This is a genomic window from Ruegeria sp. CL7 (assembly GCF_056536445.1).
In genome coordinates this window covers 1-57,671 of record NZ_JBQFPQ010000011.1, presented here as the reverse complement: position 1 = coordinate 57,671, position 57,671 = coordinate 1, and the positions used below count along the sequence as shown (strand labels likewise).

The following is a 57,671-nucleotide window of genomic DNA, read 5'->3' as shown; positions in this document are numbered from 1 at the left end:
GCCGGGCCTTGCGGGGGCTTGGTCTGACCAGCCTGTCTTTTGCAGCGCGGTTCGGGGCACCGGGGGCCAGTTTTCATGTCGGAGGTGATCTGCCGATGTCGGATGACCCGGGCCCGGGTGAAAGCGATGTGCTGGGGCGCCCGCATGGCGCGACGCGCATTCACGTCGTTGATGCCTCTGTCCTGCCGACCATCCCCGCGACGACAATTACATTCAGTGTGATGGCGAATGCCCACCGGATCGGAACGCTTGCACCCGAAGCCTGACACTCAGTTGATGGGCAGCACCCTGCTCAGCCCGCTTCGCACGCCGCGCATCAGTTTGCGGGCCGCCAGATAGGCCCCGCCGCGCCCGGCAAGATGAGCCTGCCAGCGGGCGATGTCGGCGAAATAGAACATCTCGAGCCGCGGCAGGTCGTGGATGTCATCTTTCGGTCCGGCCACGCCCAGACGGGTGCCGACCGAGGTGTCGTAGTGCCGGGCAATCTGTGCGCGTACACTCGGGTTCGACGCGCCATAGGGCGGGGCGAAATGCCGGACGGGTTGACCAAGCCGGGCGGCAATATCCTGACCGGATCCGCTGACTTCATCCTCCAAGGTCTCTGCATCCAGCGTCGACAGATCGGGATGGCTGACACTATGCGCCCCGAAGCAAACCCCCTCACCGGCCAGTGTTTCGATCCGGTCCCAATCCATCAGCGGGCGGGGCGGGATGTTGCCCCCGGCCCAGCTGTCGGTGCCACCCATCAGGCCCGAGGGCAGATAGACGATCGGGCAGAAGCCAAGTTCGCGCAGGATCGGCCAGGCGGTATCGGCGAAATCCTGGAACCCGTCATCGAAGCTGATGATGACCACACGGGGGGCAGGCGGGTTGGCCAGCGCGTCCGGCGTCACCACCGGCAGGTCGGACGCCGCCAGCGCCCGCATCTGTGCCGCAAAGATGTCGGGTGCGATCGAGGTTGGCCCCGGCGCGTCCGAGATCGAATGATACATCAGGATATCGGCCTGCCAGGCGGGCATGGTCAGTCTTCCACCACATGGGTGGCAAAGACCTCACGATAGCTGTTCCATTTCGCGCGGTCGATATTGCCCTTGTCGTCGATGCAATCCGCCGCGCCATAGGCCATGGCAAATGCGTGGTGCGTATTATCATGGGCGAACAGGCCCTGCCGTCCAAATACGAGCAATCCGTCCAGATTTGAGAGCCACTGATCAACCGTATCGAACCGGTCTTCATAGCCCACATCGTAGACCGGATAGGCATGGCTCAGCCGCCGGGTTTCGCAGCGGCGCACCGGCACGGTGACGGGCAGGCCCAGTTGCCCCAGCCATTTGGTGAATTCTTGCCCCAACTCCTCGTTGGACATGGACCACCATTTTTCATCCGGGTCGCAGGGCAACTCGGCGCACAGAACGGTGATGCCCTTCGGCGCGCCACTGGCGTTATAGTTCTTGGGCTCGGACATGCGGCTGATCGGGATCGACAGTTCCGGGAAATAATGCGCATCGAACTCGGTGAACTGGTCTGTCTCCAGCACCAGATACAGCAGGATCATGCCGCGGAAGCGGATGGCGCGGGCGGCCTCGACCACCTCTGCCGGAGGGTCGCTGATCAGGCGCGTCAACCCGGTCAGCGGGATGGTCGACAGGATCAGATCGCCGGTCAGGTGCCGCTCGCCCTCTTCGTCGCGGATCGTCAACCCGGTGATGCGATTGCCGTCCCGTTCGATGGCGGTGATTTCGGTATTGAACAGGAAGGTGGCGCCATTGGCCTCGGCACTGTTGCGCATCGCGTCCGAGATTTGCCCGAACCCCTTGCGCGGATAAAAGAACCGCCCCGCCGTTTCACTGCGCAGCCCCGGCAACAGGCGCAGCATCTTCATCAGGATCTTGCCGACCGATCCGCTGCCCACCCGACGTTCGGCCAGTTTCACCGCCAGCTTGTCCGGATCCAGCCCCCAAAGCTTGCGCACGTATGGGAAATAGAAATTGTCCGAAATTGTCGGCCCCAGCCCGTCATACAGCACGGTCGAGAATGTCTCGGGGCCTTCGCTTTTCTTGCGGAAGGGTTTCAGCACCATGTCGCCGATCAGCGACGCGGCAAAGGGTTTGGGCAGGCGCATCAGCGCATCGGTCAGTTTCAGCGGAAAGTGAATCCATTTGCCGCCCAGCCGGATGCGCCCGTGGCGGGGGCGCAGCAGCAGATCGTCACCCAGCAGGGATTTCACATCGGCCAGAACCTCGGGCTCTGCCGCCGGATGAAACCTGTGCGAGCCGTAATCACAGATCACGCCCTCAATCGGGAATGAGGCCGAATTGCCCCCGGCACTGGGCGCGCGTTCGATCACGGTCACTTTCGCCTGCCCGGTCAGGGCATGGGCTGCGGCCAGACCGGCCGGCCCGGCGCCCAGAATGATGATATGGGGTCTTTCAGTGCTGCCATCTGAAGGGGAGACATCCGTCACGTGTGCATTCCTTTACTGCTTCAGAAAGTTTGTATCATGCCCAATCAGGGTCTGAGATGCAGCCGTGAGATCATGTCGGCGATCAATCCCAATGACCAGATCATGATCGCAGCAAGGAACGCGAACACCGTGGTTCCGCTGAGGTTCAGGTAGGTGAGGTCGATAATGAACTTCACAGTCCCCAGAGCAAAAAACACCAGCCCCATAGGGATGAAAACCCGCAGCGGATTGAACAATGTGCTGATCCGCAAGATCAGGATAATAAAATTGATGAAGTCGATCGGCCGGATTTTCGATTTGCCCACCCGCTTGCCGTATTCGATCGGCGTATAGATCATCCGCTTGCCGTTCGAGGTCATGCACAGCGTGATCGTGGTGGTGAAGGAAAAATTCTGCGGCAAGAGCGGCAGGAACGGGATCAGCTCGGATTTGCGAAACACCCGCAGGCCGGAATTCAGATCGTTGATCTTGCGCTCGGCCAGGAACGAGGCAAAGGCGAACAGGAATTTCTTGGCGGGCCGGCGCAGCAGCGGCACGTTCTTCATCGCCGCGCCCCGGTCGCCCACGACCATGTCCTGATCGCGGCACATGGCCAGCATTCCGGGCAGGTAGCGCGCGGGATAGGTGCTGTCGGCATCCAGAATGGCCACATATTCATGCTGCGCCATCCGCACCCCGCGCTTGAGGCTGGCGCCATAGCCGGAATTGACATCATTGAAGGTGACGGTGGCACCGCTGGCCTCGGCCTCGGCGCGGGTGTTGTCCTGGCTGGCATCGTCCACCACGATGATCTCGTAGGGAATGCCCAGCGGTTCGAGATGGGTGCGCACGTCCTCGACCGTGTGGCGGACGGCGTTTTCCTCGTTATAGGCGGGGATGACCACGCTCAGGCTCATGCCGGCGGTTTCCGATGCGATCAGCTCTTCGGGTGTGGTGCTGTTCGTCTCCATCGGCTCTGCGACTTTGTTCATGAAAATGAAAACCTTTTATTCACTCAATAATCCCTGCCCCAGCCCCCGCTGCAAGAATTGCGTGGCGCCTGGAACATGACGGGCATAATTCCCTGTATTGCGTATAGTATTCGAACACGTACAGACTGAACATAGACAATAAATTTGACCAAATTCGACCGTTAAGGCGTCAAGTTTGCAATTGCGCATACTGTGCGCAACAGGTGTGAGTGTTTGAGCCATGTGTCCATCGGCACTTGGCGGGGTTCGGGCAACAGGAAGGAAACGGGTGTCAGGGCGGCAGAGTTTCAGCAGCGGAGTTGCCTGGATGTCGGCCGGTATCTGGGTCGAGCAGGCGTTCAATTTCATCATTTTTGCCATTCTTGCCCGTATTTTAGGGGTCGAGGCCTTTGGTCTTCTGGCGATGGTTGCAGCCTTTGTGCTGTTTTCCGAATTCCTGGTCCGTGAAACGATTTCCGACATTCTGCTGACCCATGAGGCGCTGTCACCAGAGCGGTTGAACTCGGTTTTCTGGCTGTTGGCGCTGCTGGGGGGTGTGTTGACGGTTGCGCTGTATCTGGGGGCGGGGCCGGTCTCATATTTCTACAATGAGCCGGTTGCGCGCGAATTGTTGATCGGATTGTCCCCAACGGTGCTGATGATTTCACTGACGGCGGTGCCGGTTGCGATCCTGCGCCGGGAAATGCGGTTCCGTGTTCTGGCCATCCGTGCAGCGCTCGGCGCGGCGGTCGGAGGGGTCGTGGGCATTGGCATGGCGCTGTCCGGATACGGGGTCTGGAGCCTGGTCGGTCAGCGGCTGGCGATGACAGCCACCAATATCGTGATGGCCTGGGGGGCGGTCTCCTGGCGCCCGGCATTCCATGCGTCGCGGGATCACATGCGCAGGGTCTTGCATTTCAGTCATCGGATTCTGGGCCTTCGCGCGGCGGAACTGGCTGCGGTGCAATCGCCTGCGGTGATCATCGGCGCGATGCTGGGGCCGGTTCCGGCCGGGTATTACGCAATCGCCTGGCGCGTGATCGAGACCGCCTCGTTCCTGATTATCACACCGCTGCGCACCGTGGCGCAGCCTGCCTTTGGTGCGGCGGCGCGCGATGGTGGTCCGGCGACGGATTTGCTGATCGACGTCATGCGCCTGACCGGGTTTCTGGCCTTTCCGGCCTTTGCCGGGCTGGCGGTTCTGTCGGAACCGGCGCTGGTGCTGCTGTTCGGTCAGAAATGGGCTCCGGCGGCTCCGGTCCTGAGCCTGATGTCGGTGTTTGGCATGTATCTGTGCGCCGAAAAGGTGCAGCAGACCTTTTGTCTGGCGGCCGGTCAGCCCGGTCGTCTGGCGGTTCTGTCCTGGGTCGAGGTGGCGCTGGCGGCGGGGGTGATTGTGGTGCTGGCCCCGTATGGGTTGCCGGTCGTCACAGCCGGTTTTGTGGCTGTCTTTCTGCTGGTCTGGCCGCTCAAATTTGCCAATCTGGGGCATATTGCCGGGCTGTCCGGGCCGGCTTTGATGCGGCAGCATCTTGCGCCGCTTCTGCTGTCAGGGGGGATGGTGGCGGCCGTGCAGGGGGTCATGTGGCAACTGGACGGCCTGTCCCCGGCTTTGCTTTTACTTGCCGGTACGGTGACGGGTGTTCTGGCCTATGGTTTGCTGGCTTTTCTGTTCCAGCGGGACAGGCTGCGCCTGCTGGTTTCGATGCTTGGGCCGCAAGGCGGGCACCTGCCTGCGGCTGACACTCAAGGAATTGAGAGATAGATGAAATCGTTACGCATTTTGATGTTCACCACATTTTATCCCCCCTATTCCTTTGGCGGTGACGCCATCGGCATTCAGCGCATGGCGCGGGCGCTAGTGGCGCGCGGGCACGACGTGACGGTGGTGCATGACGAAGACAGCTATCTGATTCTGGGCGGCAAACCGCAGCCCGAAGGCACCCCTGACGGGGTGCGGCGGATCGGGCTGCGCAGCCGCAACGGCATGATGTCGAACCTGCTGACCCAGCAACTGGGCCGTCCGGTTGTCCATGCTGCCCGCATCCGCGAGTTACTGGCCGAGCGGAAGCCGGATATCATCTGGCACAACAACACATCCCTGATCGGCGGCCCCGGCCTGTTGCCGATGGGCGAGGGGTTGAAAATCTATGAAGCGCATGAACACTGGCTGGTCTGCCCCACCCATGTTCTGTGGCGGCATGGGCGCGAGCTGTGCGATGAGCGCCAGTGCCTGCGCTGCGTGTTGCAGCACAAACGTCCGCCGCAGCTCTGGCGGTATACCGGTGCGCTGGACCGGGCGCTGGATCACATGGATCTGATCATTGCCAAAAGCGAATTCAGCCGCGCCAAACATCGTGAATTCGGCCTGCGGCAGGACATGCAGGTGCTGCCCTATTTCCTGCCCGACCTGGATCAGAGCGTCTTGCCGGAACCGGCGGCGCAGGAACGCCCCTATTTCCTGTTTGTCGGGCGGTTGGAAAAGATCAAGGGGTTGCAGGATGTGTTCCCGGCCTTTGACCGCTATCCCGACGCGGATCTGCTGATCCTGGGTGATGGTGACTATGCGGATGAGTTGAAGGCACAGGCCGCAGGCAATGACCGGATCAAATTCCTGGGCCGCAAGACGCCGGACGAGTTGAACGCTTACTATCGTGGCGCACTGGGGCTGATCGTGCCCTCGGTCTGTTATGAAACCTTCGGCATCATCCTGATCGAAAGCTTCCGGCTGGGCACGCCGGTGATCGCCCGGCGGCTGGGTCCGTTCCCCGAGATCGTGGAGCGGGCAGGGGGCGGGGAACTGTTCGAAACCGAAGATGATCTGATTGCAGCCATGCGCCGTTTTCAGAACGGAGGTGCCGCGCGGGATCAGATGGCAGCAGCGGCGCGGCAGGGGTTTGAGACGCTCTGGCGTGAAGATCAGGTATTGGGCCGGTTCGGCGCGGCTTTCGCGCAGGCCGCGCATCGTGCAGGGCGGGCCAATCTGGCCCATGCCTTGGAAGCTGGTGCTTTCGAGAACGGCGCATCGGGCTGACCGGGGGTTATCCCCGCCCGGCCAGTTGCCGATACAGCTTTTCAAACCCGCTATGCACATGGGCTGGCGAGAACCTGTCTTCTGCACCGCGCGCCGTGGCATTGGCGCTTAGCCGGTCATATTCGGCGCGGTCGATGCAAAGATCGCGCAGCGCCTGAGACAGGGCATCAAGATCATCGACCGCACACAGGCGCCCGACATCGCCATCCACCAATTCACGCACACCGCCGCAATCGGTGGCGATCACCGGCAGCCCGGCGCGGAACGCCTCGACAATTGAAATCGGCAGGGCCTCCCACCGGGAGGTCAGCATATAAAGATCCGAGGCCGCGAGATAGGTGGCGACATCCGAGATCACCCCGGGGAAACGGATGATGTCGGAAACCCCGGCCTGTTCGGCCCAGGCTTCGACCTGGCCGCGCAGCACGCCTTCGCCCCCGACGACGATCCGCAGACCGGGCAGATCCTGCCGCACACGCCGGGCCACTTCGATCATCGCGTCGAGGCCCTTTTGGCGGTCCAGACGGGACAAGGATAGAACCAGATGTGTGCCATCTGCGCCCAACAGTTCGCGCCGCAGGGCATCCGCAGCTGCCGGATCGGCGGGCGGGTTGGGACGTACCCCCAAAAGCATCACCCGCGCCTTGTCGGGATCGACCTGGCGTTCCAGCAGGGATTGCATGACGGTTTCGCTGGGGCAGATCGCCAGATCGGCTTGCTGTCGGCAGGCGCGGGCCACCGCGTTGAGACGGTCGGGCGACGAGCCGTGATAGGTCATCACAATGGGAATTCCCATTCCCAGACTGGCCAGACGAGCCGTCAGAAGCGGGGCGGTTTCATGCGCATGGATGATATCGACCTTATGGTCCTTGAGCGCCCGGCGCAGGGTCAGGGCCGAACGTACCAGCCAGTACATTCTGAGGGCCGGGTTGAGTTTGCCATTCGCACTGTGGTCGCTGACCCGGTCAAGTTGCAAAGGTACAAAGACACTGCCATCCGCGGTCTCGCCAAGCTCGCCGGGGGCACCAGCCTTGATCACCTTGTGCCCATGCGCCATCAGGGACCCGCCCAGATCGGTAATGTGGCGCTGAATGCCGCCTCCGAATGTGAAAAACGAGCACATTTGCAGGATGCTGAGCCGTTCCTGAAAAGCCTTCTCATTCGTCAGAGGAAGTGTTGTTTCGTTTACCATATCGGTTGCCCCAGTCGGAACGTGACGGTTTTTTTAGTGCCATCGGGTTTTGTCAGGCGGGCTGTGATCCGGTTGGCCGTGTCATTGGGGGTGATGCGAAAAGATGCCTGCGCCTTTTCACCGTTCCGTACCAGTTCGACGGGCTGCTCTGCCCCCCCATCTGTTGCTATGGACGCCGCAGTGATGCCGGGTTCCCCAACCAGCATTTCGACATCAAGCGGGGTATCGCGGCGCACAGGTGCGGGCAGGATCAGATAGGCCACCGCAGCAGGTGCGTCGGTCGGGAAGACCCCAGCTCTCGGGTAGCTGCCCGGCCCAAAGCGCTGATACGCGGTCAGCAGGATACCCAGAACGATCAACAGATAGATCCAGCGGGACAGCCCCAATCCGCGCCAGATGCGCCGGATCGGGCCGTATTGTGCGGCCTCAGGAGCCAGCCGGGCCGCAAAGATCAAGGCGCCCGTCAGGGCAACGCCGGTGGCCACGAAGCCTGACAGAACCCAGAGACCCAATGAGAACGCACCACCCCAGGTGCCGAAATGCAATGTGTTCATCAATGCCTTCCAGCGTGCGAAGCCGCGGGTATCATCCGGGGTGAACGCGCCGAGCACCTCAAGGGTCACTGGATCAACCGATACGCTGCCCCATCCACTCGTCTTCGCAAAACCGACCACGGGGCCTTCAAAGGCAAAAGTGCCAGCCGGATCTCCCGGCAGCACCATGACAAGCGGCTCCAGGCCCGGCAAGGCGGCAACAGCGTTTGCCTCGGCCTGTTCAAGGGTGTCGGAACTGAAGCCGATAGGCAGGGCGGTGTCACGGGGGGAAGTGGGCTGAGGTTTTGGGGTTGTGCCTTCGATTCCCAGACCGCCGAGCATGAAATAAAAGCTGGTGATTGCAATCAGGATCAGAAGCGGCGCTGCCCAAAGGGCCGTTAGCCGGTGCGTGGCGCCGACCCAGGATCTGAACCCCCCGGAGCGTTTGGGCCAGCGGAAAAACCCTTTCCAGAAACGTCGGTAGGTAATCAGCCCGCTGACGATCTGATACAGCAGCAGAACGGATGTTGCCGAGATCAGGATGAAGATGGGGCGTTTGGTGGTCAGGAACGTATCATGCAGATCGCGCAGAATGTCGCGAAACCCGCCATCCCTCGTTTCGTAAACGACTGCTCCGGTCACCGGGTCAGTCCAGAAGCTGATGTTTTCGCCCCAGCCGGTTCGTCCGAAGGTTCGATCTGCGAACCACGGGGCGGGGTATTTTTCGATTACAAATACAGCGCTTTCGGGATGGGCGGTTTTAATGCCGTCATGGATTTCCGCAAAACTGGCCGTCCGGTCTTCTTTGGCAATGGTGGTCCAGATTTCCGGCCGGGCAATGGATTCAACCTCGATGCCGATGACAAGCACTGCCCCCGTCAGGAACATGAAGGTAAAGAAGATGGACAGGTGCAATCCCAGCCAGGTGTGCAGGGAAAATAGCCGGTTTCGAAAGGTTCGGTTCATCTGGAACGCTGACAACTGATAAATTTACCGGCACACTAAATGACACTGATGTTCAAGAAACAAGGGGTCGGAGAAAACTGACTGTTGTGAATGCGTGAAATCGGCAAAAGATGTGGCGGTGTGCGCACGTTATTGCAAAATATTCCTGTACTTTGGGCGATGTGCGAATCCGATACAGCACCGGGTGATACAATCGTTTCCAACTTGGAGGTTGGGTAATTGGTGTCTTCAGATTTAGAACAAAATCACAAAACAATTTCCATTGTTTCGCCTTGCTACAACGAAGAAGACAATGTGGCGAATTGCTATGAAACCGTAAAAGCGATTTTTGAGGAAAAGCTGCCAGGCTACAGGTGCGAGCATATCTTTGTCGACAATGCATCCTCCGACCGGACTGTCGAGATCCTGCGAGAGATCGCTGAAAAAGATCAGAATGTGAAAGTTGTCGTAAACGCCCGCAACTTTGGAGTGTTCCGATCCGCCTTCAACGGGTTGCGTTATGCCGAAGGGGATGCCGTGGTCGTCATCCTGCCGGTGGATCTTCAGGACCCGCCGGACATGATCCCGGAATTCGTGCAGTTATGGGAAAGCGGTTACGATGTGGTGGCCGGTGCCCGCACCACCCGCGAAGAGGAGATCGTGATGCGCGTGGCGCGCGGCATCTTTTATACGATCGTCAACCGGCTGTCCGATGTCTGGCTGGAGCCATCAGTGGGTGAGTTCCAGCTTATTGACCGCAAAGTGCTCAATGCGGTGCTGTCGCATAACGACCACTACCCCTATATCCGCGGCATCATCGCCAATTGCGGGTTTCGCCGCATCATCGTTCCGTATGTGTGGCGGGCCCGCAAAAGAGGTGTTTCCAAGCACAATCTGATGGCGCTGACCGATCAGGCGCTGAATGCGATCTTCTCTTTCACACGTGCCCCAATGCGGTTCTGTACGCTGAGTGGTCTGGTGATTGCCATCAGCTGTATTCTGTTTTCCCTCATTTCAGTGGTGTTCTATTTCTTCAATCCGGATTTGGCTCCACGGGGAACCACGACAATCATCGTCGCGCTGTTCTTCCTGTCAGGTATCCAGATGCTGTTTATCGGCATGTTGGGAGAATACATAACCTCGATCCACAATCAGGTGCGGGGCGGTCCGATCGTCACTGAACAGGAACGCATCAATATCGAAGGTCCTGCACGGGACCCGGCGATTGTCAAAGACGAGCATATGGCATGAATATGCGTTCAGGTCGGGTGATGTGGCTCTTTGCCGGGGCGATGGCCTTGTGCGGCAGCTCGGCCTGGGCTGCGGACCTGCCGGGCAGCAATGCCACATTGGCGGAACTGCGCCTTTGGTATGCGGCCGTGGTGATTGCTGCGTTGCTTGTGGGGGGTGTTTTCCGGCAGCGCGGCCAGTTTCTTTTTGGCTTGCTTGGCGCGGCGCTGCTTCTGGGCAGTGCGGCCCGGTTGTGGTTGACCCAACCCCTTTGGTTTCCACGGCTTGAGATTTCCGCGAACCCTCCTGAAAACCTGATCATGCTGGCGATACTGGCGGGGCAGACGGTGTTGACGGGCTTTGTGCTTGTGCGGCCGCAGGGAAGGGCGGCCATAACGGGCCTGATGGCAGAAGCAGGACGGTGGCGGCTGATCCTTTTGCTGGGGCTGGCTGCGGCCTTTTGCGTTTCTGCGACGCCGTACGTGGCTTACGGGTACTATCTGGCCTTCGGTTTGCAGATCGGGATCGGCGGTGCGCTGAACCTTGTGCAGATGGCGACGCTGGTCGCCGTTTTCACAGTTGCCGGGCCTGACCGGGCACCCCGCATTCCGGTGGCTGCCCTCGCGGTCTTTGCAATGCTGGCCAGCGCGGCTCTGGCCTGGGCGGCGTTCGACCGCGTGCCTCATGTCGAGGATGAGGTGGCGTATCTGTTTCAGGCGCGTACCTTTGCTGCGGGCGTCCTCGGAAGCCCGCCCCCCCCCGCAGCGGCGCAGCCCGCATTGGAATATTACCTGTTCGACATTCGCGGCGATCAGTGGATCGGCGTGCCGGCACAGGGTTGGGCCATCGTTCTGAGCCTGGGTGTGCTGGCCGGGGTGCCGTGGCTGGTCAACCCCGTGCTGACCGGGATCTCTGTCTGGCTGGCGCATGGCATCGTGTGCCGTGCCGTCAGTCGCGAACGGGCCGATCTGGTGGCGTTGCTGATGGCCACGTCGCCCTGGGTGCTCGCCGTCGGGGGCACGCTGATGGCACATTCCACGACATTGGTGATGGTGCTGCTGGGATGGTGGTGTCTGCTCAGGGCTGGGGAGGGGTCAACGCGCAGGGATGTCTTGCTTGCGCTTGTTGCGGGTCTGGCTTTGGGCTGGGCCTTTGTCACCCGACAGCTTGATGGGTTGATCATAAGCGTTTTGACCGGCCTGTGGTTGCTGCGGCGCCTGCCGGGGGGGATCGGACAGATGATCGCCTGCGCCTTGGGCGGTGTTCTGTCGGGTGGCGTCTTTTTGCTGCTCAACCTGATGATCACCGGAGACGCGCTGCTGACCCCGCAAGCGGATTACCTGAGCCGGTTATGGCCCGACACGCAGAATGCCTATGGGTTTGGTCCCAATGTAGGGTCACCGGCCGAGAGCTGGGGCGCGCTCGACATCTGGGTCGGGCATAGCCCGGCCGAGGGTCTGCTGAATCTGATCAATGGTTTTGCCGCGCTCAATTACGAACTTCTGGGCTGGACATTCGGGTCCCTGGTTCCGGTCTGGATTGCGTTCATATGGGGCAGAAAGCTGACCGGGTTCGATCGGGCCATGTTGGTGGTGTTCGCGATCCTTGTGGGGGCCCTGTTTTTTTACTGGTTTACGGGCACGTTCTATCTTGGGCCGCGCTACTGGCATACGGCTTTGTTGCCGGCGCTGGCTTTGGCGGCGGCTGGGATCGAGACCATCCGGGACCGGTTGCCCGAACGGCATCGTGGCCGCCTGCAATGCGTCATCCTGTTGCTGTGTGCGGTGTCTGTTGTCAGCTTCACCCCATGGCGGGGGGTGTCGAAATACAATGGGTATGGTGGCTATACCGGTGACATACGTCGGCAGGCTGCCGGGCTTGGAAACGCTCTGGTCTTTGTCTCGACACAGGGCGATATCGGGTCTGCGCTCTATCTCAACGATCCGTTCCTGCCCGAGGGCAAACCGATTTTCCTGCGCGATATGGGCCCCGAGCAGAACGCAGACATCATCGCGGCCTTCCCGGGCCGCGAAGTTGTCTATCTGGGGGATGGCGAATAGGCCCAGCCCAAAGCCAGACCTATTCGGCCGCGTGCTGATTTTCGCCTGACACGAAGTTGCGCCGGAAATCATTGGCGAACATCGTTCGGGTAAACCGGCCCAGCCCCGAGGCATGTTCGCCAAAGGTTTCGATCCGCGACAGCAAGGTGGTTTTCACCCTTTGATCGACCTGGGTCTGGAACTCGCGGGGGGCATCGAACTGGTAATCCTGCAGCACGCCCTGATATCCCGAATTCCTCCAGGCCTCGACATCGAAAGACGAGCTCCAGACGGGTTCGTGTTCCAGGGTTTCCGAGAAGGGCACATGCAGCATCACGGCGCTGTAGTAATTGATGATCGTGTCGAGCATCTCGTGCGCTTCGTGGTCGTCCTTGTCCAGAAGGTCGCTGATGGCCCGTTTCAGGAAATCAAGTGCTTCGTCCAGCACGATGAACCGGCCAATCATCGAATATTTGCTGAGCAGATTGCCCCCCAATTCGCTGCTAATCAGATCATCATAATTTTCCTGCGCCCAGGCGACACAATCGGCCCGGGTTTCAAACAGCTCCTGCTGGTTTTCCTCCAGATAACCGGCCACCGCATCCCGGAAGGGTTTGGGGGCCTGATCGAGAATGTCCTGCATATGCTTGACGATCAGGAAGGGCCGGATGCCACGGGACCGCGCCAGCCGGAAGGCTTCTTCGAAATTGTCTTCGTAATAGAAGATCGTCAGCAGCAGATGGAAAACACGGGTGTCCAGATAATCCTGGAACGAGAAATTCTCGGACTGGACCACCATTTCCTCGGTCTCGACCACGGTTGGGCCGGTATATTTGCCCAGGCATCGGGCAACCACGCGATGGAGGGTTTTGAAGCCGAATTTCTCGCGGCTGTCGGGGTTGGCCAGCGGTGCGCCGTGCAGCAGCATCAACTGGTGCGCCGCGACCCGGCTGACGCCGGTTTCGATCAGCTGATCGACGGCATCCATGAAGGATTCCCGGGTTTCACCGGGCATGCACAGGATCAGCTCGCCATAGGATTGCATGCCCTTTGAATGCAGCTCCTGCTGTACCTCGGCATAGGTGTCCAGGCTGATATTGTCGCGTTTGATGTTCTTCAGAACTTCCGGATTCAGAGACTGAACCGACGAGGTCATCGGCAACCGGCCCTTGGCCTTGCGCATCACCTTGATGATCCGGTCGCCGCGGTTCTTGCCCGTGGTTGTCCGGATGTATTTGGGCCAGTCGTACCGATCCATCAGATGGCCCAGGTAATCGGCCACCTCTTCGTCCTGCACATACATGCCGAAATTGTCATCCGCAAAGCACAGCGGGCTGGCATGGTTGATGCGGGCGACGACGTAATCCAGATCGGCCTTGGTGCGTTCAAACGAATGGCGGAACACCTTCGAGTTCGATTTGACCGCCGAATTGCAGAACGCGCAGGTGAACGGGCAGCCCCGTGCCAGTTGCATCAGTGCAAACAGGCCGGTGTCAAAGAACTTGTCCATCAACCCGGCCAGATAGGGCGAGGGGATTTCATCCAGATCGCGGATGCGGGGCGGCTCGGCCCCGCGCAGGATCTCTCCGGTTTTTGGGTGCACGTAAAGCGCGCCATCGACGGCCTCTTCCCACATGCCTTCGCGTCGGGCGCCGACATCGATGAAGCGTTGCAGCGTGCTGAGGAACGCGCGCTCGCCCTCATAGGTGGGGCCGCGCACATGCATGTCGATCTGCGGCATGGTCCGGATCCAGCTGTCCTGCTCTTCTTCGGTCAGCGGAAAGTTGGGACCACCCATCAGGGTCAGGCTGTTGGGATTGACCGCCTTGACGTAGTCGGCAAAGGACAGGGCCAGATGGTGGTTCCAGGAATAGCTGGAAAAGCCGACCACATCGGGCGGAGCTGTGTCGACGGCCGCTTTGAATTCCTGCGGATCACGAAAGATCGCGACCTCAATCGGTGTCGGGCTTTTTGCATGAGCTTGGGCATAGGTTGCAAGATTTCCAACACCCAACGGGTAGGTGTCCGACGTGGCAGTAACGAGGTTATGTCCAAGATCAGCAAGATAAAGACGCATTGACGATTATCCTTCCAGCACTGGTACCAAATACATTTAACAGTCCATATCCTACTATATATCAGATGGACCGGTTACGGATCGAAAGTGTTTATGTCTGTAGTTTTGAGGCATTATATCAGACCTCCTGCTGCCACGGGAAGCGATCGGTCAGCGCCCGGGAAACAAGGATGAATGCCAGAACGGCCGCGGGCAGAACCAGCAGGCCCTGTGCAAGGATCGGATGCAGTCCCGTGCTCAGAAGAGCTTCGAGCGAAAAGGCGTTGAAAACGTAAACCATGACATATGCCAGCAGGTAGAAGGGCAATTTCCTGAACCCTTTGGTGTCGAATACGATCCGGGCGTGGGTCATGAAATTCCACAACACGCCGATGACGAACGAGATCGCAAGAGCCGCCTGTGCGGGCAACCCCGACAGGCTCAGAACCGAGAAAACCGCATACCCGAAGGCCGTATTCACGATGCCGACCAGGGCAAAAAGCATGAAGGATTGCTTGCGTAGAAAGGATGAAGATTTCATACGGCCTCCTCCCTTGACCGAAGACACCGGGCGACTCCGGAAGCAATGTCATATTGTGGCATAAAACCGGTCTCGTCCCGCAACCGGGTCACGTCCGCCGTCAGCCGGGGCGGATCGTCCGCTGCGCGGGCGATGGTGCCCAAGCGGATCAGATCGGACCGGTGCATCTGGTTTGCCACCTCTGCAATCAGGTCTCGAACCGGGGTCGCCGTACCGCTGGCGACATTGACCGGGCCGGTCAGATCGCTTTCCAGCACGCGCAACAAGGCGCGGGCAAGATCATCGACATGCAGGAAATCCCGCTCCTGCCGCCCGTCGGTGCAATCAACCGGCCGTCCCGCCCCGAGGTTTGACATCAGATCGCCAAACAGTCGCCCCGGCGGTTCATCCGGCCCGTAGACAAAAAAGATGCGGGCCCATGCCAGGGACAGGCCAAGCGTCTGCTGGCCCGCGCACAGTGCCAGACCGGTTCCGGCCTTGGCCGCCCCATAAAGGGTGCGGGGGCGCAGGGGGCTGGTTTCGATCAGCTCCGGTACCGACCAGTCATATTCAGCACAGCTTCCGGCGCAGACGGCACGCTGGCCTCCTGTGCGTGCAAACTCCCGCACCAGATGCAGGGTGGCGGCCATCCAGTCCAGATTGGCCCCAGAAGTCCAGCGGTCGCGCGCGCCGTCATGCCAGGCCAGATGCACCAGATAGCTGGCGCGGGCTGTTTCAAGGGCTGTCGTGATGGCATCGGGGTCCAGCAGATCGCAGGTGATGTCGCTTGCCGGGTTGCGGCCCAGCGTCACCACCTCGTGGCCCGCCTCTGTCAGAGCCGTGGCTGTCGCGCGCCCGATCAATCCGGTTGCGCCCGTCAGCAGAACCCGTGCCATCAGCTGATCCTGATCTCTGGCACGGCCGTTACGAAGCGGGTGCCATGTGCCTTCAGGTCGGACAGTTGATCCGTGACTTCGTCCCGGATGTTCCAGGGCAGGATCAGCACGTAATCCGGCGGCGTCTCGCGCAGGGCTTCGACCCCATGCACGGGGATATGGCTGCCGGGCAGCAGCGTGTTCTGCTTGGCCGGGTTGCGATCAACGCAGTAAGAGATCAGGTCGGGGCCGATCCCGGCATAGTTCAGCAGCGTGTTGCCCTTGGCGGCGGCGCCATAGGCCGCAATGGTGTCACCCCTGGCATTTGCTTCGCGCAGGAAGCCAAGCAGCCCGTCGCGCAGCGCTTCGACCTGAATGGTGAAATTCATATAGCCCTCAGGTCGGTCGAACTGCGCCGCAGCCTCATCCGCGCGGACCTTGGCCAGACCGGGCCCTTCGGGATGGCTGGCACCCTCAAGGCAGGCGAACACCCGCAGCGAACCGCCATGGGTGGGCAGTTCCTCGACGTCGAAGACACGCAGGCCCGCCTTGGCAAAAATCTTTTCCACCGCCAGCAGCGACAGATAGGAGTAATGTTCGTGATAGATCGTGTCGAATTGCACTTCTCTGATCAGGTTCAGAAGATGCGGAAATTCGACCGTATAGACCGCATCGCCGGTCAGAAGCGTGGCGATCCCGGCGACAAAATCGTTGATGTCAGGCACATGCGCCAGCACATTGGCCGATGCGATCAGCGCCGGAGGTTTCTCGGTCGCGGCCACCTTGCGGGCCAGCGCCTCGCCGAAATAATCGATCAGCGTGCGCACACCCCTTTCCTGTGCCGCCGCTGCCACATTGCCTGATGGCTCGATCCCCAGAACCGGGATGCCTTTTTCAACGAAATACTGCAGCAGATACCCGTCATTCGAGGCGATCTCGATCACCAGATCGTCCGGCCCGAGATCGAACCGATTGACCATTTTTTCCACGTAATCCCGGCAATGGGCCAGCCAGCTGTCCGAGAAGCTGGAGAAATAGGCGTAATCGGTCGAAAAAATCTCTTCCGCCGGTACGACATCATCCACCTGAACCAACCAGCATTCGGTGCACACGCGGGCGTGCAACGGATAGACCGGGTCCGGTTTGTCCACTTTCGCGGGGTCGACATAGGAATTGGCCAGAGGGGACAGTCCGAGATCGACAAGCGTCATCTCAAGGTCCGCGCCGCAATGGCGGCAGGTGGGATGGGTCGTGCCGGTCATACCTGTCTCATACTCAGTGTTTCGAATTCGGCAATCTGGGCGTGGCACAGCTCGGTTACCGGGGTGCCACGGGCCCAGCCCGCATACCAGCCTGCCGTCAGCCTGACGGTATCGTCAAAGCTCAGGACCGGGCGCCAGCCAAGCTGTGCACGCGCCTGCGATACATCCAGCCGGAGCATTGTGGCCTCATGCGGGGTGTCTGCCGGGGTATCGATATCGATCCGGCCCTGTCCAAGCGCCTTGATGATCGCCTGGGCCACATCCAGAACCGGACGCTCATCGTCACGTTCGGGGCCAAAATTCCAGCCCGTCGCGAAGGCATCGCTTTGTTCGAGCTTCTGGGCCAGCACCATGTACCCCCTGAGAGGTTCCAGAACATGCTGCCAGGGGCGTATTGCGCCGGGGTGGCGCAATACGACACGCCCTTCATCGCTCAGACAGCCGCGGACGATATCGGGAACCAAACGGTCTTCGGCCCAGTCGCCGCCGCCAATGACGTTGCCTGCGCGTGCGCTGGCAACCCGGGCCGGGTGCGGATCGGCAGCACCCGGCGAATAATAGCTGCGCCGCATCGCGGCGGTCGCAATTTCGGTCGCCCCTTTTGATGCGGAATAGGGGTCGTGCCCACCCATCGGGTCGGTTTCGCGATAGCCCCAGACCTGTTCGACATTCTCATAGGCCTTGTCCGAGGTGGCGACCACCACCGCGCGCAGGTTGGGCGCGGTCCGCAATGCGTCCAAAAGCTGAACCGTGCCCATAACGTTGGTCGCAAAAGTCTCGACCGGCGTGCGATAGGATCGCCGCACCAGCGATTGCGCGGCTAGGTGAAAGACGAACTCAGGATCGGTTTCGGCGATGACCCGGTCCAGGGCAACGCGATCATTCAGGTCACAGATGACCGACCGTATTTTGCATTGATCCAGCAACGCCCAGAGATTGGGTTTCGTCTCGGGGGCGAGGGCATACCCGGTGACTTTCGCACCTGCCTGGGCCAGCCAAGCAGCCAGCCAGGCGCCTTTGAAGCCGGTATGCCCGGTAACAAGCACCCTGCGTCCAGAAAACGCGCTCGCACTCATTCCCAGATTTTCCACGGTGCGTTGCCTGTGGCCCAGTGCTCTTCCAGTTCCTGACGTTCGCGAATGGTGTCCATGGGCTGCCAGAAGCCTTTATGTTCAAAGGCCATCAGCTCGCCATCGCGAGTCAGATTTATTAGGGGGCTGCGTTCCCAAGCGGTATTGTCGCCGTCAATGTAATCGCCCACTTTCGGGGACAGCACGAAAAACCCGCCATTGATCAGCCCACCATCTCCGACGGGTTTCTCGGAGAAATTCAGAACTTGGTTGCTTTGGAGTTCGAGCTGGCCGAAGCGGCGGGGCGGAGGAACTGCCGTGACGGTTGCAAGCTTGCCATGCGCCCGATGAAAATCGATCCCGGCACGAATGTCGATATCACCAACACCGTCGCCATAGGTCAGGCAAAAGGCCTCTTCATCCTTGAGAAGATGCATGACACGGCGCAGCCGCCCCCCGGTCTGGCTGTCCTCTCCGGTATCGACCAGCGTCACGCGCCATGGTTCCGATTTACTGTTTGCAATCTCAAGCCCGCCATTGGCCAGATCGATCGTGACGTCTGAACTGTGCAGAAAGAAATTCGCGAAGTATTCCTTGATCACGTAACCCTTGTAGCCGAGGCAGACGATGAAATCCGTGATGCCGTGTGCCGCGTAGATTTTCATGATATGCCAGATGATCGGTTTGCCGCCGATCTCGACCATGGGTTTTGGAATCTTGACGGTTTCTTCGCTGAGCCGGGTTCCCAAGCCGCCGGCCAGAATAACACACTTCATAAAATTGCTCCCTCGTTAACAACGAGACTGGCTACCAATTCACTCATCGTCCCCCAGGTTTGAGACACCTGGGTTTTGCAAACATTCTCACGTATTAGGACGGCAGCGGTGCCACCCTGTCAAGATTCACCAAGCGACGAGTCGTGAGGTGCTGAATTTCCTGCTGCTCTGGCGCTCAACTATACACAATGCGAGAAAAGTCACAGCATTGTTGATGCGCCCTTTCGGTCCGTCGATACAGTGAAGGACATCACAGACGCAGCCTGAAAAAAACGGTCATGGTTCAGGTCAGGCGCCGTGCAAGAGGTGTATGGATCAAATCTATGTTTCGCTTCCGGGCGGGGAGTTTCGGCTGGCTGTGCAAGTCAGCAATCATCGTTATGTTTCAGGGCGTTGTGGAAAGCGCGTGCTGTTTCGGGCGGTGTGAAAGACCGTCGGTTTCGCAAAGCCCAAACTGGCTTTCGGCACAGGTGACCCGGGTTTGGCCTGTTATCGATTTGCACAGAAGGGCGAAAGTGCGGTTCGTCAAACGGAATGGTTGATTTTTCTGCGCGGAAGGGGTGGAGCTAAAGGCGCAGGAGCCCCGTTTCGGGAACTGACAGGATTTTGTTGTGAATCTCGGATAACCTCTTGTAGCTTTAGGTCAGTGTTTTGGTATGGGTGTTAGTCATTTGAAAAAAGATATTGTTCCCGTTGTCGTCATTGGTGGTGGTCCAGCAGGGCTGACAGCAGCCTATGAACTTCAGAAACTGAGCGACACACATGTTCCCCGGGTGTTCGAAGCCTCGGACATGGTTGGTGGCATCTCGCGAACCGAAACGCACAAAGGGTATCGCTTCGACATTGGCGGGCATCGGTTTTTCACCAAGGTGCGCGAAGTCGAGGATATGTGGCACGAGGTGATGGGGGATGATTTCATCACCGTGCAACGCCTGAGCCGCATCTTCTATCGCAACAAATTCTACGATTACCCGCTGCGTATCTTCAACGCCCTTGGCAATATCGGCCCCTACGAGACCTACAAGATCATCGGCAGCTTCATCAAATGGAAGCTGCGGCCGAAGCCGCAGGAAGACACGTTCGAAGAATGGGTAATCAACCGTTTTGGCGGACGGCTCTACATGCATTTCTTCCACAGCTACACCAAGAAGGTCTGGGGTATTCCACCGTCCGAAATCCGCGCCGACTGGGCCGCGCAGCGGATCAAGAACCTGTCCCTGCCCAAGGCGGTCTGGAATGCGATTTCGGGGGCCAATGACACCGCCAGCCTGATCGAGGAATTCCAGTATCCACGCCTGGGCCCCGGCATGATGTGGGAAAAGACCCGTGACCTGATCCGGGAAAAGGGGGGCTCGGTCGAAACCCATTCCGAAGTGATCCAGGTGAACCGTGATGGCAATCGCGTCACCTCGATCGATGTGCGCCACTGGACTGAAGATGGCGAAAAACACACCGAGCGGGTGGAGGGTGAAGAGTTCGTCAATTCGATGGCCGTTCGTGATCTGATCCATGCTTTTGATCCGCCGCCACCGCCCGAGGTCGTCGAGGCGGCAGACCGTCTGCGGTATCGTGATTTCCTGATCGTGACCCTGATCCTGGATCACGCGGATCCGTTCCCGGACAACTGGATCTACATCCACAGCCCGCAGGTGAAGGTGGGTCGCATCCAGAATTTCCGCGCCTGGTCCGCGGAAATGCTGCCCGATCAGAACACTGCCTCGATCGGGATGGAATATTTCTGTCAGAAGGGTGACGGGTTGTGGTCCTCAAGTGACGAGGATCTCAGGCATCTTGCCAGTGAAGAGCTTGAAAAGCTTGGTCTGGCCAAGGCCAGTGATGTCATCGATCACGCAGTTATCCGGCAGCCCAAGGCTTATCCGGTCTATGACAGCGAATACAAGGACGCCCTGGACACGGTCAGCGACTGGCTGAAGACGCTGGAAAACTTCCAGACCGTGGGTCGCAATGGATTGCACCGCTACAACAACCAGGATCATTCCATGCTGTCGGCGATGTACGCCGCGCGCAATATTCTGGGCGAGGATCATGACGTCTGGGATGTCAATGTTGAGCGGTCCTATCACGAAGAGTTTGAAGCCACACGTAATCAGAAGGTGTCACCGGGTAAGAGTCTTCGTAAAAGCACTGCGCTGTGAAGCTGTAGTTCCGGTCGTTTATCGTGTTGTACGGTCAGCTAAAGCACTCGACCTTTAACCTGAGGCATATCCGGCAGCCTTGAAGTAGTTCCAACACTCTTCGGGTGAGAAGAGGTCACAGATTTCCGTGAGAGCGTGGAACATGTCGGTGAATGTTCGCGCCCCGATCCTGCGCAGGTGCGCTTTGAGTTTCGAAAACGCCATCTCGATGGGGTTGAGATCGGGGCTGTAGGGCGGCAGGAACAGGAACCAGCATCCGGCGTTGCGCATGGCTTTGGCAGCGGCGGCATTCTTGTGCGTGGCAAGGTTGTCCAGAATGACAACGGTGCCTGGCTCCAGTTCCGGTACCAGCACCTGCTCGACGTAGGCCGCAAAAGCTTCGCCATCCATTGCGCCCTTGATGACCCAAGGTGCAATCAGCGCGTCGGCGCTGAGGCCTGCGATGAAGGTCTGTGTGCCCCATGACCCAAAGGGCGCATCCATGACCAGCCGCTCGCCTCTCTGAGACCAGCCACGCTGGCGGGTCAGATTGGTTTTGACAGAGGTCTCGTCAATAAAGACAACGTGATCCGGTCGGGCCGACACGGCTGGCAGGCGGTGTTTGAACCAATGGTCGCGCTGCTTTCTTACCCTTGCGCGGCGTCGCTCCGTCGCGACCAATGTCTTTTTTTGTACGTGAAGCCCAGCTTACGAAGGAACCGGCCAATTGCATCGGGGTGCGCCTGAACGCCAGTCGCATCCGCCAGCGCACCGGCCAGTTCGGGCATGGTCATATCGCCGTCCTGGTCAATCAGTTCGATCAGAAAGGTGCGATGCGGATCAAGCTTACCCTTGCCGCGCGGACGACCCTGAAGCGCAGCTCTGGCTTGTCCAGTTCGTCGGATCGCAAGACCCCAACGTGCCCCGGTGGCAGGCGAGAGCTTCAAGCGCAACGCCGCCGCGCGACCACTTAACCCTTCTTCAACCAACTTCTGAAACCGAGCCCGCAGCGCATTCGGTAAAGGTGCTGACATGATCCATCCTCCCAAAGAGGATGAACGTATGGCCCGCCCGGTCTGCAAGTTGTTTTTGGATCAAGCTCTGCGCAGTCTGCATCAACGTATCCGGTCTCAGGGTCTTGCCCTGGCCAAGATGGGGTTCGCGCGCCGGCATCCTCATAATCACAACGGTCTGTCACGACCATTCACTTTCTCCAGGTTTTGCCGCCGCCGCTCAACTGTCAGGCCATCTCCTCTCAACCACTCGCAGGCAGGGTCGCCGGCTTCGTTCGCCGGTTGCCCGTCTTGTCAGGCTGCCAACACGCGCTGGTAGCCTTGTTCCTTCCTGAGCAGAGCCCAGATCGTTCGCGCAAGCTTTGCTGCCAGTGCCACCACGACCACATTTTTATGGGCACGGGCCGATAGATCACGGAGCCAAGCCCCCAGTTGCGATGGTTCATGGACCAATCTGTGCAACACCGAACGCGCACCATGGATCAGTGTGCTACGCAAGTATCTGTTGCCGCGCTTTGAGATACCCAAGAGCTTCTGCCGACCGCCTGTCGAGGCCTGCCTTGGGGTGAGCCCAAGCCATGCCGCCAGATCGCGACCACGTCCAAAAGCTTCAGCATTGCCAACTGCTGCGACAAAGGCGGTCGCGTTGATGGCGCCAATGCCCGGTATGCTCATCAGGCGCTGCGCCGCAACGTCCTCTCGAGCCATTGTCGCGAACTCCTTGTCAAAGGCAGATATCTGCTCGTCCAGAGATCGCCATTGTGCGCGCATGTCTTCGATCAGCCTTCGAATACGAGGTGAAAGATCAGGGTGCTCTTCATCGGCAAAGACAGACAGCTCCGCTTCGAGTTTCTTGCGGCTCTGGGCGACCGTGATGCCGCGCTCCAGCAAAAGAGAGCGCAGGTTGTTGATCAGAGCTGTACGTTCCGACACCAGCCGAGACCGCGCGCGATGCAGAGATTGAACATCGGACTGTTGCTGGGTCTTGATCCGGACGAACCGCATCGTGGGCCGCGTCGCCGCTTCAGCAATCGCCTCCGCGTCGCGGTCATCGTTCTTCTGCGCCTTCACATAGGGCTTGACGTATTCCGGCGACATGAGCCGAACATCAAAACCGGAGCCACAAAACACACGTCCTAAGTGATGCGCGCCACAGCACGCCTCCATTGCGACGACACATCGATCGAGGCCCAGGACAAACGCGACGAGGCCTGCGCGCCGAAGACGCTTTCGCATGACAACCGTACCGGCCGCGTCCAAACCCACAAGACTGCAAACCGTCTTGCCCAAATCAATCCCAAGAGTAACAATCGACATTGGTCCGCTCCTTTCCTTTTTGACCAAGGCGACCATACCGAAGGCCGCCGCCGAAAAGGGCGGGCCATCCCATAATCACAAATCAGCGCTTTTGGGAATCCCTCACGATTCAGGTTTTGCGTCGGACGCTTTAGCTGCGCTTGACGCGCAGTTTCTGCTTTTGCCCCAGCATGTGATATTCGAACAGGCACCAGACATAGATGGTGGCCGAATAGACGTAATAGACCTGATGGTAGAGCAGACATTTGAACGCAAACCACGGCCCGCCATGCCCGGACATGGCGCGCACCAGATCCAGATTGGCGACAAAGGCCGCGGCCAGTAACACAAAAGGCAAAGGCCAGCTTCCCGGCCAGAACGGCAGGGCCAGAAGCGACAGCAGCAACAGCCCGGCAATTGCGGCCCGTGCACGTTCAGCCATCGAGGTGTTCAGGTCATCGGTCAACCCCTCACGCGAGATCATCAGCCGGGCCCAGGGCAGGGCACGGCAGAAGATATCCGTGCTCAGGCTGTTGCGGATGGTCCAGACCTTCAGGTGTTTGCCCTGCAAAAGCGGCTCGACCAGGATACGGCGACCGGTGGCCGCTATCCGGTAGCCCAGTTCGATATCTTCGATCGAAGGCACCTCATAGGTTTTGACATCGAACCCACCGACTTCAAGAAACAGGTCGCGCCGGATGGCGCCACATCCGGCCCAGAAGGTGCGCGCCTCGCGGCGGGCGCGTTGATGGTGATAGCGGTGCAGAAGGTTCTTGTAGCGTGAAAACCAGGCCTGCCCATCCGGGGCGTCATCATAGGATCCGAACACGGCGCCCACATTGTCTTCGGACATCGCCCGGCGAATATGGTCAGGCCCGTCCGGCCAGGCGATGACATCGGAATCCACGAACCACAGGATATCGCCCGTGGCCTGCTGGGCGGCCAGGTTGCGGGCAGCCCCTGGCCCGCCATTGACGGGCGTGGTCAACACGGTTGCGCCCATTTCCCGTGCCAGCGCCGCGGTGCCGTCGGGGGATTGGTCATCCACCACCAGAACCTGCTGCACCTGACCGGTATTCAGCATTTCAATCAATGGCGGCAAAACGCGCGGCAGCAGATGTTCGGCATTGTAGGCCGGCATGACCACGCTGATGGAAAGGGGGTGATCTGAACTCACGAAGGATCTCCGGCAATGATACGCGAAGCGCCTGAGCGCTGAACAAGGAAAAGAAATGCCGCTGTAAAGGGCAACAACCACATCACGCGCGCGCCGTAACGATCCGCGGGTTGTGATACTCCTCCGCAGACCAGAGCGTTGACCGCTATTCCGATCAGGATGAACAGCGCAAACAGCTTCATGTCACGCGACACACTACCCGGCCGCAGCAGAATGAAAACGATAAAGGCAAAAGAGACGGCATAGGTCACGCCGTGCACGATATCGGCCGTTTCTATCCAGCCCCTGTCCTGAGACAATGAACCGCCTTGGAACATATCGGGCCGGATATCTTCCATTCTGGCCAACCAGCGGGCGTTTTCCAGCTCCACATCTGTTGGGATCGTCATGGCAATGCTATAGCGCAATACCTGCTGATAGCCGTTCCGGGCCAGTGCCAACGAGGTGGAAAGAGGCCGGGACAGGAAAACCGCCTTGGCGAATTCCCGTTGGGACAGGGCAACCCGTTTCTGATCTTCGGGTGACATGAGCCGGAATGAACCTAGGTTGGGGGAGCGTTCGAAAATGATATGGGAGGGTGTCAGCCTGTAGGGATCATCTGACCACGACAGCGCTTCGTGTAGTGCGCAGGTGGGCACTTCGGCATTCGGGCAGACCTCGTCCAGATAATCCATGCCCGGCCCGTCAACGATGAGCCGCGCAGTGATATGCGGCGTATAGACGACCTCTTTGTTGGTGGCGATTTCCACGGTGACCTGAAAGGCCTTGCGCTCGGCCAGTGCCAGCGCCAGAACCATCATCATCAAGATTGTCGCGCGCCAGCGCCGTGGTCTTTTCCCCCAGAGCGCGGCCAAAGCGACAAAAGGTATCATTAACGCCGCAACCGCCAGATGAGACGGGTGCAGAAGGGCGCTGAACAGGGCCAGACTGGATACCAAAAACAGTTCCCAGGTTTGCATCATCCGCCCAAAGGCCGTCAGTGAGGCAATCACGATCAGCAGCACCGGTGCAAAAATATCCGGCATCATATAGGCGACATAAAACGGCAATGAAGTGCTGGCTGCCACCAGCAAAGGCACTGCGGTCATGATGGTTGTGTTTGGCGCCCCGCCCGGCGACCGGCCAGCGGTTCGCGCCAGCATCCAGACGGCCAGCAGCGTAGCAACCAGATGCAATACCGGAAGGACGGACAGGGCATCGATCCGAACAAGCGCAGCCATGATGAGGCCATAGATCAGTGACCGTGATCCGGTTGCGGTGTTATCCTCATCGGCGGTGTGGGTTACACCTGCCGCAACGCTGTCAGCTGTCGGCGGAAGGAAACTGCTCAAGGCCACATTTCCCTGCCGGATGTAACTGCCGGTATCGAAGTAATAAAGCGGCCCGCCATTGATCATGAGAACGGACAGGCAAACCAGCAGCGCCGCGATCAACAGGAGGAAAGCCCCGACCGTCCAAGATGGCTTATCCGAAAGAGCCGACACGGTCATATCCGTTCTGCGACCAGCTTCGCCACAAGTACGGTGTGCTGAAAGCAAGCAACTATTGCATTTAGCCCGTCTTCCAGTGCCATTTCACAAGGATCAAAATCAGGCGCGTTCATCAGCGTCCTCGGCAGCCTCCATCAATCGGGCCATAAGCGGCGTTATCCCACTCCGGTCTCTGCCGGCATGGCGTTAAGCAATCATTTGATAGCAAGAAAACCTTCAAAACAAATATACTTCTGAATACTCATCACATCCTTGAAACCGGCCCGGCCCAGCAGATCCAGATTGCCCTGAGTGGAAAACGGCTCCAGCACGCTTTTCAGGCTGCGCGCCTTTTCGACGATTTCCTCGCTTGAGAATCCGTTGCCGATTTTGAATTCGTTGTAGAGCTGGGTCACAAGATCCTGAAACCGCGCATCCGGCCCCCGGACCTTTTCGAACATGACAAACGCACCGCCCCAGTTCAGGGTGTTGTAGATTTTGGTGAACAGTTCCTGCCGGTACCGGGGCGGGATGAACTGCATTGTATAATAGCTGACGATCATGTCCGCCTTTTCCATCTCCATATGACGGGCATCGTCATGAAGAATGGAAATGTTCGGGACATCCGCGCAATGAGCTTCGGCGACTTTCACCATTTCAGGTTCGACATCGATGCCGATCCAGCGTGCGTCAGGCTTTCCCGCATTATGTTCTGCCAGCTTGCGGATCAACTCTCCGGTTGATGTGCCGATTTCATAGCAGAGACTGTCATTGCGGACGAAGAAATCGGAAACCTGACAGATCAGGCCGTGACCCATTTCATAAAGAGGAACAGACAATTTGATGTGGTCTACAAACGTATCGGGAACACTGCCCCCAAAGGTCCAGTTCGCATTCTCAGCGGCTATGTTCTGGCCAACGCCCATGCGCAATGTCTCCTCGCTAAATAGGCAGGCACAATGGACAAACGGCTAAACAAGGGCTTCCGATTGAAAATGCGTGCCTGAACTTGGTACAATAACAATCCAAAGCTACACGAAACTTTCGGACCGTCGAAGAAGAAATATGGCGGAACCCGGGTTTGTGGCCTTTTTCCCTTCTGTCGCGATCCGCAGGGCCCTTGTCGCGGGCCGAAAGTGGACAGTGCGCTGAAATGATTTGTATTGTTTCTTGCCTTGTGCGGCACGGGGGCGCCCGTCATGCGAAAAGACGTGCCGGCGGCATTTCATGACAGAGTGATCGGGCGTGGTTCTGCATTGCCTGAACCGGTTCGGATTATGCTTGGTGCAATGTGAAAACGCTTGGAATCGCCGGAAAGTCGGCATGTTCTCCAGACGCAGATTCGCCTTATTCGGGTGATTCTGGTTCACGATAGGGAAACAAACTGTAACTCAGGTATCCATTGTGCTGAGCAATGGGCCCTTGCGACAAAAAAAAGCCACAATTCCGAGGAAAATCCTTCGCAATCAAATAGAAATGAATTATTAATAATTGCAGTAGGTGCCCTGCCGAGATTTCGAGCGGGTTGTGTGTATAAAAATCAAAGGTGGGACTTTGTATGTTTAGAACTTTTAAAATGATGGCGGCGGGGCTTGCTACTGCTGTGATGATGGCCGGATCGGCCAGCGCTCTGACTTCGGTGTCAGCGGGTGGTGGTCCTCTTCCGGGGGGTGGATATGACATCACCTCCGACACGCTCTTCTCCGGTACCGTTTCCACGATGGGTGGACCCGGGGCTTACATGATCAACTTCCAGTCGCCGATTGATCCTCTTTTTGGTGTTGCGAACGCTTCGATCACCATCAATCTGCTGAGCACGTTCACAGGTCTGACGGTGAGCTGGGTCGACGCCTTGAATCCGGCCAACGTGCTGGCATCGACGTCGGTTCTGGGTGGTGTTCAGACGACACTCAGCACGCTGTTCAGCAGCGTCAGCCCGAACACCTTGAGCCAGAATTTGGTGTTTAGCTGGGCCAACTCTCAAGGGGCGACCGATGCCAATGGCAATCCGGTGCCGGTTACGTTTGATTTCGACGTCGCACCAGTTCCGCTGCCCGCCGGTGGTCTGCTGCTTCTGACCGCGCTTGGTGGTCTGGCTCTGACGCGTCGCCGCAGGGCCGCCTGAGCGACACACAAACCTGACAAACAGGACAAGGGGCCGTTTCGCGGTCCCTTTTCTTTTGATCAGATGTCGCCACCTGCTGCCTGGCGCAACATCCAGATCATCCGCTGACATCTGAGCCGGAACAACGTGATGACCGCCCGACTGGTTTCGCCCGCCGAGGCCAGCTTGTCGCTGGTAAGGATTTTCGGGGTATGCACAATTGCACTGGCCGGCATGGCCAATCCACGGATCGCCCACCGCATGCGGGCGGCGGCGTTGGTGCCATGCAGCAGATATGCCTCTTGGGTCGTGCGCCGCCACTTGGCCTTGAGCGCGGGCCAGTTCTGCCGGGATGGATGGCTGACACGAAAGTCGTCCCGGTAGATCAGGCTATACCCGCGCGCGACCGCGCGCATGGTCCATTCCCGATCTTCCGAGACACCGTTGATGAACCCGCCGATCGCATCGAACACATCGCGCCGGGTCAGCAGGTTGCCGGCGCCGGAAAACCCTTGAACCTCGATATACCTGCGGAAGTTGAATGCAAAAACGGCCTCGAACGCTTCTGCGCCGCTGCGCGGGGGCGGGGTTTCGTCAAAGACATCTACCCGGCCACCAATCAGATCGGCCTGATCCGCGACCTGACGCCCGACGCTCAACCAGTCCGGCGCGGGTACGCAATCGGCATCGATGAAAAACAGCCGGGGCGCTCTGGTTTCTGCAACCCCGCGATTGCGGGCATGGGCCGCGCCCTTTTGGGTTTCCACCACGAAACGCACCTCGGGAAAGGCCTGGCGCATCGTGTCCAGCGACACCGGAGAGTTATTGTCAACGACAACGATTTCGGTCGCCGTCAGATCGTTCTCTCTCAGGGCAAGAAGACATCGTTCCAGCCGGGGCAAATCGTTGTAATGGGGAATGATCACCGCATCGGCCGGAGCCGTATCAGTAGGATCCGTACTCATTGCCAAACGTCCCGCTGATGTATCGGCATTTGTTCAGCACGATCCCCATGACGCTGGTCAGTTCCGCCAGTTGCTGTTCGGAAACGTCGATATGGTCGATGCTGGTTTCTTCGGCCGCAGCCAGAAGCAGGGCACAATCGACATTCCTGAGAAAGCCGTGGCTGTCATCGCTCATCATCAGGGGGGGCGTGTCGAACAGAATGACGTCGGGTTTGTAATCCGCCTCGAGCTGTTCGAGAAATTCGATCGCCCGTCGGCTTTGCAAGATTTCCGCCGGGTTGCGCGTGGGCGTGTAATTCAGCCCGAAAATCACGTTCTTGCCATACCGCAGCGCATGTTCGTGAAACGGCACCGATCCCTGAATGACGTCGGCCATGCTGTGGTTGCCGGTTTGCTTCAGAATCTCGGCCAGCCCCCTGCGCCGCATGTCGAAATCGATCACGATCGTCCGCAGATCTTCCTGCCGCCCCAGGCTGAACGCCAGGTTGGCCGTCGTCGTGCTTTTGCCGCACCCGCTGTACGGGGAGGTCAATGCCACCCTGCGCCATTTGTTGGACAAGATCTGCTGCAGCATCTTGGTCCGCAACATGTCGTAGGGGGTGGCGTCCGCGCCGCCAGCCAGAGATGCAAGCCGGTTGCGCACTGCGAGCTTTGGGTCGATCTGTATCTCGGGCACGCTTTGCCACCGGGCGTCACGAGTGTCTTCTGACGGGGCGTGACGGGGCGGTTGTTCCATGACCGGCGGCGGGCTTTCGCGGCTCTGCCGTTCCTCGCGCGCCTTTTGAATCGCTTTCTGAAGACGGTCCATCACACATTCACCAAATCAATCGAAACAATACTCACCAGTATGTCTCCAGTTTATCCATCACTCTCTCGGTAATAAGATCGAGGGGCAGGTAATAGGTATGCACCGCCCAGACCCCGGCTGGCACTCCGATTAGAATGGCCAGTATGATCCCACCCCATACCGCGCGCTGCATCAACACTTCACCGCGTGATGGAGCATAGGGAATCGTGGCGATCGGCCAGACCTCAAGCTTGTTGATCAGGTCTTCGGGCCGACGCACGGACCGATTCAGGACCTCCAGCAAAACCACCAGCCCCAGCCCCAGCAGGATACCAAAGGCCGATCCCCCTCCGGCAATCATCAGGCGGTTGGGTTTCGAAGGCTCGCTTGGCGTAGAGGGATGCTCAATGACGGAAATACGTTGCCCTTGGGACGTGACCTCAATCCGTTCCCCGGTTGAAGCATCGGCCAGGCGACTGATCGCGACGTTGTACTGGTTCTGAATATTGTCGTGTTCGCGTTGCAGTTCTGCAAGCGTGATGGCGTTGGCCGGGGTCTGGTCAATCGTCAGGGTCAGCGCGTCGAGCCTGTCCTGAAGCACCCGGCGCTGATCTTCGAGCGCTGCAATCTGCGAGTCGATCTGCGCCAGTTGCAGGTCAAGGGATGAATTTCCCGTCTGGTTAGATGGCGCCGGGGCGTTTGCTTGTTCGGCAGCTACAACTTTCTCAAGCTTTTCAATCCTGGCGCGCAGCAGTTTGATCTGCGGGCTGTTCTCGGAATAGACCACAAGCTGATTGTCGAGCTGTGACTGCAGCTGACTTAACTGCTGTTGTGCCGGGGTCTGGTTTTGTTGCGGAGGCCCGACAACCTGCCCTGTCGAACTGAAGATATTCATGAGATTTTCCCGCTGTGACTTAAGGGAAAAAATCTGCTGATCCGTCTGTTCAAGATTGGTCTGCAATGCCCCCTGCTGCGCCAGCCTGAACTGCAGACTGTCGGGGAGCGCATCGGAATTATCATTCTTGAACTCGAGAATGCGGGCGCTGCGTCTGCTTAGCTCGTTGCTCAGGCGGTCAACTTCCAGCTGGAAAAAGGCCAGCGTGTCGGTCGCGCGCTCCTTGCGATACGAGACGTCCAGCTTTTGGATTTCCGTCAGATACGCGTTCAACACACCAGCTGCGATCGGACCGGTTCGCGCCTCGAAACTGATTGTCATCAGATTGGCCTGATTGAGACCGCTGGAAATCCAGATCGAGGTGTTCTTGCGCATGGCTTTGACAACCTGATCGGGGCTTGCTTCATCCTGGTCGGGCAGAACCTGAAACTCGCGCGCGATTTCCAGAAGGATCGGACGGGTCAGCAGGCGCTGTTCGATGATCTGAAGCTGTTCCGCTGCAGGTGTCGTGACGGTGCTGGCAGCCAAATTGCCCGGAATCTGAGGCGATTCAACAATAAGGCGCATCGTCGAGACATACGTGGCGGGCAATGCTCTAGCGACAATGAATGACGCTACAGACACGATCAGGGCGACGATCAGGAAATACGGAAACCGCCTCAGGAAAATGGAAAAGTAATAGCGAACCGGGCCCATATCAGACTGTCAGCTCCTTCTCGAGTGAGTTTCCGCCAAAGAACACGCCATCTTTGACCACTTGCTCCACAACCTCTTCATCCACCTTCTCGGCCTCATTCGTCCAGGCATAAAGCAGGGCAAAGTCGCAGAACTGATTTACAAGTCGCGGAACACCGCGCGTTTGTGTGAAAATCTGCTTGCAGGCCTCTTCGGTGAACTCATCGCCTGAACCGCCAGCCGTTTTCATCCTATGTCTGATATAGGCTTTGACCGAAGACTCATCCATCCGTTCAAGATGAAAACTTGCGGCAACGCGCTGTGTCAGCTGGCGCATCTTGGGATCAAGAACCATGTCGCGCAATTCAGGCTGACCAACCAGAACAAGCTGGATCAGCTCATCCGTATTCGAGTTGATATTGGTCAGCATCCGGATTTCTTCCAACCCTTCGACGGTCAGGTTCTGCGCTTCGTCAAAGATCAGAACCACCCGCCGGCCCTCGGCATATTCCGCGACCAGGAAATCCTGCAGTGCCCGGAATATCTGTACATAGCTTGCATCCGCCTCGATCGGCAGACCCAGCGCGTGCAGGACCCATTGCAGCAGCTCTCCGCGACCGCCCTGCGCATTCGAGATCAGCCCAACCGTGATCGACTGCTCCATCTCGCTGAGGAGATGCTGTATCAGGGTGGTTTTCCCGGCCCCGATTTCCCCGGTCAGCACGGTGATGGGCGCACAACTCATGATGCCGAATTGCAGGACCGAGTAACCGCGCTTGTGCAGCGGCGACCAGTACATGAATCCGGGATCCGGAAGCAGCGTGAAGGGCCGTCGGTCAAGCCCGAAATAATCTAGATAAAACCCGTCGCTGGACGCCATTGCACCTCGGTTGCCTTCTGCCTTGTCAAACCTCGTACTGGCCCCCCGGAGATTATCCAAACTCATGCTCTGAACCACCAGAAATCCCTTACACAAAGAACACATCACATAAACAAAAAGTACTTGGGTACTAGTTTGTCACAAAATCAAGATAGCAGGCACCACTAAACTGCACACGCGGTGAATTGACCTTTCCGCTTTCTCAATCTGAGGTGATCGGCGCGATTGTTTCCGTTGCGCCCTTATTGAGTTGACCGAGAAAGAGGCAATCAGAACCTGCTGTGATCACACATTAAAAGAGATTCTAGGGGCGGGAATCAAACCTAAAGAGCTAAATTCTTGCCCATTGTGTCCCGCAGGGAAACGAAAGTTCATGAATTTGCGGCCGATCAATTGGTCGCAGCTTCATGATACCGTAAAAAAGCACCTGCATTCAGCGACCAGAGAACACGTTCGCCAGCATTAATGTTTTGCAAGGCAGGTGGAATTTGTTAACAGTTGTATACGGGAAAGCGACCTCGCAAGTGAGTAAGTGCAGGGTCGAAGTGGTATAGAAATATAAGATTTTAAATATATGTAGTTGAGGTCGAGCGTGTTCGGTTCCTGAGTTTGGTAAGTGGTTCATGAGTGTTTGTGTGTGTTGGGGGTTTAAATAGTGACAAGTCATTCGAAAGAAGTGGCCAACGCTGGCGCGGGCTACTCCGGTATTTCTGTTGTGCCTGCCACAGTGTCATATCCAGGGATATACAGAAGCGGAGGCAAGCGTCTTTTTGACATAGCGTTCGCAGTGCTTGCAGCGCCTTTTGTCGTGCCGGTGGTGCTGTTGCTGGCCGCGTTTCTTGCGTGTCAGGGCGTGACCCCGTTTTATCGGCAGGAACGTGTCGGCAAGAATGGCAAAGCCTTCAAGATGCTTAAATTGCGCACCATGGTGCATGATGCTGAAACCGTGCTGCAGGAGCATCTGGCGAAGAACCCCGAAGCCCAGGAAGAATGGGACCGCGATCAGAAGCTGCGCAATGACCCGCGTATCATCAAATTCGGAACTTTCCTGCGCAAATCCTCGATGGATGAGCTGCCGCAGTTCTGGAACGTTTTTGTAGGTGAAATGTCCGTGGTCGGTCCCCGCCCGATGATGGTGAACCAGAAAGAGCTTTATCCAGGAAAATTCTATACCGCCATGCGTCCCGGCCTTTCGGGACCCTGGCAGGTTTCGAAACGCAATCAGTCCACATTTGCTGAGCGTGCGTTTCACGATACCGAGTATTGGAAAAGCATGTCGTTCAGTACAGATGTTTCAATCGTGTTCCGGACCATTTTTGTGGTCCTGCGCGGCACGGGTTGCTGAGAACGGGCCATGCAGCCGAACAGGTTGATTGGTTGTATGCTTTTTCCTTAAGTTTTGCAGGAGAACAGCAATGAACTGGATCGTACCTCCTATTGGCGCACGGCTGATCGCAGCTCTTTTTGCGGCGACGCTCCTGCTGAGCGCGTGCGACTCGGCCGAGGAGCGGGCCGAAGCGCATTTCCAGGCCGGGTTGGCCCATCTGGAAGCCGGTGATGTCGAGCGCGCACTTGTTGAGTTCAGAAATGTTTTCAACCTCAACGGCCAGCATAAAGAAGCGCGACTGACCTTTGCCAGGGTGGAGCGCGAGCGCGGCAACATCCCGGTTGCATATGGTCAGTATCTGCGGCTGATAGAACAGTACCCAGACAACCTTGAGGGCCATCGGAACCTTGCCGAGATGGCTCTGGAAGTGGGGAATTGGGAAGATGTCAGGCGTCACGGCGCATTGGCAAGTGCTCTGGCTCCGGATGATATCGAAATCAAATCCATCAATAATATGCTGGCTTATACCGACGCGGTCAGGGATGGGGATTTCGCAGGTGTGGATGTCGCCGTCCATAGGGCCCGCGAGATGATCAAAAGCCATCCGGAACTGATGACCGCGCGCCAGATCGTAATTGACCATCTGATCCGCGATGAGGACTGGCCCGGTGTTCTGGAGGAAACAGAGGTGGCCATAGCCACCGATCCAATGGAAGAAAGCCTTTATGGAATCCGGCTCCGCGCACTTCAGGAACTGGATATGCCCGCAGAAATCGAGACGTTTCTTCGGCAGATGGCCGTGACATTCCCTGACGATGAGGGCGTCGAGCAGTTGCTTGTGGAACATTATATCGATCAGGGGAATCTGGATGCGGCAGAACAGATGCTGCGGGCTGAGGTGGATCCGCTCGCTGAAGATCACATGCCGACACAGCGGTTGATCGCCTTTCTGAACGATAACCGCGACTCTGCAGCGGCAATTGCCGAGCTGGATACGATCATCGCTCAGAACGGCCCGAACACGTTCCAATTCAAGACGGTGCGTGCAGCGCTGAAATTCCGATCGGGTGATGAACAAGCCGCGATCGCCGAGATGCAGACACTGCTGGAAGGCGCGGAAAGAAACATACAGACCCGCGCTAGTGAGGTAGAATTTGCCCTCATGCTGTTCCAGGTCAGCCAGCCCGATGAAGCCCGCGCTTTGGTTGAAAAAGTCCTGTCCGAGGATGCAGCCCAGGTCAGCGCTCTCAAGTTCAAGGCGTCCTGGCTGATTGACGAGGACAAGACCGGCGATGCGATTGTGCTTTTGCGCGAAGCGCTCGGTCAGGCGCCCCGTGACCCGCAATTGATGACCCTGATGGCCCAGGCGCATGAGCGCAACGGAGACAGAGAACTGATGGGCGAGATGCTGGCGCTGGCGACGGAAATTTCGGGGAACGCACCGGACGAAACGCTGCGCTATGTCCGATTTCTGATCGCGGAAGGTGATCTGGTGATCGCCGAACGTGTTTTGGCCCAAGCCCTGCGCCAGACTCCGGAACATTCCGAGCTTCTGCTTTTGTTGGGAGAAGTATATCTGAGCATGCAGGATTGGGACCGCCTGGAAACCGTCCTTCATGCCATCAGGGATCTGGACAGCCCGGGAACACGGCGCTCCGCGAATGAGCTCAGGGCGCACATGCTGGCCGCACAGCAACGCACACATGAGCTGACCTCTTTCCTGAACGAGCTGGCGGATGATCCCGAATTTGGCCTGCCCGCCGATATCGCGCTTGTTCGCCTGATGCTTACAAAGGGGCAGACGGCCGAAGCCTTCGCCCATCTTGACCAGTTGCTTGCAGAAGACCCGGATTCTTTGCCAATCCGCCTGATCAAAGCCCGCGCGTTGATCAGTGAAGGCGACCGCGGTGAGGCTGAGCAGCTCTACCGTGTCATTCTTGAGGAATATCCGACTACGACGCGGGCATGGATTGCGTTGCACGGATTGGCAACGGAACGGAACGCTCCCGATCAGGCTAGGGAAATTCTGACCGAGGCATTGACCAATCTGCCTGAAAACCCGGCCTTGCTCATGCTGCAGGCGACGGATTACGAACGCAGCGGGGATCTGGACCAGGCAATCGCAACATACGAAAAGCTCTATCCGATCACCAATCGCTCTCTGATTGTAGCCAACAATCTTGCAAGCCTGCTGACAACATATCGCAACGATGAGGAGAGCCTGCGGCGCGCGCAAGTTTTGGCGCAACGTTTGCGCGGCACACAGGAACCGGTCTTTCAAGAAACATATGGCTGGGTCGCCTACCGGGTGGGAAATTATGAAGAGGCGGTCGCCTATCTTGAACCTGCGGCAGCGGCGTTCCCTGAGCATCCCCTGGTACTATATCATCTGGGGAAAACATATGCGGCTTTGGAACGGAACGAAGATGCGCTGCGTCTTCTCCATAAAGCCAGGGCTTTCAGCGGGGCTTCTACGGAAATCGCGTCATTGGTAGAGGCTGAGATTGAACAGCTGAACGCTGTACCCACCAACAGCCACTAACGCAGAGCTAATGACGCCGCTGCATTTCTGCCGCATCTTGTATGTATCAGACTCCCTGCTGATTGTTTTGCAGCTTGTGGGAAGGCATAAGTAGGAAAAAGTGAGAGATTTGAATATGCGTACAGTCATCGGGTCATTAATCGCTCTTGCCCTTACCATGATCGCGGCCACCGCATCATGGGCGCAATCCTATCAAATCCAACCGGGTGATGCGCTGCAGGTTGAAGTTCTCGAAGACCCCACCCTGAATCGGACCATTCTGGTTCTGCCGGACGGGTCCATCAACTTTCCGCTTGCCGGCTCGATCCGTGCGGCCGGTCAGTCGACCAGCGGATTAAGCGCGTCGCTCTCATCGGCGTTGGCCGCGAATTTCAATACGCCGCCGACAGTCTTTATTTCAGTGGCGTCGCTGGCTCCGCCGCCGCTTCTGGGCGGACAGGCCGCATCCGGACCAACCATCGATGTTTTCATCATGGGTGAGGTCAATGTGCCCGGCAAGCATCTGGCAACCGAAGGCACGACAATTCTTCAGGTTTTGGCTCAGGCCGGTGGTCTGACCAATTTCGCGGCTCGCAAGCGCATCGAATTGCGCCGGGCTGACAGTAAAACAGGCGTGATGAGAAAATACACCTATAACTACAAAGGCTCGGGCGGTGGCATCCAAGGCAATACAGTGCTTAGACCCGGAGACGTGGTTGTCGTACCAGCACGCCGCTTGTTCGAATAGGGGCTGATACAGGTGGGGAAATCCAGGAGCAGGCTGTCCACCATTCTGGGGGGCGGGATCGCTGTCATAAGTTCGTTTACACCAGCTGTCGGGCAGCAGGCCTCGACACAGCAAACGACTGCGCAGCAAACACAAACCTCGACACAGCAAACATCCGTGCAGCAGACAACCGTCGCACCGACAGTTGTGCAGCAGACACCCAGCCAGCAATTGATCGCACAACGGGCACAGCGAAACCCGGCCCGAAGGGTCGGCCTGCCGACCGGTCAGCAGATTGGGACCGGGACCGGCCTGAGTGTGACCCTGGATTATCTCTCGTCGCTCAGACATGACAGCAATCTTCGCCTGACCGATCCTTCGCTTGGGTCCACGACCTGGTGGGAGAATACGCTGGCATTGGGTATTCTGAAGCAGACCTCGGATTCGAGATTGGCTCTTGACCTTTCCGGACTGTACCGGATCGCCAATGAGCCGATTATCGGGACGGATTCCAGCTTTGCGGACCCGTCTGCCCGCCTGTCGTATCAGCGGTCGCGCCAGAACAGCCAGCTTGACCTGCTATTGGATTACCGCGAACAGGATCTGGCTTTTAATCGTTCACTGACCGACACCAATCTGGATGGCAGAATCGATGCCGCCGATGTGACCGGAACCATCGGGGATCAGGTCAACTCCTTGGGCAACCTGAATTGGCAAACCGGCCTGAATGATCCAATCGGGTTCCAATTCATCTACAGCTATAGCGAACGCACTTATACAAACACGATCGATCCGAACCTGTTCGACAACAAATCAAGCGATTACACGGCGATCACGACATTGCGGGTGTCACCGGTTTTCCAAGCCAACTTGCGTCTCGGCTACACTGATTTCTCGGCAGAAGACAACGTGCGAACCGATGAGCAAACAACGGTTGTGACAGTAGGGGGGACCTATGACATATCCCCTGTCACCACCGTCAGTGCGAATATCGGTTACAGTCAGGTGGATGACACGCAGCGCACAACCAATACCAACACCGTGACCGAGGATTTCGTCTGGGATTTCGCATGGAACAAAACCCTGCCAGATGGTTCGGCGGATTTTCAGATTGACCAGACATTCGGGGTCAATGGGTCACGGATAAACGCAACGGCCGGCCGCAGTTTTCAGCGCGCCAACGGACTATTCAGCTTCAACCTGGGCCTGACCAGAGGACCATTCGACGAAGTCACACCGATCGGGCAGCTCGACTACAGCTATCAGCTGGCCAGTTCCCGGATCGGAGCAACGGTGCAACGCCGGGTCGGCACCAGTACGCAGAGCATAGAAACACGTGAAACATTGGTGTTTCTGACATATGACTATTTCATCAACCCGGTATCGGGTCTGTCTTTCAGCGTCGATTACATCGACCAGGAAGACGAGGGAACCGGTCAACCCAACCCGCGCCAGCGCGGTACGTTCAGTGCGTCCTATACACGGGCGGTCACGAAAGACTGGGCTGTAAACGTGGGGTACCAATATGAAATGGACGATCAGAACGGCTTTAAGGCAACTTCAAACTCGGTCTTTCTGACTTTGGGCCGACGCTTTTCTCTCAAACCCTGACGTTCATTCACGCGGTTCATGATATCGACAATCAGGACATCCCGCGCCCAATGTCCCGAAAACGGATCAAAATAGCGGGAACTTGAGCCGTCATAATTTCAGGCCACACCTTATTGTGCATGATGGACCGTGATGCATCACCTCGATTCGAAAAACAGCCGCAGTAATATCCTTGAAGCGGCCAGAAGAGGCTTGCCGGTCCTGAACACCGTCGGGCTGTTCTGGTTTGTCCTGCTGCTGCTTGGATCGGTACCCGTCTTCTGGATCGGGATCGTGTCTCTGGGCGCCGCCTGGAGCACCCCCGAATACAGCCATGGCCCGCTGATCCCGATCATCTCGCTGTATCTGTTCCTGCGTGAATTGCGGGATATGCCGCCCCCCAACCCGGTTGTGCATGATCGCTGGCCGGGCGTGCTTGTGATTGCCGTGGCCCTGATCATCGCCATTCTGGGCAACCTGGCCCGTATTCCCGATATCGTCACCTATGCCATGATCATCTGGGTGGGCGGCGTCATGCTGACCGTGTTCGGCTGGCAGCGGGGCAAATACCACCAGCTGCCCGTGCTGCATCTGGTGTTCATGCTGCCGCTGCCGCAGTTCGTCTATTGGAAGCTCACGATCTTCCTGCAATGGATTTCGTCCGAACTGGGCGTCTGGTTCGTGCAGATGGCCGGTGTTTCGGTTTTCATCGAAGGCAACATCATCGATCTGGGGGTCTACAAACTGCAGGTGGCCGAGGCCTGTTCCGGGCTGCGCTATCTGTTCCCGATCCTGAGCTTCTCGTATCTCTTTGCCCTGCTTTATCGTGGCCCGATCTGGCACAAGGTGGTTTTGCTGGTTTCGGCGGCCCCTCTGACCGTGCTGATGAACTCGATCCGCATTGGCGTGATCGGCGTGCTGGTTAATCAGCACGGCATCGAGCAGGCTGAAGGCTTCATGCATTTCTTTGAAGGCTGGATCATCTTCCTGCTCTGCGTCGCCATTCTGTTCCTGATGGCCATCGGCTTGCAGCGCCTGGCGCCGAATCCGCAACCCTTTGCCGAGACCATTGATCTGGATACCCAGGGGCTGGGTTCTGTTGCCTTGCGTATCTTTGGCATTCGCGCATCGGTGGCGCTGGCGGTTGCGGCCCTTCTGACGCTTACGGTTTCAACCGCCTGGACCCTGCGGCCCGCTTCCGAAGTGCGGCCTGTGGAACGTGACCCGTTTGTACTGTATCCACGGCAGCTTGGCCCCTGGTCCGGGTCGCCCACCACGTTGGATCCACAGGTAGAACAGGTTCTGGGTGCCAGCGATTACCTCAATGCCACCTATATCAACACCGGATCGGGCGATTTCGTGAACATGTTCGTGGCCTTTTACGACAAGCAGACCGACGGCGACGGCATCCATTCGCCCGAAGTGTGCCTGCCGGTGGGCGGTTGGGAAATCTTCAGCCTTGAACCGTATGAGATCAACCCCGGCAACACGCCTTATGGCCGCTTTACGGTCAACCGCGCCGTGATCCAGAAAGAGCTGTCAAAACAGCTAGTCTATTACTGGTTCGAACAGCGCGGCAAGCGTATGGTCAATGATTTCCGCGCCAAGATGAGCGTTATTCAGGACGGCTTCACCATGGGGCGCACCGATGGCGCTCTGGTCCGGTTTGTGACCCCCATCCTGCCCGGTGAAACCGAAGCGGATGCGGATGCAAGGTTGCAACGTTTCATGGAGCCAAGCCTGAACCGCCTGCCCCGCTTTGTACCGTTTTGAGGAGGAAATTCGGCGCTCAGGCTTCTAAGCCTTTGACGCCAAGTCATCGCAGTTGGATTTTGAGTGGTCGCGATAAGAAAAATAGATTGCACAATGATGTGCTATCGGTACCTGATGGATCAGTTTTTAGTTTCTAGTATATGGTTAGAAAAGTGCCTGCGGCAGAAATGATTACGACACCTCAAAGCCGTTCTCTGCGACCAGTTCTGGCACTGACTCTGCTTGCCAGCCTTATCCCCTTGTGCGTGACACCCGTTCTGCCACTGACGGATTTCTACGCTCATATCGCCCGTTACTACATTCTGGCCAATCTTCCGGACTCGACCACACTGCAACAGAACTATGAGGCGGCTTGGCAACTGCTGCCCAATCTCGGGCTGGATGTTCTGGGCACGGGTATCATGAAAGTGCTGCCCCCGCTTTTGGGTGCCAAGCTGATCGCTGGCCTGATCATTGCGGCCCCGTTCGCGGGAATTTTGTACCTGTCACGTGTTCTGCACGGTCACCTCCCGGTGCTCAGCGTGCTGCTGGCCGGTCTGGTCGCGTATAACCATATCCTGATCTGGGGGTTTTCGAATTTTCTGCTTGGGTTGGGGGTTCTGCTGGGCGCAACCGGCTATTGGATTGCGACACAGGACCGCCCCGTCCGGCAACTGACCGTCACAGCCTGTCTGGGGCTGCTTCTTTTCTTCATTCACGGACTGGCCTTTGCGCTGTGGGGGCTGCTGCTGGGTATGGTCGAACTGTCGCTTGCCCTATCATCGGGCTACATGGGCCCCCGTGTACTGATCCGCAGGGCCGCCCGACTGGCCCTGATCGCCGTTGCGCCAGCTTTATTGTTCATTCAGACAAAAACTGCGGGAGGCGGTGTCATCACGCCAGTGACCAACCTTCTGGCTCATGCCGAGCAAGGCACCTTATGGCGTCGGCTGGGCACCGAAGCCTATCTGAGAATGGATGGCATTCTGCGTGTTGCCGACTCGACATGGCGCAATTTCGACTGGGGCTTTGGCCTGGTTCTATGGGGCCTTTTGATCGGTGGCCTTTTGACCGGGATATTGCAGATCGACAGGCGTATGAAACTTGCCGCGGCGTTGTGCGGGGTGCTGATCCTGCTCATACCCCCGAACCTGTTCGGAGTCGGGCATCTGGCCGAGCGTATTCCGCTTTTGATGTTGGCGCTTCTGGCGGCCAGCCTGTCCCTGAACCCCGACGCGAAACCGATATCACGCCGGGCTGCCGTTGCGTCGATCGCCGGGCTGCTTCTGGTGCGCAACCTGATGCTGACCGTTGGATGGTATCAGGATGGCAAGATCTACAGCGCATATCTTGATGCGCTGAGCCGCCACGATACGCGTACCTTGGGGGCCGGGGTTTATATTGAAGACGCCCGGGATGCATGGGTCTTCAAGCCCAGTTGCAGGCCCCTGTCCTTTCTCATGATTTTCAACGGCACCGCCGTTCCAACCTTTGCCAACCCCACCCAACAACCGCTGCGGATAGTTGGGCCACTAAGTCAAGTAAATGAAATGGTGCACAGTATTGCTTTGAGTGCAGATCATACAGTGCCATCAGCTCTGAGCCTGTTGCAGGATACCGAAGTCGATTCCATCGTTATCTGCTCAAAAGAAACGCCTCCTGTGCAGACACATGGTTTCGAGATCGTTGCGACAACTGCGCCATGGGTTTTGTATCAAAGGTCAGCTTCCCAATAGTCGCCCGTCTGACCTCACATAGAGCCCCTCACCCTGTTCTGTGTTGTTCTGACATTTTATCGAAACGCCAGTCATAAGGCTAAGACACCACAAAAACACTTAAGGACAGGCAGCGGGAAAACAAGCTGCACAGCAGCAACACTCACCCCTACCCCTTCCAGATCCGCTGATACGCCGCGATCAGCGCGGGCACCTGATGCGGCCAGGCCATTTCGGACTCGACTCGGGCGCGGCCATAGCGGCCCATGGCGGCACGACGTTCGTCATCGGCCAGCAATTCGGTGATCTTGTCGGCCATATCCACCGGATCGTTGGCCTTGGCGTAAAGCGAGGCCTCCTGCGCCGAGAACCGCCCTTCGGTCACGTCGAACTGAACGATGGGTTTCTCGAAGGCCATGTATTCGAGGATCTTGTTCATGGTGGATTTGTCGTTCATCTCGTTCACCCGGTCCGGGTTCACGCAGACATCGGCGGTTGACAGGATCTCGAACAGATCATGATCGGGGGCGCGGCCAGTGAAAGTGACATACTCTGACAGGCCCATTTCAGCAGATTGTTCGCGCAGCTTGTCCAGGCTGGGGCCCCCGCCCACAAGGCAGAACTGGATATCGTCGCGGCCCTGAACCTTGACCAGATGCGCCACGGATTCCAGCAGCAGGTCGATCCCTTCCTGATCACCCATGACGCCGACATAACCCACCATGTATTTCCGCCCGTTGCGCCAGGCCGGGTTCGGCGGCAGATGCTGCAACCGGCTGAGGTCGGGGCCCGATCGGACGACAAACACATCCTCGGGCGCCATGCCGCCGCGTTCGATGGCGATCTTGCGATAGCTTTCATTGGTGGCAATCGACACACGGGCCGAGGCAAAGGTCAGCCGCTCGAACGTTTTCATCAGTTTCCAGAAGAAACCGCGCTTGTTGAACTTGGCCTCGTAAAGCTCGGGGTTGATGTCGTGGTGATCGAACAGATAGCGCACGCCAAACAGCTTGAAGGGCAGTGCCACCAGAAAGATCAGATCGGGCGGGTTGCAGCCATGGATGACGTGAAAGCCGCGGGTGAATTTGATCTTCAGCGACAGCCAGCTTTCCCAGAACAGCGCCGCGCCATATTCCAGCAGATACCCCAGCGCCCCGCTGGCATCCAGCGGCAGCGGGTGGCGATAGACCTTGATGCCCTCGTCTTCCCACACGCGTTCCTCATGGCCCTTGCCGGTGGGGCAGATGACCGAGACCAGCGCGCCTGCGGCGGCCAGCGTGCGCGCCTCCATCCAGACGCGGCGGTCAAAGGGGACGGGGAGGTTTTCCACCACGATCAGAACCTTGAGGCCCTTCAGGGGCTGGCTCTGGCGCAGCTCTTCGAACGAGATCGGCTGAACGGCGGGCACAGGGCTAGTCATATTCATAGGTTCTTACCACCTCTGCATCACCCAGGTTCAGATCATTCACGATCCGGTTTGAACCGACCACCAGATCCCAAGGCCCGGCCTCGGCCGTGGCGCGGTCCACCAGCAGGCTGCCCACGTTGGGCAGGTGGGTAAAGGCATAACCAAGGTTCTGCCCCCGCAGATCGGCCGGTTTGATGGCCGGATCATAGATCGACAGCTGATAGCCCGCCTGCAACAGGCGCCGGGCGATATCGACATTGGGGCTTTCGCGCAGATCATCGGTTCCGGCCTTGAAGGCCAGCCCGGCCATCAGCACCCGGCCCCCTTCGGGCAGCCGCGCCATGATATCCTGCGCCTGATAGGTTTTATGCGCCTGATTGGTCTGCAACAGGCTGTCGATCAGATGCGTATGCGCCCCCACCTCACCGGCGATATGTTGCAGCGCACGCACATCCTTGGGCAGGCAGGACCCCCCGAACGCGCCCCCCGGACGGGTGTAATAGGCCGAGATGTTCAGCTTGGTGTCCGAGACGAAAATCTCGTGCATGGTTTTTGCCGACACGCCCATGCTGTGACAGATGCGGCCCACCTCATTGGCAAAGGCCACCTTGGTGGCGTGCCAGGTGTTGTCGACGAATTTGGTGATCTCGGCCTCTTCGAACGCGGTATAGAACACCGGCGCATTCAGGCCTTCGTGCATCTCGTCCATCACCGCCGAGCGATTTCCGTCTGCCGTGCCGACAACGATCTTGGGCGGGTTGAAGAAATCATCCACCGCCGAAGCCTCGCGCAGGAATTCGGGGTTATAGACAATCTCGATCGCCTGACCCGTCCGATCGCCCAGATAGCTTTGGAAGATCGGCTCGATCAGCTGCCGCACCGTGCCCGGCCGGAAGGTGGATCGGTACGCCACGGTCAGCGGTCGCGCGCGGTCGGGCGAAACGGCCTTGGCAATCTGCCGCGTCACCTCGGCCACGAAATTCATGTTGTGCGACCCGTCAGTGGAACTGGGCGTGCCGACGCAAACGATGGCCAGATCCACATCCGACAGGTCGGGGATTTCAACCGTGGCGCGGATCAGGTTCTTTGCAAGCGCCTCGGTCAGCAGTTCGGCCACCTTGGGTTCCTTGATCGGAGGCTGCCCGGCATTGATTTCCGAGACCTTGTCGGCATTTACATCGACGCCGATCACCTCATGCCCCTCACGGGTCAGACAGCATGCTGCTGTGAACCCCACATATCCCAGACCAAAAATCGCAATCTTCATACTGTTATACCATCTTGAAAACAGGCACCGGGTCCGGAAAACACCGGTCTCTTCTACTTGTTACCCTTGCGCAGTCAGAATCCAATCTGAGACACTGAGGCGAAACTTCATTTTGCTATGTAATATTCTGCACCGACTCGCCGCGACGGTACTGATTGAAACATGGTGTACCTCTCTGAAACTGGAAAAACATGCGATTTCAACACAAAAATATACTTACAGGTTTGACTAGCAGCCAGCCGACTAAATTTCTAGAACAGCAAGTGCGGGTTTTTGAAGCGACGTTGAGGGTAGCCAGATTAGAAACATTGCTACGTTGATAAGTTTTTTGTTCCGAGTATGGAAAGGCAAGCCTTTTGAAGCCTCCAGTTGAACCAGGCGTGACTATCGCCCCGGGCACACCCGATCACAGCGCGACCCTTACCAGGGGGGCCGCAACATTATTTGCATCAGGCGTTTTCAGCCAGTTTCTGGGCGTTTTGACATTGGTTGTGACGGCCCGTCTTCTGACGCCAACGGATTTCGGGATCATTGCCTATTTCATAATCGCGGCCGCGTTTCTGGAAATCGTCCAGCGGGCTGTTTCCATGATTCTGATCCGCCAGCCCGAAATCACTGACGATCACCTGAACACCGTGTTCACGATGCAGGTGCTGTTGGGCATCTTTTCGGCACTCCTGATCTGGGCCAGCGCCCCTCTGATGACATTTTTTGGGCTTGCGGAACTGACATCGCTTATCCCCGCGCTCTGCTTCATCGCTATCGCAAGTTCCATCAAGAGCACACGCTTCCCACTTTTGGAAAGAGATCTCCGGTTCGGTTTCATCGCAGGGGAAGAAACGACCAGCCGAATTGCATACACATTGATGGCCATTAGCCTCACATGGATCTGGCGTGATTATTGGGCCATCGTGGTCGCCAGCGTCATCACTCAGGTCATCCGGGTCATCTGGAGCTTTTCCGTTGCCCCGATGCGGCCTAGGTTAACGCTCCGATGCTGGCATGACTGCATTGATGTGTCATCATGGTCACTGGGGGCCCAGATCACCCAGTTTCTGATCAACAACATGCCCCAGATTGTCATCGGAAGCATGCTGGGTCTGGCCGATGCAGGGATTTTCAGGGTCGGCTATCGCCTTGTGGTCCTGTTCACCAGCCAGATCATCGGCCCGTTGGAACGGGTCGTTTACCCAAGCCTTGCCAATACTTCCCGGACCCAAGGCTCCAGCCGGGAAGCCTTCGAACAGGTCAACGCCATCCTTTTGGGGATCATCGTTCCAGCCAGTGTCGGCATGGCTCTGGTTGCCAATCACCTGATCGTTGTCGTGGCCGGTTATCAGTGGCTGGCCGCTGCACAGGTCATCTGGGTGCTTGCCCCTTTGAAAGCGATCGAGACATTGCAGGCCAATGTTCGGTCTGCAAGCTACGTCGAAGGCTCTACAAAGCGCCTGTTTCTCCGCAACACAATCCTGCTGATCGCCACAACTGCGCTGACGGTGCTGGGATCAAGCTATGGCTTCACTGGCGCGATCCTGGGATCCGGAGCCGCCAGCCTGTTTGCGATCGGTCTGGCGCTAAGCATGGCCAAGGATTTCGGGACCGGTGGGTTTCTGACACCGATCTTGATGGCCTGGCGCACTTTTGTTTCGACCATTGTCATGTTGCTTGCCGTTTTGTTCGTCAGCAGCGCCTATGGCAGTGGTGACGCGGTAGGATGGGCTTACGAGACAGCGGAAGACCTGCCATTACTGCGCATCCGGTTTTCGATCAAAGTATTGGTCGGGTTTTTTGTATATGTCGGCACGCATTTGCTGCTCTGGCGCCTTGCCGGAAAACCAAAAGGCTTTGAGAGTCTAGCACTGGACATGGCTGCGAAAGTTAAATCCAGATTTATTCCGGCAAATTAAGGCGTCACCTGTTTCGAGGCGCTTTTTCCTGTAGCTCAGGTCGCAAGCGTCTCTTTCAGCGCAAAAACGACGTAATCAACATGCGCATCTGAGAGATACTGGTGCAGCGGCAATGTCACAACACTGTTCTTAATCGCCATCGCTTCACCCTGACCTGTCCAGTCCAGATTACTGTTGAAGCCTGCCCACCAAGGCGTCGCCCCGATCCCCAAACTCTGCAGTTGCTGTACGATCCTGTCTCTGTCCTCGACCATGATCGGCATGTTGAGCGGACAGGTCTCGGGCGCGAGCTCTGGTAGCAGCATGCGTATTCCTGACATACCATCCAGCAGATCCCGATAACGTTCCCAATGCGCTCTTCTGGCTGAAATGGTTTCTGAAACGGAAAATGCACGCAGCGCTCGTGACGCAAAAACACTCATTCGGGCATTCCGAAGGGTCGGATCGAAATAGTAATGTGGGGGAATATCTTCGAGTTGATCTTCATCAGAGTTGACCACTGCGTCAACCTGATCCGATCCACGCAATGCCTGCTTCAGCCCTTTTATGCGCTGTTGACCCAAGACATTTGCCAAGCCGGCGCGCGCCAGCTTCTTTGCGACTTTTTTACGTGGCGGAGATTGCGAAAACGGGTGTGCAAGCGCCAAATCCGCTGCATTAACAACAAGCGCTCCTCCTTCCAGAACGGGGACGAACTTGTGAAAGCAGAAGACCGAAACGTCCCCGATACGCCCCTCGGCCGGAGAAGCGCCGCTCAGAAGGCTCAGCGCGCAATCCTCGATCAGACGCAGCCCGTGCCGATCACACAATGCGCGCAGTTCCGTCAGAGCGGGCTGAATCGCTCCAAAATAATGCGTCACGTAGATGGCCCGCGTCTGTTTGGTGATAAGCGGTTCAATCCGCGCGGGATCGGCAAGCAGGTTTTTAGCGACCGGATACAACCGGACGGAAAGGCCGGCATCAATCAGCGGATCAATCTCTGACCCGCAATTATAGGCGGGTGCCAGAACCTCGTCCCCAGGTTTCAGGTCGAGAAGATCACACGCCGCCCGGATCGCTACACGCGTATTGAAACTCCAGAAAACGGAACGGTCCCTGAACAGCGCCGTATACCCGCCCGCAGGATCGCGGCGGAACAAATTGGCCAACCGCATCGAAGGGTCGCCGCAATAAAGCGTGCTCTTACCTGTGCCGTTTCTCATCCCCGCTCCACAAGTCAATAACCCCGCCAAGTCCGACGGCGTGTCAGACGGTTCTCATAACTATGTCCAAAAGGCACAAACCTTATTTTCCAAATATTGAGCCTAACCAGTAACGGCCTGTTTGACCTTTTTCAGCTGCCTTCGGATCAGGCTGCGGATGTTTCCCGTCAGATAGACATGTCTGTTCACAATCCTTTCTCGCGCAGAGATACGTCGGACAACCTGCGGATTGAATTCCGATTTGTATTTGTGAATGTTAAATTTCTTTTCGCCCGGGACAGGCTCACGATATCCCTCGACATCCAAGGTGCTACAGCCCTTGCCCTTGGCCCATCTCATGGCCTCCAACCACAAGGCCGGGGCGATACGCAGATTGCCCGCCGCCCGCAGCTGATCCGGCTCGGTGGTGAAATGCCGGCCGTGCACAATGTCCCTGCTGCGATACACCAAAAGCCCGGCAAGAAAGGCCTCTTGCTGCCAGGCCATGATCACGGTGCCAATCTCATCGGGCCGCAATACATCTTCAAACATCGCCTCATATGCGGGAAGGCTCAGCTCGGGCAGCCTGCGCGAGACGCGCAACCGGTTCATGCTCTCGAGAAAAATGCGGAACTCTTCCGGGGTTCGCGCGCTTCGGAACGTCACGCCCTGCCGTTCGGCGCGCCTGACCTCGCGACGGGCGCTTTTGGAAAACGCCGCCATGATCTCTTCGCTCGTGACCGATATGTCGACCCATCCGGTTTCACGAAACTGATCTTCTTCAGCCACGCGCCAACCTGCACAAGACAGCGCGGCATCCAGTGTGTCGGCCTCTTCTTCGGTCCAGAACGGGGTGACAGTCAGGCTGCCGACCCTTGAAAACCCCGGCTGTCGGCACAGGCCATCCAGAAACGTCACCATGTCGGCGGCATCGTCGCAAACCGGGCCGCTCAGGCAGCGGGCCCGGGCCCAGGCGCCGGGCAGATACGGGTGCGGTTCAAGTGAGATCAGAGCGACACCCACAAGCGCCCCATCCCGGCGCGCCGAGGCATAAATCACCTTGCGTTTCAATCTTTGTTCCGAATTCGTAAACAACGGAGATTGCCGCGGATGCTGATGCCGGGCCGCATTCAGAAACGTCATCCATTCGGCATTCCGGTCTGCGGTCAGGGTTTCAGTGCATTCAATCGCAACACTATCTTGCCCTTCAAGTTCCTGCACAGCCAAACTAATACCTCAATATACCGGTTTATTCGCTCTGAATTTCACAGCTACTATTTAACAACAGCCGTCGCTTAATGACGTTGAGTGTATTCATATATCAGAACAATGGCTAAACAATTTGAAAATGTAAGTGAGTAACGAGAACAGGGTTTCATGACTTCACCGTCACACGGCACGCAGAGCGAATGCGCTGTTTCCATTGTCATCGTGAACTGGAATACCCGGGACATTCTTCGGGACTGCCTGATATCGATTTCCCGGCAGACCCGGAAGCCGCATGAGGTCATCGTCGTCGATAATGCATCAAGCGACGGATCCGTCGATCTTGTCCGTGACGAATTCCCTGATGTTCGCTTGATCGCCAATGACACGAACCGGGGATTTGCCGCCGCCAACAATCAGGGTCTGGAAATCGCACGGGGTGACAATCTGCTGTTGCTCAATCCCGATACCATCATTCTGGATGGTGCGATCGATACCATGCTGGACTGGCTGGATCAGCACCCGGATGTCGGCTGCGCTGGATGTCAGGTCCTGGAAGATGAAACCACCATTCAGCGCACCTGTTTTGCCGACCCGGGTCCGGGAAACCTGGCGCTGATCGAGTTTGGGCTGCACCGCCTGTCTCGGCGCAATCCGCTTCTGGCCCGCGCCGAGTACGGAGACTGGGATCGGCGTTCGCAACGCGAGGTCGACGTCGTCTCGGGCATGTTCATGCTGGTGCCCCGTCGCGTCTTCGAGGCCGTGGGTCTTCTGGACGAGGCATTCTTCGTCTACTCGGAAGAGGCCGACTGGTGCCGTCGCATCCGCGATGCAGGCTGGAAATGCGTGTTCACCCCCGAAGCGCGCATCCTGCACCTTGAGGGAGGCGGCAAAAGCACCGCCCAGATCCGCTCGCGGATGTACGTACAGATGCAGAAAAGCAAGATGATCTATCTGCGCAAACATTATGGCCTTTGGGGCCTGTTCCGCGGCCGGATGGTGTTTGTGGGATCATCCGTATTGCGCTTTGTCATGTCGGTCGCAAATCAGCGGGAAGAAGCTGCCGCGCGGCGGCGTCTGGCCCGGGCCTCGCTGCGCTATCACCTGACCAGCCAGGAGCCGACAGAGTGACCGACACAGACGTCCGGCTGACATTCAAATGGGTTGATGGGGTCACCGGCCTTGAACGCATGACCGATGCGTGGGCCGCACTGGCCCGACAGACCGGCGCGGATATCTATGCCACTCCGGTCTGGGTCCTGACTTGGTGGGCTCATTTTGGGCGCGGTAAAACGCTCCGGACCCTTGTGGCATATGACGCTCAGGGGCAGCTGGTCGCCTTGCTGCCGTTCATGATCTATCCAGTTTGGCTGGGGCCTGTGAGGGTCCGTATCGCCAAATTGGCCGCAACCGATCCCAACACGGTGATTTTCCAACTGGCCGCCACGGAAACCGCGCTAAAGAACAGCTGCGCCGAGGCCCTGAACGGCCTTCTCGGCGATGGCCGGGCGCATCTGGTCAGTTTCACCCCCGCCTCGGAACGCGGCACCATGCTGGCAGCCATCCGCAATGGGGTGGCACCGGGGCTGGCGCTGACCGACACGCCGGCTGGCACCCATACGGTTTTTGAACTGCCCGATACGTTTGAGGGCTATCTTGCCAACCTGTCCAAGAAACGGCGGAGTCAGTATCGACGGGATCTGAAACATCTACAGAATGACCACGGCCTGACAACGCGGATGGTCCATCCTGATGCGCATCAGTTCAGGGATTTCGTCTCCTTCCACAACCGGCAATGGCAGGAGGTTGGAAAAGGAGGCCATTTCGCGGATTGGCCTGGCAGCGCCGCCTTCTACTGCGATCTGGCAGACGCCACCCAGCAGGGGCAGGAAACCTGGTTCGTCGAACAACATGGTCGAAACGGCCCCCTTGCCACCCAATTCTGTCTGGTCGCGGGACAGACCTGCCATTGGCGATTGCCCGCCAGATCGACCGATCCGGAACTGGAACGCCTCAGCCTTGGGAAAATCGGCTTGGTTCAGATGATCGAACAGCTGATCGCCGCTGGCGTGACGCGGATCGAAGCCGGGATTGGCGCATATGGTTACAAGCTGGTCTATGGCGGTGAATCGGTGCCCACTCATCGCCTGATCGTCTCACGGCGATCAGGAATATCCCCTGTCTTGCTGAAGCTCTGCCTTGGTTGGGCGCGTGTGTTGCACCTGGTCTATTACAGGCTCTGGTTCGGGCGGGTTGCACCCCGGCTGAGGGCCGTGATCCCGTTGAAAAACAAATCGCTGTGGTCCAGCTGGATCAAAACAAGAATATGAGGCGGATATGATCGCATATCAGTTCTCTGCACGGGTTCTGCCTGAAGAAAAGTGGCCCGCCCTCAGCGCGTCGTTCCGCGACCTGACCCTTGAACACAGCCTGACCTATGCCCGCGCGGCGGCCCGCCGGATCGGGGCAGACGTACAGTTCCTGATGCTCACCACCCCGGACGGGCAGCCTGTTGCCGCCGCATGTCTGCGCATCAAACATGTTCCTGGCCTGCGGCGTGGCATTGCATGGCTTGCCGCCGGACCGCTGGTGCTGCATGTCGATCGGCCTGATCCCGACGCTGCAACACTGCGTGCCGTGCTGTCCGCACTGCGTACGTATGCTCAGGAGAGCGGGCATATCCTGCGCCTGCGGTTTCCGGCCACACCCTGGCATGATGTTGCATTGTTGGATCAGCTGGCCCGTAGCGAAGCGTTTTTGCCCACCGATCGATCCCCGACCTATCGAACCGTGGTCGTGGATTGTACCCAGGACGAAGATACACTGATGCGTGCCCTGCACGGAAAATGGCGCAACCCCCTGCGCAATGCGCTGAAAGCCGGCCTTGATCTGGATATCGTGCCGATTGCACAGGCAGCCGACCGGTTTCATCCGATGTATACCGAGGTTCAGGCAGCCAAAGGCTTTCGGCCGGATATCCCGCCAGAATTCTATTATGGCCTTGAGGGGGCTGATTTTGCCCATGAGGTTCTGTTTGCCCGCAAGGACGGGGCCGACATTGCCGCGATGACGCTGGGACGGGCTGGGTCCAATGCCGTCTATCTGTTCGGGGCCACTCTGGACACCGGGCGGCGCCTGAATGCCGGGCATTATCTGATGTGGCATTCCATGCTGCGCTGTCGCGACCTGGGCCTGAAGTATTTCGACCTGGGCGGGATAGATCCTGAAGCCAACCCTTCCGTCACACGTTACAAGCTGCGCACGGGCGGCACAGAGCTGCGCGCAGCGGGCCCGTACGAGTTCCGCCCTGCCGGCGCAAGCTCTGCCCTGATCAGCATCGCCGAAACCATTCACGCCCGCCTGAAGAAGCTGCGCTCATGACAAAGCCCATCGGTATCAACTTTCACGGCATCGGAACACCAAAACGCTCTCTGGAACCGGGCGAGGCCCCCTACTGGCTGTCCGTTGGCAAGTTTGAGCGGGTTCTGGACCGGATCGCTGCGGCCCCCAATCCGAGCCGGTTCACCATCACCTTCGATGACAGCAATCTTTCTGATCATGACATCGCCCTGCCAGCACTTGTTACCCGAGGCCTGCGGGCCCGGTTTTTTGTTCTGACCGGACGGATCGGACAAGCCGGATCACTGGATGCAGACCATCTGCGTCGCTTGCAGAATGCGGATATGACAATCGGCAGCCATGGAATTGACCATCTTGCCTGGCCGACACTGGATGACGCTGCTCTGATCCGAGAACTCAGCGAATCCCGCGCGCAGTTGGAAATGATATGCGGCTGCCCGGTGGTCGAAGCGGGCATTCCCTTTGGCCGCTACGATACACGGGTGTTACGTGCGCTGCGCGATGCGGGCTACACTACGGCTTGGTCAAGCGACGGAGGCATCTGGCGCAAAAACGCATTTATACGCCCCCGCACATCGCTGCGCGAGGATATGAGCGATCAGGATTTGAAGGCGATCTTGTCGGGTCACATGCCGCTCGCGCGCCGCTTTCGGCGCGCATTGGGCATGACCCGTCGGCGCTGGACGACCACAGGTTAGCGGGCGCGTGCGACACGCCCGGTAGACAGTTCTCCGGGCAGGGCCTTGGGAAACCGGGTATACCGCATCTTCCGCCCTCCTTCCTCGGCCTGGGCCTGGTCCCCATCCTGACCGGACCTATCATCCGCATCCAAAAACCAGACCCCCGCACCCAGCAGGAACATCAGAAAGCAGAATGTGGCATCCCACAAATGCACCGTAACGGCTGACATGAGCAGGCCGAACAGTGAGATCAGATATCCCAGACGGGCATCCGCCGCCGCCCCACTTAGTTGCCTAGTCCCGACCCGGAGAAACAGAACAGCCACGGCACCAACCAGCAGGAATAACCCTGGAATTCCGTGCCGCAAGGCGATCACAAGCCAGAAATTATCGATACTACCGATTGTCCACATCCAAGCTGGGCGAGTCCAGTCGTTCAAACCAATCCCAAAAATTGGATTTCTCAGAACATCGTCCGAGGCAAAATTGAAGATGTGAATTCTCATCCATGCTGTATCGGCAGATAACGTGAAATGAGTGGCAAAGATCTGGAACATGTTCCGGTTGGATGATATTTCACCCAAAAAATACAGCACACCAAATCCGATAATCAAAACTTTCCACTTACTCCTGAGGAATTGAAAAAACCAATTCCAAGCCATAAGCATCATCTGAATTATGACATTCAGAAAAGCACCCGATGACAGAGAAAAGAAAACGGCACCCGCGACAATGGATGTAAGGCCGGCCTTGGAATAGAGTGATTTTCCCCACCCAAGAACATACCAAGTCAGCGCAAAAGCCGGCGCACAAAATACCCCGAACAGGATCGGGTGTGGCATTGTTGTCTGAGCCCGCATCAAGCCCAACCGCGGCGGAAATTTCCACCCCTGCCAAGGATACACATTCAGGGCCTTGCCAAAAATATCCAGCAGCGGTGCTTTGCCCGTACTGGCCTCAAATGCGGCAAATGGCAGAAGGATTAGCATAAGAATAAAGAAGCATTTCACGAAATACCTAAATGCTCCAAGGTTACGTATATATGTCCGGGCTATAAAATATGGGGCAAGAGTTTCGATCATGAACATTCCGATAAATTCCCACAGCGTCCCGAGACCATGGTTCACGGCAAGCGAAAGCGCCGCCCAAAACGTAAAGCCGATGACCAGAAAATCGATTCCCCTGATTTTTCCTGCCCGGCCACTAAGCCAGCCCAAAACAGCCGGGAACATGAAGATGAGCAAAACCGTTCGGTACCCATTGAGCTTCAACCCGCCCAGAAAAAAGAAGAATGGCATTGCAAAGGAAAATATCAAAATCCCCAGCACAAGCGGATTTGTCACCTCGGCTTTGGCTTTTGCTGTTAGAAGCGTAGTCATCTAAATCTTCGCTCTCTTGTGATTGCGCTGGCTGAGCCGCATACATCCAGATGTTCGCCTATGCACCGATTTGACCTCATGGCCTGCCAACGCCAAGCCGGATGTAAACACTTCCGCTGCCATATCTTACCTGCGTGAGGGATATATTTCCACCAATGTCGACCCAGCTTGCAGCTGATCGACCACCCCTCCGGGGCGCACCCCGTATTCATTGTATCCGTTCTGGCGACCAACCGCATAATAGATGAACTCGCTATCATAATAGCCGCCTTTCGACGGGCTTTGATCCTGAATGATTGCGTTATTGAGCACTACCCAATTGCGCTGCCCTTCATACCCTATAATCGGTGCCGTCGCATTTTGTTCGATCACTACGGATGTTGAATCCGGTGAAATGTTGATGGTTGGAACTGAATGCCCACCTGGTACATGGATTAATGTATTTTTCCGAACAGATATATTGTCCGAACCATGGACCGAGATGCCGTGGATATGACCATTGTATATTATGTTGTTCTCGATCAGCACATTCCGATGTCGCATTTGGCCGTTACCTAGATCCTGACCGTCGCCACCGGCCCAGATCGTCTGGGTAAAGCCACCAGCGCCCATATCAAAAACATTATCTCGGATAGTAATATTGGCGCTTCCGCTATTATTCGCGCGTTGAATCTGGATCATGTCGCGATGATCTTGTGAGCCCGCTTTACTATCGAAATCATGAATATAGTTCCGCTCGACCCAAATGTTGCCGACATTATCGAAAACCAAACCATCAGAACGAATCGAGTGAACATGACTGTCGATAACACTGATATCATTTGAATTGATTGCCATAAGCCCTTTCCACCAATTCCTGAACTCTGTATTCTCGATATCAACATCCGTTGTGTATAGAATCAGCAGACCAAGCCCGGTACCATCACCATCAGCAAGTGTTCCCGTGCCTCTAGCCTGATCCCCTCCAAAAACTGAGTTTGAAATTTTAACCTTACTGCTGTTCTGAATAGCAAAGTAAGCAATGTGTTCCGGCTCACCGGGCTTGAAATTGTAGTCAAAGTAGATGCCGTCCAGATGAAGGTTGCTGGTCCCTTCGATCTCCATACGATTAAAGCAAGCAGGCTTTCGGGGGTCTACCGATCTAATCACCACAGGTGATGAAAATGCCTTGCCCAGCTTTAGAGTGCCATAGTTGCCAGGTGTAAGCAGGTAAGTCTCTCCTCCTCGGGCATTCTGCAATGCTGCTGACAGTGCGGTTGCGTCCGATATGATCTGACCTTTAGCGTCGGCTGTAAATCTGGGTTTGAAGAGCTGTATGTCGCAGTATGTCTGCGCATGCAGCGCAGGGCTTAACAGAAGCAGGACCATACCTGCCAGCGCAAGAATACGAGATCTGGGCATGGTGCACCTTTCTGATCTGTGACCGTTCGAAAGCTTAGATGAACCACTACATACTGTCTATTGCGGTGCACCCCGGGGGTTACCTGACATTTCCGCTACACTCTTTAGTCTCAGAGTGGCGCCTTCCTGGGCAGTGTTAATTAAAACTGAAGGTTTCCGTAAGGGCATCGGGCAATTCATTGCCGACACCTGCCATCGATACGCAAGGACACGCCGGAACAATGGCGATTATGTGTTCATTGTTGCTTAACGGGAATCAATTAGCCAGACAGACAGCAACCGCCAAGGGAAATGGAACAATTCCCAGTATCGAGTATCGAGTTCACTCGGAAATGAAGGCAAAGGGGCAGCATTGTCCCGATACAGGCAACAATTTCCAAACATAGCCATATTTAGGCCACTCTGCCGCCCTCACGCGGCTGTTCCATTCGTCCTGGGTGTGCGGGAACTCGTGCGCTGCCACTCACAGCGCCTATGAAACAGAAGGTGAAATATGTCGACGACAATCACGGTAACCTCTGCGGCAGAGCTGAACCAGGCCTTGTCACAGGCGACAGGTGGGGAAACGATACTGCTTGCAGCCGGCGACTACGGCAAGCTCAGCCTGAACAGTACACAGTTTTCAGCCAACGTAACGATTAAATCCGCTGATCCGAATGTGCCGGCAAGCTTTTCGGCGGTCGGCCTCAGCCAGGCATCAAATATCACGTTTGATACCATCTTGTTTGACTACACCGCCAGTTCTGGTGATCCAGAGCATCTAAGCGTTTTTAGCGTTTATAACAGCTCGAATGTGACCTTCACCAACTCGGTCTTCGACGGCGATATTTCCAGCGGTACTGGCACCGGCACCGGTTTGCTCATCAACGGTTCCAGTAACATTGACATTAACAACACCGAGCTAAAAAACTGGTGGAAGGCCGTCATCACCGTGAATACCAACGGCATTGATGTCACTGGCAACGATATTCATTCGATCCGATCAGATGGCCTAGTCTTCGACAACGTAGATAATATCAAGGTCGAGCAGAACTATATTCACGATTTCGGTGGTCTGGCCGGTTCCGGCGACCATCGCGACATGATTCAGATCCAGCGCGCCAATGGTAGCGGCAGCGACAACATCATCATTCGCGACAATGTCTTCGATATGGGCCAGGGGGATTTCACCCAAACCATTTGGGCTGGCGGCGACGGCAAAGACACCAGCGATCCGAATGTCCAGCACAAAAACTTACTGATAGAAGGCAATGTAATTTACAATGGTCACCTCCACGGCATTTCTCTTTATGGCGTGGATGGATTGACGATCCGAAAAAACACTGTTCTGCATGTAGATGATAAGACTCTGACAGGCAGTGTCGAAGTGCCAGTCATTAACGTTTCGTCAGATTCACAGAACGTCACGATCACCCAAAACATCACATCGCAGATTCTGGGGCATAATGGTCAGGCGGGCTGGACTGTTTCTGACAACGTCCTGATCAAGCCCACCGAATACGACCAGCACTTTACCTATCAGGCCACGGCGCAGACGGACGGCTACAATCAATACATCGTCAAACCGGGAAGCCCGGCGGCTTTGGTCAGTGCAGGTTCTGACCTCGCAAACAGCATTTCGGGTTCATATTTTGATTGGCTCAAAAACAACGGGTATACCGGGACCGGCACGCCGTCTCAGCCCAATACCGGAACAAGCCAACCCAATATCGGAACGAACCCACCACCTGCTGATACCGGGGGCAGCCAGCCTGATACCGGGGAAAACCAACCCGAAACCGGAAGCAGCCAGCCCGAAACCGGGGAAAACCAACCCGAAACCGGAGGCAGCCAGCCCGAAACCGGGGAAAACCAACCCGAGGCCGGAGGCAATCAGCCTGAAACAGAGGCCGACATCGAAAACCCCAT

The 57,671-nt window shown here is 57.4% G+C and carries 45 protein-coding genes (1 of these 45 running past the window's edge); 19 read left to right on the top strand and 26 right to left on the bottom strand.

The genetic code is table 11. The features are described 5' to 3' along the window. A protein-coding gene (locus tag ACR0LI_RS19075) for a GMC oxidoreductase (protein WP_480719041.1) crosses the window boundary here: on the top strand, positions 1–266 show its final stretch. It extends 1,276 nt beyond the left edge of the window; only the last 266 of its 1,542 coding nucleotides appear in the window; its start codon lies beyond the left edge, outside the window; it ends in the stop codon at positions 264–266. A gap of 3 nt (positions 267–269) precedes the next feature. Here the strand turns inward: ACR0LI_RS19075 and ACR0LI_RS19070 are convergent, their stop codons facing one another. From ACR0LI_RS19070 to ACR0LI_RS19060, 3 genes are read right to left on the bottom strand one after another with little or no spacing between them, the layout of a single operon-like run. Beyond that, positions 270–1,019: a polysaccharide deacetylase family protein gene (locus ACR0LI_RS19070; RefSeq protein ID WP_480719040.1), complete on the bottom strand. Its 750-nt coding sequence runs from the start codon at positions 1,017–1,019 to the stop codon at positions 270–272. Positions 1,020–1,021: 2 nt separating this feature from the next. After that, entirely contained in the window at positions 1,022–2,464 is a 1,443-nt protein-coding gene (locus tag ACR0LI_RS19065; protein ID WP_480719039.1) for a protoporphyrinogen/coproporphyrinogen oxidase, read from the bottom strand. Positions 2,465–2,508: 44 nt separating this feature from the next. Then, positions 2,509–3,435: a glycosyltransferase family 2 protein gene (locus ACR0LI_RS19060; protein ID WP_171725042.1), complete on the bottom strand. Its 927-nt coding sequence runs from the start codon at positions 3,433–3,435 to the stop codon at positions 2,509–2,511. A gap of 307 nt (positions 3,436–3,742) precedes the next feature. On the opposite strand from ACR0LI_RS19060, the gene ACR0LI_RS19055 reads away from it, so the two are divergent. Both ACR0LI_RS19055 and ACR0LI_RS19050 read left to right on the top strand, forming a co-directional pair. Further along, positions 3,743–5,179, top strand: a complete 1,437-nt coding sequence (locus ACR0LI_RS19055; RefSeq protein WP_480719038.1) for a lipopolysaccharide biosynthesis protein — start codon at positions 3,743–3,745, stop codon at positions 5,177–5,179. Then, positions 5,180–6,448 carry a glycosyltransferase gene (locus ACR0LI_RS19050; RefSeq protein WP_480719037.1) on the top strand — a complete coding sequence of 423 codons (1,269 nt, stop codon included), beginning with the start codon at positions 5,180–5,182 and terminating at the stop codon, positions 6,446–6,448. It begins immediately after the preceding gene. A gap of 7 nt (positions 6,449–6,455) precedes the next feature. On the opposite strand, the gene ACR0LI_RS19045 is transcribed toward ACR0LI_RS19050, so the two are convergent. Both ACR0LI_RS19045 and ACR0LI_RS19040 read right to left on the bottom strand, forming a co-directional pair. Next, positions 6,456–7,640: a glycosyltransferase family 4 protein gene (locus ACR0LI_RS19045; protein WP_209835485.1), complete on the bottom strand. Its 1,185-nt coding sequence runs from the start codon at positions 7,638–7,640 to the stop codon at positions 6,456–6,458. Next, positions 7,634–9,139 carry a PepSY-associated TM helix domain-containing protein gene (locus ACR0LI_RS19040; RefSeq protein ID WP_480719036.1) on the bottom strand — a complete coding sequence of 502 codons (1,506 nt, stop codon included), beginning with the start codon at positions 9,137–9,139 and terminating at the stop codon, positions 7,634–7,636. The genes ACR0LI_RS19045 and ACR0LI_RS19040 overlap by 7 nt, the downstream gene beginning before the upstream one ends. Positions 9,140–9,361: 222 nt before the next feature. Here ACR0LI_RS19040 and ACR0LI_RS19035 point away from each other — a divergent pair, with 222 nt between their 5' ends. Together ACR0LI_RS19035 and ACR0LI_RS19030 are read left to right on the top strand one after the other, a co-directional pair. Then, positions 9,362–10,369, top strand: a complete 1,008-nt coding sequence (locus ACR0LI_RS19035; RefSeq protein ID WP_480719035.1) for a glycosyltransferase — start codon at positions 9,362–9,364, stop codon at positions 10,367–10,369. Then, positions 10,366–12,408 carry a hypothetical protein gene (locus ACR0LI_RS19030; RefSeq protein ID WP_480719034.1) on the top strand — a complete coding sequence of 681 codons (2,043 nt, stop codon included), beginning with the start codon at positions 10,366–10,368 and terminating at the stop codon, positions 12,406–12,408. Before ACR0LI_RS19035 ends, ACR0LI_RS19030 begins: the two co-directional genes overlap by 4 nt. Before the next feature lie 19 nt (positions 12,409–12,427). Here ACR0LI_RS19030 and ACR0LI_RS19025 read toward each other — a convergent pair whose 3' ends face one another. The 6 genes from ACR0LI_RS19025 to rfbF all read right to left on the bottom strand — a co-directional run bounded on the left by ACR0LI_RS19025 (position 12,428) and on the right by rfbF (position 18,946). After that, positions 12,428–14,464: a B12-binding domain-containing radical SAM protein gene (locus tag ACR0LI_RS19025; protein WP_480719033.1), complete on the bottom strand. Its 2,037-nt coding sequence runs from the start codon at positions 14,462–14,464 to the stop codon at positions 12,428–12,430. Positions 14,465–14,582: 118 nt separating this feature from the next. Continuing rightward, complete coding sequence (locus ACR0LI_RS19020; RefSeq protein ID WP_170347032.1) at positions 14,583–14,984, bottom strand: GtrA family protein; 402 nt, start codon at positions 14,982–14,984, stop codon at positions 14,583–14,585. Continuing rightward, positions 14,981–15,859 (bottom strand): NAD-dependent epimerase/dehydratase family protein, encoded by an 879-nt coding sequence (locus ACR0LI_RS19015; protein ID WP_480719032.1) that lies wholly within the window; start codon positions 15,857–15,859, stop codon positions 14,981–14,983. The genes ACR0LI_RS19020 and ACR0LI_RS19015 overlap by 4 nt, the downstream gene beginning before the upstream one ends. Beyond that, positions 15,859–17,100 carry a class I SAM-dependent methyltransferase gene (locus tag ACR0LI_RS19010; RefSeq protein ID WP_171725033.1) on the bottom strand — a complete coding sequence of 414 codons (1,242 nt, stop codon included), beginning with the start codon at positions 17,098–17,100 and terminating at the stop codon, positions 15,859–15,861. Before ACR0LI_RS19010 ends, ACR0LI_RS19015 begins: the two co-directional genes overlap by 1 nt. Next, positions 17,097–18,176, bottom strand: a complete 1,080-nt coding sequence (gene rfbG / locus ACR0LI_RS19005) for a CDP-glucose 4,6-dehydratase (protein ID WP_480719031.1) — start codon at positions 18,174–18,176, stop codon at positions 17,097–17,099. Before rfbG ends, ACR0LI_RS19010 begins: the two co-directional genes overlap by 4 nt. Then, positions 18,173–18,946, bottom strand: a complete 774-nt coding sequence (rfbF, locus tag ACR0LI_RS19000) for a glucose-1-phosphate cytidylyltransferase (protein ID WP_171725031.1) — start codon at positions 18,944–18,946, stop codon at positions 18,173–18,175. Before rfbF ends, rfbG begins: the two co-directional genes overlap by 4 nt. 671 nt (positions 18,947–19,617) lie before the next feature. Between rfbF and ACR0LI_RS18995 the strand changes: the two genes are divergently transcribed. Further along, positions 19,618–21,102: an NAD(P)/FAD-dependent oxidoreductase gene (locus ACR0LI_RS18995; RefSeq protein WP_480719030.1), complete on the top strand. Its 1,485-nt coding sequence runs from the start codon at positions 19,618–19,620 to the stop codon at positions 21,100–21,102. 54 nt (positions 21,103–21,156) lie between these two features. On the opposite strand, the gene ACR0LI_RS18990 is transcribed toward ACR0LI_RS18995, so the two are convergent. From ACR0LI_RS18990 to ACR0LI_RS18970, 5 genes are all read right to left on the bottom strand, one after another. Then, positions 21,157–22,115, bottom strand: a protein-coding gene (locus tag ACR0LI_RS18990; protein WP_480489274.1) for an IS630 family transposase whose coding sequence is annotated in 2 segments (ribosomal slippage) — positions 21,157–21,771 and positions 21,774–22,115 — 957 coding nt in all. Because the reading frame shifts where the segments join, the coding sequence is not laid out codon by codon here. A 273-nt stretch (positions 22,116–22,388) separates the two neighbouring features. Next, entirely contained in the window at positions 22,389–23,411 is a 1,023-nt protein-coding gene (locus ACR0LI_RS18985; protein ID WP_480719029.1) for an IS110 family RNA-guided transposase, read from the bottom strand. 130 nt (positions 23,412–23,541) lie between these two features. Continuing rightward, the gene (locus tag ACR0LI_RS18980) at positions 23,542–24,567 is read right to left on the bottom strand and encodes a glycosyltransferase family 2 protein (RefSeq protein WP_480719028.1); all 1,026 of its coding nucleotides are present in this window, start codon (positions 24,565–24,567) and stop codon (positions 23,542–23,544) included. Further along, positions 24,564–26,051 carry a hypothetical protein gene (locus ACR0LI_RS18975; protein ID WP_480719027.1) on the bottom strand — a complete coding sequence of 496 codons (1,488 nt, stop codon included), beginning with the start codon at positions 26,049–26,051 and terminating at the stop codon, positions 24,564–24,566. The genes ACR0LI_RS18980 and ACR0LI_RS18975 overlap by 4 nt, the downstream gene beginning before the upstream one ends. Before the next feature lie 200 nt (positions 26,052–26,251). Next, a complete protein-coding gene (locus tag ACR0LI_RS18970; protein ID WP_170347013.1) occupies positions 26,252–26,962 on the bottom strand; it encodes a methyltransferase domain-containing protein in 711 nt (236 codons plus the stop codon). A gap of 632 nt (positions 26,963–27,594) precedes the next feature. Between ACR0LI_RS18970 and ACR0LI_RS18965 the strand changes: the two genes are divergently transcribed. Further along, on the top strand, positions 27,595–28,161 hold the full coding sequence (locus ACR0LI_RS18965) for a VPLPA-CTERM sorting domain-containing protein (RefSeq protein ID WP_170347011.1): 567 nt from the start codon (positions 27,595–27,597) through the stop codon (positions 28,159–28,161). 59 nt (positions 28,162–28,220) lie between these two features. Here ACR0LI_RS18965 and ACR0LI_RS18960 read toward each other — a convergent pair whose 3' ends face one another. Genes ACR0LI_RS18960 through ACR0LI_RS18945 form a run of 4 tightly spaced genes read right to left on the bottom strand, consistent with a single transcriptional unit; the run spans position 28,221 to position 32,342 of the window. Further along, the gene (locus ACR0LI_RS18960) at positions 28,221–29,105 is read right to left on the bottom strand and encodes a glycosyltransferase family 2 protein (protein ID WP_480719026.1); all 885 of its coding nucleotides are present in this window, start codon (positions 29,103–29,105) and stop codon (positions 28,221–28,223) included. After that, positions 29,086–29,913 carry a CpsD/CapB family tyrosine-protein kinase gene (locus tag ACR0LI_RS18955; RefSeq protein ID WP_480719025.1) on the bottom strand — a complete coding sequence of 276 codons (828 nt, stop codon included), beginning with the start codon at positions 29,911–29,913 and terminating at the stop codon, positions 29,086–29,088. Before ACR0LI_RS18955 ends, ACR0LI_RS18960 begins: the two co-directional genes overlap by 20 nt. A 31-nt stretch (positions 29,914–29,944) precedes the next feature. Next, positions 29,945–31,483, bottom strand: a complete 1,539-nt coding sequence (locus ACR0LI_RS18950; RefSeq protein WP_480719024.1) for a GumC family protein — start codon at positions 31,481–31,483, stop codon at positions 29,945–29,947. Between the two features lies 1 nt (position 31,484). Continuing rightward, positions 31,485–32,342: an ExeA family protein gene (locus tag ACR0LI_RS18945; protein ID WP_171120590.1), complete on the bottom strand. Its 858-nt coding sequence runs from the start codon at positions 32,340–32,342 to the stop codon at positions 31,485–31,487. A gap of 655 nt (positions 32,343–32,997) precedes the next feature. Here ACR0LI_RS18945 and ACR0LI_RS18940 point away from each other — a divergent pair. The 6 genes from ACR0LI_RS18940 (at position 32,998) to ACR0LI_RS18915 (ending at position 41,995) form a co-directional block, all read left to right on the top strand. Next, a complete protein-coding gene (locus ACR0LI_RS18940; RefSeq protein ID WP_371807780.1) occupies positions 32,998–33,687 on the top strand; it encodes a sugar transferase in 690 nt (229 codons plus the stop codon). Between the two features lie 70 nt (positions 33,688–33,757). Then, positions 33,758–36,211: a tetratricopeptide repeat protein gene (locus ACR0LI_RS18935; protein ID WP_480719023.1), complete on the top strand. Its 2,454-nt coding sequence runs from the start codon at positions 33,758–33,760 to the stop codon at positions 36,209–36,211. 115 nt (positions 36,212–36,326) lie between these two features. Continuing rightward, the gene (locus tag ACR0LI_RS18930; RefSeq protein WP_480719022.1) at positions 36,327–36,938 is read left to right on the top strand and encodes a polysaccharide biosynthesis/export family protein; all 612 of its coding nucleotides are present in this window, start codon (positions 36,327–36,329) and stop codon (positions 36,936–36,938) included. Between the two features lie 156 nt (positions 36,939–37,094). Continuing rightward, positions 37,095–38,528 (top strand): hypothetical protein, encoded by a 1,434-nt coding sequence (locus tag ACR0LI_RS18925; protein ID WP_480492482.1) that lies wholly within the window; start codon positions 37,095–37,097, stop codon positions 38,526–38,528. Between the two features lie 132 nt (positions 38,529–38,660). Next, a complete protein-coding gene (xrtD, locus tag ACR0LI_RS18920; RefSeq protein ID WP_209835493.1) occupies positions 38,661–40,280 on the top strand; it encodes a VPLPA-CTERM-specific exosortase XrtD in 1,620 nt (539 codons plus the stop codon). Positions 40,281–40,447: 167 nt separating this feature from the next. Then, positions 40,448–41,995 (top strand): hypothetical protein, encoded by a 1,548-nt coding sequence (locus ACR0LI_RS18915; RefSeq protein ID WP_480719021.1) that lies wholly within the window; start codon positions 40,448–40,450, stop codon positions 41,993–41,995. A 148-nt stretch (positions 41,996–42,143) separates the two neighbouring features. Here the strand turns inward: ACR0LI_RS18915 and ACR0LI_RS18910 are convergent, their stop codons facing one another. Further along, positions 42,144–43,400, bottom strand: a complete 1,257-nt coding sequence (locus ACR0LI_RS18910; protein ID WP_253283358.1) for a glycosyltransferase family 4 protein — start codon at positions 43,398–43,400, stop codon at positions 42,144–42,146. Next, a complete protein-coding gene (locus tag ACR0LI_RS18905; protein ID WP_210093864.1) occupies positions 43,387–44,649 on the bottom strand; it encodes a nucleotide sugar dehydrogenase in 1,263 nt (420 codons plus the stop codon). Before ACR0LI_RS18905 ends, ACR0LI_RS18910 begins: the two co-directional genes overlap by 14 nt. A 380-nt stretch (positions 44,650–45,029) precedes the next feature. On the opposite strand from ACR0LI_RS18905, the gene ACR0LI_RS18900 reads away from it, so the two are divergent. Beyond that, on the top strand, positions 45,030–46,556 hold the full coding sequence (locus ACR0LI_RS18900) for an oligosaccharide flippase family protein (protein WP_480719020.1): 1,527 nt from the start codon (positions 45,030–45,032) through the stop codon (positions 46,554–46,556). Between the two features lie 35 nt (positions 46,557–46,591). Here the strand turns inward: ACR0LI_RS18900 and ACR0LI_RS18895 are convergent, their stop codons facing one another. Together ACR0LI_RS18895 and ACR0LI_RS18890 are read right to left on the bottom strand one after the other, a co-directional pair. Further along, the gene (locus tag ACR0LI_RS18895) at positions 46,592–47,758 is read right to left on the bottom strand and encodes a DegT/DnrJ/EryC1/StrS family aminotransferase (RefSeq protein ID WP_480719019.1); all 1,167 of its coding nucleotides are present in this window, start codon (positions 47,756–47,758) and stop codon (positions 46,592–46,594) included. A 102-nt stretch (positions 47,759–47,860) separates the two neighbouring features. Next, a complete protein-coding gene (locus tag ACR0LI_RS18890; protein WP_480719060.1) occupies positions 47,861–48,958 on the bottom strand; it encodes a GNAT family N-acetyltransferase in 1,098 nt (365 codons plus the stop codon). A gap of 156 nt (positions 48,959–49,114) precedes the next feature. Here ACR0LI_RS18890 and ACR0LI_RS18885 point away from each other — a divergent pair, with 156 nt between their 5' ends. Genes ACR0LI_RS18885 through ACR0LI_RS18870 form a run of 4 tightly spaced genes read left to right on the top strand, consistent with a single transcriptional unit; the run spans position 49,115 to position 53,001 of the window. Next, on the top strand, positions 49,115–50,074 hold the full coding sequence (locus ACR0LI_RS18885; protein WP_171637885.1) for a glycosyltransferase family 2 protein: 960 nt from the start codon (positions 49,115–49,117) through the stop codon (positions 50,072–50,074). Then, complete coding sequence (locus ACR0LI_RS18880) at positions 50,071–51,273, top strand: GNAT family N-acetyltransferase (protein ID WP_171637883.1); 1,203 nt, start codon at positions 50,071–50,073, stop codon at positions 51,271–51,273. The genes ACR0LI_RS18885 and ACR0LI_RS18880 overlap by 4 nt, the downstream gene beginning before the upstream one ends. A 7-nt stretch (positions 51,274–51,280) precedes the next feature. Next, positions 51,281–52,324 (top strand): lipid II:glycine glycyltransferase FemX, encoded by a 1,044-nt coding sequence (locus ACR0LI_RS18875; protein ID WP_171637881.1) that lies wholly within the window; start codon positions 51,281–51,283, stop codon positions 52,322–52,324. After that, entirely contained in the window at positions 52,321–53,001 is a 681-nt protein-coding gene (locus tag ACR0LI_RS18870) for a polysaccharide deacetylase family protein (RefSeq protein WP_171637879.1), read from the top strand. The genes ACR0LI_RS18875 and ACR0LI_RS18870 overlap by 4 nt, the downstream gene beginning before the upstream one ends. On the opposite strand, the gene ACR0LI_RS18865 is transcribed toward ACR0LI_RS18870, so the two are convergent. Together ACR0LI_RS18865 and ACR0LI_RS18860 are read right to left on the bottom strand one after the other, a co-directional pair. Then, on the bottom strand, positions 52,998–54,311 hold the full coding sequence (locus tag ACR0LI_RS18865; RefSeq protein WP_480719018.1) for an O-antigen ligase family protein: 1,314 nt from the start codon (positions 54,309–54,311) through the stop codon (positions 52,998–53,000). The genes ACR0LI_RS18870 and ACR0LI_RS18865 overlap by 4 nt on opposite strands. 177 nt (positions 54,312–54,488) lie before the next feature. Continuing rightward, complete coding sequence (locus ACR0LI_RS18860; RefSeq protein ID WP_480719017.1) at positions 54,489–55,763, bottom strand: right-handed parallel beta-helix repeat-containing protein; 1,275 nt, start codon at positions 55,761–55,763, stop codon at positions 54,489–54,491. A 493-nt stretch (positions 55,764–56,256) separates the two neighbouring features. Between ACR0LI_RS18860 and ACR0LI_RS18855 the strand changes: the two genes are divergently transcribed. Further along, positions 56,257–57,671, top strand: a 1,415-nt coding sequence (locus ACR0LI_RS18855; RefSeq protein WP_480719016.1) for a right-handed parallel beta-helix repeat-containing protein, incomplete at its 3' end; no start/stop codon positions are given.

What these genes read in the sequence shown, in the direction of transcription:
- ACR0LI_RS19070 (WP_480719040.1), bottom strand. Translation starts at nt 1,019, where the DNA reads ATGCCCGCCTGGCAGGCCGATATCCTGATGTATCATTCGATCTCGGAC.
- ACR0LI_RS19060 (WP_171725042.1), bottom strand. Translation starts at nt 3,435, where the DNA reads ATGAACAAAGTCGCAGAGCCGATGGAGACGAACAGCACCACACCCGAA.
- ACR0LI_RS19055 (WP_480719038.1), top strand. Translation starts at nt 3,743, where the DNA reads ATGTCGGCCGGTATCTGGGTCGAGCAGGCGTTCAATTTCATCATTTTT.
- ACR0LI_RS19050 (WP_480719037.1), top strand. Translation starts at nt 5,180, where the DNA reads ATGAAATCGTTACGCATTTTGATGTTCACCACATTTTATCCCCCCTAT.
- ACR0LI_RS19045 (WP_209835485.1), bottom strand. Translation starts at nt 7,640, where the DNA reads ATGGTAAACGAAACAACACTTCCTCTGACGAATGAGAAGGCTTTTCAG.
- ACR0LI_RS19040 (WP_480719036.1), bottom strand. Translation starts at nt 9,139, where the DNA reads ATGAACCGAACCTTTCGAAACCGGCTATTTTCCCTGCACACCTGGCTG.
- ACR0LI_RS19030 (WP_480719034.1), top strand. Translation starts at nt 10,366, where the DNA reads ATGAATATGCGTTCAGGTCGGGTGATGTGGCTCTTTGCCGGGGCGATG.
- ACR0LI_RS19025 (WP_480719033.1), bottom strand. Translation starts at nt 14,464, where the DNA reads ATGCGTCTTTATCTTGCTGATCTTGGACATAACCTCGTTACTGCCACG.
- ACR0LI_RS19020 (WP_170347032.1), bottom strand. Translation starts at nt 14,984, where the DNA reads ATGAAATCTTCATCCTTTCTACGCAAGCAATCCTTCATGCTTTTTGCC.
- ACR0LI_RS19015 (WP_480719032.1), bottom strand. Translation starts at nt 15,859, where the DNA reads ATGGCACGGGTTCTGCTGACGGGCGCAACCGGATTGATCGGGCGCGCG.
- ACR0LI_RS19010 (WP_171725033.1), bottom strand. Translation starts at nt 17,100, where the DNA reads ATGACCGGCACGACCCATCCCACCTGCCGCCATTGCGGCGCGGACCTT.
- rfbG (WP_480719031.1), bottom strand. Translation starts at nt 18,176, where the DNA reads ATGAGTGCGAGCGCGTTTTCTGGACGCAGGGTGCTTGTTACCGGGCAT.
- rfbF (WP_171725031.1), bottom strand. Translation starts at nt 18,946, where the DNA reads ATGAAGTGTGTTATTCTGGCCGGCGGCTTGGGAACCCGGCTCAGCGAA.
- ACR0LI_RS18985 (WP_480719029.1), bottom strand. Translation starts at nt 23,411, where the DNA reads ATGTCGATTGTTACTCTTGGGATTGATTTGGGCAAGACGGTTTGCAGT.
- ACR0LI_RS18970 (WP_170347013.1), bottom strand. Translation starts at nt 26,962, where the DNA reads ATGGGCGTTGGCCAGAACATAGCCGCTGAGAATGCGAACTGGACCTTT.
- ACR0LI_RS18965 (WP_170347011.1), top strand. Translation starts at nt 27,595, where the DNA reads ATGTTTAGAACTTTTAAAATGATGGCGGCGGGGCTTGCTACTGCTGTG.
- ACR0LI_RS18960 (WP_480719026.1), bottom strand. Translation starts at nt 29,105, where the DNA reads ATGAGTACGGATCCTACTGATACGGCTCCGGCCGATGCGGTGATCATT.
- ACR0LI_RS18955 (WP_480719025.1), bottom strand. Translation starts at nt 29,913, where the DNA reads ATGGACCGTCTTCAGAAAGCGATTCAAAAGGCGCGCGAGGAACGGCAG.
- ACR0LI_RS18950 (WP_480719024.1), bottom strand. Translation starts at nt 31,483, where the DNA reads ATGGGCCCGGTTCGCTATTACTTTTCCATTTTCCTGAGGCGGTTTCCG.
- ACR0LI_RS18945 (WP_171120590.1), bottom strand. Translation starts at nt 32,342, where the DNA reads ATGGCGTCCAGCGACGGGTTTTATCTAGATTATTTCGGGCTTGACCGA.
- ACR0LI_RS18935 (WP_480719023.1), top strand. Translation starts at nt 33,758, where the DNA reads ATGAACTGGATCGTACCTCCTATTGGCGCACGGCTGATCGCAGCTCTT.
- ACR0LI_RS18930 (WP_480719022.1), top strand. Translation starts at nt 36,327, where the DNA reads ATGCGTACAGTCATCGGGTCATTAATCGCTCTTGCCCTTACCATGATC.
- xrtD (WP_209835493.1), top strand. Translation starts at nt 38,661, where the DNA reads ATGCATCACCTCGATTCGAAAAACAGCCGCAGTAATATCCTTGAAGCG.
- ACR0LI_RS18915 (WP_480719021.1), top strand. Translation starts at nt 40,448, where the DNA reads ATGATTACGACACCTCAAAGCCGTTCTCTGCGACCAGTTCTGGCACTG.
- ACR0LI_RS18910 (WP_253283358.1), bottom strand. Translation starts at nt 43,400, where the DNA reads ATGAATATGACTAGCCCTGTGCCCGCCGTTCAGCCGATCTCGTTCGAA.
- ACR0LI_RS18905 (WP_210093864.1), bottom strand. Translation starts at nt 44,649, where the DNA reads ATGAAGATTGCGATTTTTGGTCTGGGATATGTGGGGTTCACAGCAGCA.
- ACR0LI_RS18895 (WP_480719019.1), bottom strand. Translation starts at nt 47,758, where the DNA reads ATGAGAAACGGCACAGGTAAGAGCACGCTTTATTGCGGCGACCCTTCG.
- ACR0LI_RS18885 (WP_171637885.1), top strand. Translation starts at nt 49,115, where the DNA reads ATGACTTCACCGTCACACGGCACGCAGAGCGAATGCGCTGTTTCCATT.
- ACR0LI_RS18875 (WP_171637881.1), top strand. Translation starts at nt 51,281, where the DNA reads ATGATCGCATATCAGTTCTCTGCACGGGTTCTGCCTGAAGAAAAGTGG.
- ACR0LI_RS18870 (WP_171637879.1), top strand. Translation starts at nt 52,321, where the DNA reads ATGACAAAGCCCATCGGTATCAACTTTCACGGCATCGGAACACCAAAA.
- ACR0LI_RS18860 (WP_480719017.1), bottom strand. Translation starts at nt 55,763, where the DNA reads ATGCCCAGATCTCGTATTCTTGCGCTGGCAGGTATGGTCCTGCTTCTG.